Genomic DNA, 53,808 nt, shown 5'->3' with positions numbered 1-53,808 from the left:
CACACCGGGCCGACGATGTCCCAGCTCTCGGTCTCGCCGTTGCTGGGCGTCACTGCGACAATGTCCTGCCACGCCTGGTACAGCGCCGGACGCAAGTTGTCGTTCATGGCGGCGTCGACGATGGCGAAGTTGTGGCCCTCGGTACGCTTCAGGTATTCCACCCGGGTCAGCAGCGCACCGCCGTTGGCGGAGATGGAGCGGCCCGGTTCCAGCACCAATGCCAGATCGCGTCCGGCAAGTTTTTCTTTTACCGCGCCGAGATAGTCGCTGACCAGGGGCGGCTCTTCACCGCGGTAGCGCACGCCGAGGCCGCCACCCAGATCCAGGTGCTTGAGCACAGTGCCGTCCTCGGCCAGTTCGTCGATCAGTGCCAGCAGGCGGTCGAGAGCATCGAGGAAGGGGGCGATCTCGGTGAGCTGGGAGCCGATATGGCAGTCCACGCCCACCGCATTGAGGCTGGCGGAAACCGCTACCTTGCGGTAGACATCGCGGGCGCGCTCGATGGCGATGCCGAATTTGTTTTCCTTGAGGCCGGTGGAAATATACGGGTGAGTCTTGGCGTCGACGTCCGGGTTGACCCGCAGGGAGACCGGAGCGATGGCTCCCATCTCTGCGGCAACTGCCTCGAGGCGCTCCAGCTCCGCTTCCGATTCCACATTGAAGCAGTGCACGCCCACTTCCAGTGCGCGGCGCATTTCCGCGGCCGTTTTGCCGACACCGGAAAAAACGATCTTGCCCGGATCGCCGCCGGCCATCAGTACCCGCTCCAGTTCGCCGGCGGAGACGATATCGAAACCCGCACCCAGTTGTGCCAGCACCGACAGGATTCCCAAGTTGCTGTTGGCCTTGATGGCGTAGCAGATCAGGCCCGGGTGATCGCCGAGTGCGTCGGCGTACGCCTGGTACTGGCTTTCAAAATGCGCGCGGCTGTAAACATAGGTGGGGGTGCCGAACTGCTCGGCGATCTGCTCGAGGTTCACGCCCTCGGCCCACAGGCTTCCCTGCTGATAGTGGAATTCACTCATTGCGATACTGCTTCTGCTTCCGTGTGTGGCTCGGTTTGTTGTTCGGTGTTTTGCTGACCCGGGTCATTATTTTTTTCGGTCTCCTCGCTGCGCTTGCCTGCGGGCTGGCCGTGGCTGTGGGTACCGGACGCCGGGGATGTGGCAGGAGAGGCCGGATCCTGGGGCAGGTAGAGCGGGCCTTTCTGTCCGCAGGCGCTCAATACCGTGGTAAGGGCGGCGATTGTGGCCAGTGAAAGTAACGTTGTGCGCATCGGTGTTACCTGGATAGTACCTGCCGCATTTTGCGGGACGAGAAGACTGGAAAAGCCTGCTAGTATAGCGACCCCCGTCTATGAACAACACCGTAACAGAAGTAACCGGATCATGACCCAGGCCGCCTCTCAAGCAACCTACAACGCCGCCATCGAGCAGACCCTGATTGCCATCGAGGACGCTCTCGACAATTGCGATGTCGATATGGATTACGAGCGCGCGGACGCGGTGCTCACCATCACACTGGAAGACAGCGGAACCCAGGTGATCCTGTCGCGCCAGAGTGCGGTGCAGGAACTGTGGGTGGCGGCGCGCTCCGGTGGCTACCACCTCAAGTTTGAAAACCCCGGTTGGAAATGCACCACCACCGGCGAGGACCTGCCGACACTGCTGGACCGGGTGTTGAGCGAACAGCAGGGCGCACCTGTATCCCTGGCGCTGGGAGCAGACTGATCCCCCTGGATCGCGAAGGTCGCCCGTACTGGCGGACGACCTTTTTCAATATTTATTTCGCTTGTCCGCCTTTTTACCCGCCTGCTGCGCCCCCTGATTCCGCCCACGCGTTTGCCGCCTGTTAAGACTTCCCCGCGCATCTCCGTCACTGCCGGCTCATATCGCATGTGAACAAAAAAGTTGGCTATTCGCGGGCTTGGTGCTAATTTGATATCAAATTGACATCAAAAGGAGATTTCGATGATCAGAGAAAAACGCGCGTTCACCGTCAATGGTTACGGGATGCTGGCGCTGCTTCTGGTATTGCAGGTATTCACGGTGGCTATGGCTTTGCGCAACCTGGCCGCCACAGAGTTCCCGTTCGCCGCGGGCTGGGGCCTGGTGGCGATAATCGTCGCATTCTGCTGGTTCGGGCTGTTTATGGTGGCTCCCAATCAGGGGAAAATACTGCAGCTGTTCGGTAAATACGTGGGCACCGAGCATGTCACCGGCCTGCGCTGGGCCAATCCGCTGATTTTCAAGCGCACGCCCATCTCCCTGCGCATCCGCAATTTCGAGAGCGGCAAGCTCAAGGTCAATGACGCCAACGGCAACCCGATCGAGATTGCCACGGTGGTGGTGTGGAAGGTGGTCGACTCGGCCGAGGCCTACTTCGAGGTGGACGACTACGAGAGCTTTGTCACCATCCAGAGCGAGGCGGCGCTGCGCAATGTGGCGAATGAATTCCCCTACGACAACCACAGTGAGGACTCGCTCTCCCTGCGCGGCGATCCCATCGAGGTGGCGGAAAAAATCCGCGATCAGGTGCAGGAGCGTTTGGGCAGTGCCGGTATTCAGGTGATTGAGGCGCGGATCAGCCATCTCGCCTACGCACCGGAAATTGCCCAGGCCATGTTGCGCAAGCAGCAGGCCGGTGCGGTGCTCGCAGCGCGTAAACTGATTGTGCGCGGTGCCGTGGAAATGGTCACCGATGCGATTACCACCCTGGCGGAGTCCCACGCGCTGGAGCTGGACGATGAGCGCAAGGCAAATATGGTCAACAATCTGATGGTGGTCATCTGTGGCGAACAGCAGGCGCAGCCGGTCATCAACAGCGGCAGCCTCTACTGATCGACCACGCTGTTACTGAACGATCAGGATCAACATGACGAAAAAGAAAGCTTTCCCACTGCGCATTAACGAGCAGGTACTGGCGGCGATGCAGCGCTGGGCGGACGATGACCTGCGCAGCCTGAACGCACAGATCGAATATGTGCTGCGGGATGCGCTGGTACAGTCCGGCCGCGTGAAGCTGGTGCAGAAAGTGGTGACCGAAATCGAGGAAAAAAACACAAAGCCCGGGGAGACGTAAACCGCTCGCGGTGTAGGGCAGCGCATTTTTGACACTGCGGCCGCAAACCAAAGATCAGGGCAAAAAAAAGCCGGGCATTGCCCGGCTTTTTCGTCATCAACAGCGTCAGTGTCAGCGTGCAGCGATCAGCTTGCGCGCGCGTTCACACGCTGCGCGCACCTGGTTTGGCGCAGTGCCACCGATATGGTCGCGGGCGGCCACGGAACCCTCCAGGGTCAGCACGTCGAACACGTCGTCGCCGATCACATCAGAGAACTGCTGCAGCTGCGCCAGGCTGAGTTCCGACAGGTCGCACTTCTGCTCAATGGCGAACGCCACGGAATGGCCGACGATCTCGTGGGCATCGCGGAAGGCGACGCCCTTGCGCACCAGATAGTCAGCCAGATCGGTGGCGGTGGAGAAGCCCTTGCCGGCAGCGGCGTACATATTTTCCTTTTTCGGCTTCAGCGCCGGTGCCATATCCGCGAAGGCGCGCAGGCAGTCGAGTACGGTGTCGGCGGCGTCGAACAGGGGTTCCTTATCTTCCTGGTTATCCTTGTTGTAGGCCAGCGGCTGGCTCTTCATCAGGGTCAGCAGGGCAATCAGGTGGCCGTTCACGCGGCCGGTCTTGCCGCGCACCAGCTCCGGAACATCCGGGTTTTTCTTCTGCGGCATGATGGAGGAACCGGTGCAAAAGCGGTCCGGCAGATCGATAAAGTCGAACTGGCTGGAAGTCCACAGCACCAGCTCCTCGCTGGCGCGGGACAAGTGGGTCATCAGCAGCGCGGAGAAGGCGCAGAATTCGATAGCGAAGTCGCGGTCGCTGACGGAATCCAGGGAGTTCTCGGTGGGCGCATCAAAGCCCAGCAGCTCTGCGGTGCGGGCGCGGTTGATCGGGTAGCTGGTGCCGGCCAGCGCAGCGGCGCCCAGCGGTGAGCGGTTGACACGCTTGCGGCAGTCCATCAGCCGCTCGTAGTCGCGGGTCAGCATTTCGTTCCAGGCCAGCAGATGATGGCCGAAGGTGACCGGCTGTGCGGTTTGCAGATGGGTAAAGCCGGGCATGATCGTGTCCGCGTTCTGTTGCGCGAGATCCACCAGGCCGTTCTGCAGGCGGGTCAGCTCGGCTCCGATCTGGTCGATGCGGTTGCGCAGCCACAGGCGGATATCGGTTGCCACCTGGTCGTTGCGCGAGCGGCCGGTATGCAGTTTCTTGCCGGTGGCGCCGATGCGCTGGGTGAGGCGCGACTCGATGTTCATGTGTACATCTTCGAGCTCCACCGACCAGGGGAAGGTGCCGGCCTTGATCTCCTCGGCGATATCCTTGAGGCCACCCTCGATCTGCTGGAACTCCTCCACCGTCAGCACACCCACTTCCGACAGCATCTGCGCGTGCGCCAGGGAACCCTGGATATCTTCCAGGCCCATACGCTGGTCGAACATCACCGAGGCGGTAAATCGCTCCACAAAGGCATCGGTGGCTTCACTGAAGCGGCCGCCCCACAGCTTTGCGGCCGGGTTCTGGGCGTTGTTTGCGGATGCGTTGTCGTTACTCATGCTGCCTCTGATATGTGTGGATTGAGATGTCGACCGGGTGGTGGAACTGCGCCATTGATGGCGGTATCTTCACCTTCTGAGAGCGAGTCCAGAATAAAGATAACCTGATATGACATCTTCCCGGCCCGCGCAAGCGGCGGGCATTATAGCGCAGGAAATTCACGAAATTGCCCCCGTAGGCAAAGATTCTGCGCGCCACGAGACCGCTACCCCCCCTCATTTCCTCCCCGACCTGTGCGGTGTGACCGGCGTGGCTGCGCTGGTGTTGATCGGTGAGCTGCTGGCGCTGGTGCTGGTGCTCGCCAGCGACGGAATCCACCCTTTTAACTGGCAGCGCCTGGGGCTGGTGTCCCTCACCGTGCAGTGGGTGATCCTGCCCGCCGCCGCCATCCTGTGCCGGTTGCGCCCGCGCCTCGCGCGCCTCCCTCACAAGCTCGCCGCTGCGCTCAGCTATTCCACCGTACTTGCGGTGCTGCTGGCGGTGTTGCTGGCGCAGCACTGGTGGATGGCGGATATGGAAGGCGTGGCGATGGACCTGTGGACGCTGCTGTCCAACTTTCTGGTGGGAGCAATATGCGCAGGTGTGGTGCTGCGCTACGCCTATGTGCAGCAGCAGCTGCACAACCAGCAGCAGGCGGAACTGGGGGCACGCATCGACGCGTTGCAGTCGCGCATTCGCCCGCACTTCTTGTTCAACAGTATGAACAGCCTTGCAAGCCTGATCGCGGTGGATGCCGAGCGCGCGGAAAAACTGGTGGAGGATTTGTCGGCGCTGTTCCGCGCATCGTTGGCGGACTCAAAACTGGTGCCGCTGGAGCAGGAAGTTGCACTGGCGCGGCGCTATCTCGAAATAGAGTCGCTGCGACTTGGTGATCGCCTGCAACAGGAGTGGCAGATTGGAGAGCTGCCGACAGACGCGCAGCTGCCATCGATGTTGTTGCAGCCGCTGTTGGAAAACGCGGTACTGCACGGAATTGCGCGTCTACGCAGCGGGGGGAAAATTGAAATTGCGATTCGTCAGGAAGTTGCGAGTCGCCAAAATGTCATTGGCAGTCGCACACCCGAGCTGCTATTGTCGATTCAAAATCCTGTTGCAGTTTCTGAGGCGGAAATGAGCCCCGGTGTGAGCACCGGCAACGGTATGGCGATGGAAAATATTCGCCAGCGACTCAGTGCGTTTTACGGCAATCGCTTCCGCTTTACCGCGGAGGTCCGCGACGGCGAGCGCGGTAAAGAGTACCGCGTGGAATTGCGCCTGCCGTTCAATGCCACTAGTTCCGCTACTAGTACCAAGACGGAAACCAGAATAACTGAGCCAGCAAAAACACCGGTGATGGAAGAGGTGGCCCAATGAGCGCTGCCGAATACCCGCTGGGAGTGCTGATCGTCGACGACGAACCGCTGGCGCGGGCCAGACTGGCCCGACAGTTGCAGACTATTGATGGTTGCCAACTGCTGGGAGAAGCTGCCGATGGGGAAAGCGCGTTACAACAGCTGGATTCACTCGACCCGGACCTGTTGTTACTGGACATCGAAATGCCCGGAGAGAACGGGCTTCAACTCGCCACCCAAATTACCAACCGTCCCAATCCACCCGCGATCATTTTCTGTACCGCCCACGACGAGTTTGCGCTCCCTGCCTTTGCGGTTGCTCCATCGGGTTACCTGCTCAAGCCCGTCAGTGTGGAGCAGCTGGCACAGGCGATTGCCCAGGCGCGAAGACTGAGCAAACCGCAACGCCGGGCGCTACACACCCAATTACCGCAACCCGCCAGCGGCCGCCGCCAGATCAAGGCAGTGAGCCGTCGCGGTGTGCAGTTGCTGGACGTGGACGATATCCGCTGTTTCATTGCCGAAGACAAATACGTCATCGCCCATCACAGCAGTGGTGAGACGGTGTTGGATGAGTCGTTGAAAGAACTGGAAGCGGAGTTCGCTGAGCGCTTTGTGCGCGTGCACCGCAACGCGATTGTTGCGGTGGATTTCATTACCGGGTTGCAAAAAGGCGGCGACGGCTACCGGGTAACACTCGCCGGGGTAGCACTGGCTCCGGCGGTATCCCGCAGGTTACTCGCAGGCATCAAGTCACTGTTGTCAGAAATGGCTTAAACAGTTCGCGCTTACTACCATCTCCCCGCAACCCTGGTTTCCAGCACGCGGATTTCCCGCAAGTTTTCCGCTGGTGTCGACAGCGGGTTTCTATCCAGGATCACCAGATCAGCGCGCTTGCCCACTTCCAGGCTACCGATTTCCTTTTCCATTCCCAACTGCCAGGCGGCGTTGATGGTCATGGTGCGCAGCGCCTGGCTCGGGGTCAGCGCCTCGGCTTGCCCGATCGCGATGCCTTCGCGACTGCGACGGGTGATCGCGGTTTGCATCAGGCTGAAGGGTTCCGCCGGGAACATGGGGCTATCCGAGTGCAGGGTGGGGTGCATGCCGAGCTCGAATGCACTCTTTACCGGCAGCATGCGTTGGGTGCGCTCCGGTCCCAGCAATGCGGTGTTCAGGGCGTCGCCGTAGTAGTAAATGTGGTTGATGTGGAAGCTCGGCGAAATACCCAGCCTGGCAAACGCCGGCAGCATTTCTTTGCTGAGCAGCAGCCCGTGTTCCAGGCGATGTCGGCGGGCAACAAATTCCTGTCGCCGCGTTTCCGGCAAACTGTCATAGAGCTGCTGCAGAATCTGTAAATATTCCTGCGCAGCGCGGTCGCCCTGCACATGGGTGGCAATCTGCCAGCCGCGGTCATTTAATTCCTGAAACTGATCGCGCAGCTGCTCAGCGCTAATCACCGGTTCGCCGTGACTGCCGTGGGCGATACCCAGCTCTTCGGCCAGATGGCTGTCCAGGTAGGCCTGCTCCACCACCATGCTCCCGCTGTAGGGCGAGCCGTCGTACCAGAACTTGGCGCCGCGCACGCGGAAGAAATCGCCGTCTGCTTCCGGGTATCCGGACAGTTTGTCCAGGTTGTCGCCGCGGTAATAGAAAAACTGACGGATGCGCGGCTGCCAGTATTCCATGGAGGCCCAGCGCGCGAGCCATGCGGGCATGTTGAAGCCAAGGGACGCCACACTGGTGTAACCCGCGCGGCGCAAATCCGTCAGTACACCGGCATAGGCGCTGGTGACGTTGAATGGATTTTTGTGTGTAGCGAGAAATGGCTCCAGCGCCTGCTTTTCTACCAGGGTGCCGTTGAGGCGGCCATCATTACCGCGACCGTAATAGGAGCCTTCACCGGGGTCGGGTGTCTGTTCATCGATGCCCATCGCCGCCAGCGCGGCGGAATTCACCCAAGCGGTGTGCATGCTCTGCGCGAGGATGAATACCGGATTGTGCGGCGCCATCTGGTCGAGGGAGTTGCGGTCCGGCAGCTGCAGTCCTTCGAGCAACACCGGGTCCAGTCCCATGGCGTAGATCCATTCGCCCTGCGGCGCGTCGGCAATCGCGTTTTCCAGTGCCTGCCACGCCTCTGCGGCGGTGTGGTGGCGGAAGCCACTCATATCGACAAAGTTGCGGAATACCGCGCTGATGGCCGGGTGTTCATGCACCGCGATAAAACCAGGCAGCAGGGCTTTACCGTTGAGGTCGATGGTTTCCGTGCGCGCACCGGCCAGTGCCGAGACCTCTTCGCGGGTGCCGATCGCAGTAATCTTTCCATCCTTGATCGCGAGCGCACTGGCAACGGTGTCTTTATCGTCGACGGTGACAATCTCGCCGTTGATATAGATGCGATCGGCGTCCGGCGATTCCGTGCAGGCTAAGAGCATAGACCCAAGCAGCAACAGGCTGAGTTTAAAACTGTTTGAAAAACACTTTGGGAATTCCATTATCTTTTTAGCCAATAACTGCTTTTAAAATTAACTGCTACGCAGGGCCATCCACAGGCCGGCGCAGACCAGAACACTTCCGCCGACCATGTTGAACGAGCGGTTGGTGGAGCCACTTTGTAAGTATCGGCGCGCGCGCACCGTAGCCCAGGTATAGATCAGCATGACACCACCGACGGACAGGGTAGCTATCGCATAGATGGTGAGCACGTCCGCTGCATCAATGGCGTTGACGGGAAGAAATGCCGGGAAAAAACTCAGATAAAACAGAATGGCTTTGGGGTTGCTCAAAGTCGTCAGCAGTCCGAGGCTGAGGCTGGAATGCAGTGAGTGATTTGCTGTGGTCTCAATTTCGGAAAAACGTGTGTGGGCCCGGACCAGATTGATTCCGAGCCAGATCAGGTAAGCCGCACCGAGATACTTGATTACCACAAATGCGTTGCCCATTAAGTCCGCCACGTAGGCCAGCCCGGACAGGCAAAGACCGATAAACACATAATCGCCAAACAAAATACCGATACTGGTCGCGGTACCGTGGAGTACACCACCGCTTACCGAGCGCGCAATCACCGTGAATACGCCTGGACCGGGAATGGCGGCGAGAATGAGCATGGTACCGAACAGGGCGAGCGCACTAAGTAGAGTCACAACGGTTTCCGATTTTTTAGAAGGATTCCAGAATCAAAGCCCTCCGGTCACATCGATGAATGTGCCGGTTGAGAAAGAGGCATCATCACTGATGAGCCAGGCAATGGCAGCGGCAACCTCTGAGTCCTGTCCGCCGCGGCCCAGTGGAATGCGTGATGCCAGCCGCTCGACTCGCCCGGGTTCGCCACCATCCGCATGCATTTCTGTGTGGATAAGTCCGGGGCGCACGGCATTCACCCGAATCCCTTCTCCAGCCACTTCTTTGCTCAGGCCGACGGTCAGAGTATCCACGGCGCCCTTACTTGCTGCGTAATCCACATATTCATTGGGTGAACCACTGCGGGCGGCACCGGAGGAAACATTGACGATGGTTCCGCCATTGCCTCCACGCTGCGTGGACATACGCCTTACCGCTTCGCGACAGCAGAGCAGAGTGCCGGTAACGTTGGTCTGCAAAATTCGGTTGATGCGCTCGGCGGTAAGTTCTTCCACACGCATCTGTTTCAGCAGTATGCCGGCATTATTGACCAGTGCGGACAGCCTTCCGTAGTGCGCATCCACTTTGCCGAACAGCCGCTCGACATCCTTTTCGCGGGCAATGTCCGCCTGTACGGCGATGGCCCGCGCGCCAAGCTTGGTGCATGCGTCTACCACTCGCATCGCATCCGATTCCCGTTGCCGATAGCTGATGCAGAGGTCGTAGCCTCGCGCTGCCAGCAATTTGGCGGTGGCGGCACCGATGCCGCGACTGCCGCCGGTGATCAATACAGCCGGCCTCATGGCAACGTCAATCCGGCTTTGGTCAGTCGTGCGCTAACTTGTTCCAGCTCCAGGAATTCCATGGTCAAAACTCACCAATTCTATTCTGTGCATAAAAAAGGGCAGGGGCGTTGCCGCGCCTGCCCTTGCTTTGGCGTTCGCCGATATCAGTAAATGCTCGGACCGCCACTGCCGTCGGAGTCGCTGGCAAGGCTGAGTTCATCCGCGGCGCTGTTGAGGTACTCGGCGTCGGACTCGGACTTGAGCTTGATCATCAGGCGCAGGTCGTTGGCAGAGTCGGCGTGCGACAGGGCGTCTTCGTAGGTGATTTCACCGCGGTCGTAGAGTTCGTACAGGGCCTGGTCGAAGGTCTGCATGCCCTGCTCGGTGGAGCGCTTCATCAGCTCCTTCATTTTGTGTACCTCGCCCTTGCGGATCAGATCCGACATCAGCGGGGTGTTGATCATGATCTCAAGACAGGCGCGGCGGCCGTCGCCATCCGGTGTCGGTACCAGCTGCTGCGCGACCATGGCGCGGAGGTTCAGTGACAGGTCCATCCACAACTGCTGGTGCCGGTCGGCGGGGAAGAAGTGGATGATCCGGTCGAGGGCCTGGTTGGCGTTGTTGGCGTGCAGGGTACACAGACACAGGTGACCGGTTTCGGCGAAGGCGATGGCGTGGTCCATGGTCTCGCGTGAACGCACCTCACCGATGAGGATGACGTCGGGCGCCTGACGCAGGGTGTTTTTAAGGGCGGTCTCGAAGGAGTCGGTATCGAGGCCCACTTCGCGCTGGGTAACAATGCAGCCGCGGTGCTGGTGGATAAATTCGATGGGGTCTTCGATGGAGATGATGTGACCCTTGGAGTGCTCATTGCGGTGGCCGATCATGGAGGCGAGCGAGGTGGATTTGCCGGTACCGGTGGCACCCACGAAGATGATCAGGCCGCGCTTGGTCATGGCCAGTTCTTTGAGCTGCTCTGGCAGGCCGAGGCCGTCGATGGTGGGGATCTTGGTTTCGATCCGACGCAGCACCATGCCGACCAGGTTGCGCTGGAAGAAGGCGGAGACCCGGAAGCGGCCGACGTTACGCACGGAGATGGCGAAGTTGAGTTCCTTGCTTTCGATGAACTCTTTTTTCTGCCGCTCGTTCATGATGCCGATGACGAGTTCGCGGGCTTTTTCCGGCGTGAGCGCGGTGGTGCTGACCGGCACGATCTTGCCGTGCAGCTTGATGGAGGCGGGCACACCGGCAGTGATGAACAGGTCGGATGCGCCTTTTTCAGTCACCAGTTGTAGGAGTCGTTCGATTTCCATGTTTAAACACCGCTTCGTTTTTATCGGGTTCCGGGGACTACTTTGATTGAGTCCTGTGGCGGTTGGGCAACGGGGGCGGGTTTTCAGGACCGCTGTGAACCCATCCCTGGGCGCTTCGGCGCAAACATCCTGTTTGCGACGATCCTGAAAACCCGCCCCCGGTACCCAACCTTCAATTCAAGTTTTGATACTGCGTCAGCTGAATAGCAACTTGTCCGTCATCCCGGCCCGGAGCCGGGATCCAGTTTCCTAAGTGCCTTGGATAGATCCCTTAGAAATTCTCCGGCATCTTCGCTTTTTCACGCGCGACTTCGCGACTGACGATGCGTTTTTCCACCAGGTCCTGCAGGCACTGGTCCATGGTCTGCATGCCGACACTGGCGCCGGTCTGGATGGCGGAGTACATCTGCGCGATTTTGTCTTCGCGGATCAGGTTACGGATCGCCGGGGTGCCGCGCATGATTTCGTGGGCCGCCACGCGGCCGCCGCCGTTGCGCTTCAGCAGGGTCTGGGAGATGACCGCCTGCAGGGATTCCGACAACATGGAGCGCACCATGGCTTTTTCCTGCGCCGGGAATACGTCCACCACACGGTCGATGGTTTTGGCGGCGGAGGTGGTGTGCAGGGTGCCGAATACCAGGTGGCCGGTCTCCGCGGCAGTGAGTGCCAGACGGATGGTCTCGAGGTCGCGCATCTCGCCCACGAGGATGATGTCCGGGTCTTCACGCAGTGCGGAGCGCAAGGCTTCGGAGAAGCCGTGGGTGTCGCGGTGGACTTCCCGCTGGTTCACCAGGCATTTTTTCGACTCGTGTACGAATTCGATCGGGTCCTCAATGGTGAGGATGTGTTCGTACTTGTTGTCGTTGATGTAGTCGATCATCGCCGCCAGGGTGGTGGACTTACCGGAACCGGTGGGGCCGGTGACCAGTACCAGGCCGCGGGGGGTGTCGGAGATCTGCTTGAACACCTGGCCCATCCCCAGGTCTTCCATGGTGAGTACCTTGGAGGGAATGGTACGGAACACGGCGCCGGCACCGCGGTTGTGGTTGAACGCGTTCACACGGAAGCGGGCGACACCCGGGACTTCGAAGGAGAAGTCGGTTTCCAGGAACTCCTCGTAATCCTTGCGCTGCTTGTCGTTCATGATCTCGTAGATCAGGCCGTGTACCTGCTTGTGTTCCATGGGCGGCAGGTTGATGCGGCGGACGTCACCGTCGACCCGGATCATTGGCGGCAGGCCGGCAGAGAGATGCAAGTCGGAAGCGTTCTGCTTGGCGCTGAAGGCGAGGAGTTCTGTAATGTCCATACTGCTACCTTTATTGTTCTCTTAACTTACTCTTGTCGATATGACGCGGGGGCAGTGAGCGCATAGAATGCCCGCCGAGCAAAATTTGGGTTCCAGTATATGCGTAAAGGGTTGAGAGGGTCGATTGTCGAGAACCTCAATTCTGTGACTGAGCGAATCGTCACAGCCTGTCGATTTTGTGAGCGGCCGGCGGATGCCGTCACTCTGCTGGCGGTGTCGAAAACCCGCCCGGCGGCGGATTTGCGCGCCGCCTATGCGGCTGGCCAGCGCCACTTTGGCGAAAACTACCTGCAGGAAGCGCTGGACAAACAGGCAGAACTGACGGACCTGGATATTGTGTGGCATTTCATCGGCCCGCTGCAGTCGAACAAGACCCGGGATGTGGCGGCGCACTTTGACTGGCTGCACACGGTGGATCGTCTCAAGGTCGCCAGGCGCCTGTCCGAACAGCGCCCGGCGGATATGCCGCCGCTGAATATCTGCCTGCAGGTGAATATAGACGCTGAAGAGAGCAAGTCGGGCGTCGCCCCCGAAGAATTGCCGGCGCTGGCAGCAGCGGTGGCGGGCCTGCCGAACCTGAGGCTGCGCGGACTGATGGCAATTCCGGCACCGCGCGGTGCCAGCGAGGACCAGCGGATTCCGTTCCGGCAACTGGCGACGCTGCTTGAGGCGCTGAAAACACAGCTGCCGGAGCAGCCACTGGATACCCTGTCCATGGGGATGTCCGGTGATATGGAGGCGGCGATCTTTAGCGGCGCCACGATTGTTCGCATCGGTACCGACATATTTGGCGCGAGAAACTAGCCGCGCGGATTGCGCAAGGTGCAGACAGAATTACCAGGAGCTAGCGATGTCTGAATACAAAATGGTCTTTATCGGCGGTGCGGGCAATATGGCCGGCGCGGTCATCGGCGGGCTGGTGGCGAGCGGCTATCCGGCCGACAACATCGTCGCCACCGGGCGCGACGAGCAGAAGCTCAGGGATTTTGTCGCGCGTACCGGGGTGCGCGGCAGCACCGACAATCTCACCGCCATCCGCAATGCCGATGTCATCGTGCTTTCCGTCAAACCGCAGGTGATGAAAGAACTGTGCGAGACCATCGCCGCGGATGTGAGTGCTCGCAAACCCCTGATTATCACGCTGGCGGCGGGTATCCCGCTCGCGGCCTATCAGCGCTGGCTGGGTGCCGGGGTGCCCATCATCCGCGCCATGCCGAATACACCGGCATTGGTTGGCACCGGGGTTACCGGCCTGTATGCGGGCGACGGGGTCACCAGTGAGCACAAGTCTGTCGCCACCCAGATGGCGGACGCCGTGGGTATTGCGCTGTGGGTGGATGAAGAATCCGGCATCGACCAGGTGATCGCCGTGTCCGGCTCCGGCCCGGCCTATTATTTCCAGTTTATGGAATCCATGATCGATGCTGCCGAGAAGGCTGGTATGAACCGCACCGACGCAGCGCGTCTTACCTTGCAAACCGCACTGGGCGCGGCGAAACTTGCGGTGGCCAGCGACATCGATGTGGCGCAACTGAAGCGCAATGTCATGTCCCCGAACGGCACCACCGAGCGCGCGATCAAGCGCTTTCAGGACGGTGGGCTGCCCGAGCTGGTCGAACAGGCCATGAGTGACTGTGCCGCACGCGCGGCGGAAATGGCGAAAGAACTGGATAACTAAAAGGACTTTTGATGGTCAGTACCTTCAGCAATATCGGCGTATTCATTCTCGCCACCCTCGGTATCCTGTTCCTGTTTGCGGTCATCCTGCGCTTTATGCTGCAGCTGGCGCGGGCGGATTTTTACAACCCGATCTCCCAGGGCATCGTTAAAGTCACCAATCCGCTGCTGCGCCCGCTGCGCAAGTTGGTCCCCGGGTTCTTCGGCATCGATATGGCCTCGGTTGTGCTGGCTTTGCTGGTGGGTTGGGTAATGATCATGGGCGCGGGCTTCCTCGCCGGCGCCGGCCTGCTGAATCCGCTGTCGGCGCTGTTGTGGTCCCTGCTCGGCTGCCTGATGACGCTGATTGCGATTCTGTTCGTCGGCATGCTGATTTCCATCGTGGTCAGCTGGGTTGCGCCCCACAGCAGCAATCCCGCCCTGATGTTGCTGCGCCAGCTGCTGGAACCGGTGTACGCGCCGGTGCGCAAAATCATCCCGCCGCTGGGGGTGATCGATATCAGCCCGATTTTCGTGTTTATCCTGCTCACGGTGGCGGACAAGCTGTTGATGGGGTTCGCGCGCAGCGCCCAGATGCCACAGCTCGTGTATAACCTGTTCTGGCACATTCCGTTCTGATTGGTCCCGGGAGTCGGACAGGCCGGCTCCCATCTGACTTTCCTGCCAATTCCAATCCTGCGTTTCCAACCAGTTCGCGAAACCCTCGCAATGGGGTTTCGCTCGCCGTCTGCATGCTGGAAAATGGCATGCAAATCTGTAAGTAGTAACAATAAGAACTCCAAACATGGAAGATGCGACCTTGCGCCAGCACATTGCCGATTACGACCGGTGGAAAAAGGGGCTCGACAGTCAGTTCAAGCGTTTCAGCTTCTGGCTGGAGGAGCATTTTCCCAACTCCGCCGGCGCCCGCCAGGTGGTCCAGCAGGCCCGCCAGCTGCTAGTGGATGACCAGTTCACCGTGGCGCTGGTAGGGGAGTTTTCCCGCGGCAAGACCGAACTGATCAACGCGCTGCTGTCCCACACCTATGGCAAGCGACTACTGCCGTCGCGCCCGGGTCGCACCACCATGTGTCCCACAGAAATCTTCAGCGATGGCAGCGAGCAGGCGTCCGTGCGCCTGCTGCCCATCGAGACGCTCGCCACCAACACCAGCCTCGAGAGTTTCCGCCGCATTCCGCAGAAGTGGGTGAATTTCGATTTTGATCCGGACGATGCTGAGGCCACCCGCGAGGCGCTGATGAGAGTGGCCGCGACCAAGGCGGTGACCCCGGAAGAGGCCGCTCGCTACGGCTTTGATCGCCGCCACCTGGATGGCAACGGCAATCTGGTACAGATTCCCGCCTGGCGCTACGCGCTCATCTCTCTGCCGCACCCGCTGCTGGCCCAGGGCCTGCGCATCATCGACACTCCGGGGTTGAATGCGCTGGGCAACGAACCGGAGCTGACCCTGTCTACCCTGCCCGGCGCCCAGGCCGTGGCTTTCCTGCTTTCTGCCGACGCAGGGGTGAGTGGCACCGACCTGAATATGTGGGAAACCCACCTGGTGCCGCTCAAGCAGCACCGCGGCACGGCGGTAATGGCACTGCTGAACAAGATTGATGTGCTGTGGGACGATCCGGACGAGGATTGCGAGCAGTTGGTGCGCAAGATGCGCGCCGAGGTGAGCAAACTGCTGGATCTGCCGCAGGAAAGCGTGGTCGGAGTATCCGCCAAGAAGGCGCTGCTGGCTCGTGCCCAACGCGATCCGGCGCTGCTGAAGCAGAGCCGCTTTGGCGAATTCGAAGTGCTGCTGGTGCAGCGTCTGATGGATCACCGGGAAAAGGTGGCCAACCACCGCTCGCTGCACCAGGCTCTGATGTTGATGGCGGATACCCGCGATCTGCTGAAGCGCCGTTTGAACAGCGGTCGCGCCACCCTGGAGCATTTGAAACGCCACGGCGCTACCAGCCCGGAGCAGGTGGAAGAACTGAAGCAGTTGCATCAGACCGCCAAGGAGCAGCACAAGTACTGCCACCAGGAATTGCTGACGCTCAAATCCAGCCAGCGCATGCTGGCACGCCAGCGCGCCTCACTGCTGGCGCCGATATCCAGCCAGCAGCTGCAGCAATTGATCGAGGAGACCCGTCGTGCACTGAACGAACGCTGGTCGCCGCTGGGACTGGCGCGCGCCATCGACGGTTTTATGGGCGGGGTGGAGCACCAGTTGTCCAATCTCGAGCGCGAGGTGGATCAGGCCAATCGCCTTGTGGATGCGGTCTACGACCGCTCCAGCCTGAGCAACGTCATTTCCGCCGAGCACCATTTCGATATCGCCGGTTTCCGCGCGGCGCTGCGCGGTCTGCACCGGCAGGCGGCGCAGCTGCGCCGCTCACCGCAGCTGCTGCTGGCCCGTCGCAACCGCCTGACCGAGCGCTTTGTGGCGACGCTGGCGAACGAGGTGGGGCGGGTATACAGCCAGATGATTGCCGCGGTGGATGGTTGGCTGGAACAGGTGCTGGAGCCGCTGAAGCAGCATGTGCAGTACCAGAAGCACCTGCTGAACCGCCACCTGATCAAACTGACGGAGCTGAAGCAAAAGACCCAGAGCAAACGCACCGACCTGCGCGCGCTGGAGGAAGAGCTGTTGCGCAACCACAGTGCGCTGGGTGATCTGGAGGACCTGCTCAAGCAGACCCAGGTCGCGCCGCAGCCCATTGCACCGGCGCCGGTGGCGACGGTGACCAACAACGTGACGCCACTAAAGGCGCCCGCCACCGTGTAATTAAAGTGCTGACCGGGGCGGTGTACTCACGCCGCCTCCTTCCGTAAACTTGGCGCCCCGCCAAGCAACCACATGCGAAAGATTTTGACCACGGAAGCGCAATCTCCCCGTTCGGGAATCCCGGCCGATTCGGTCGGCATCGTCGAGCCGCAAAGCCATACCTTTCCCGGGCCGTTCAAACTGGCCTGCGGCCGCGTACTCGACGAATACACCCTGATGTATGAAACCTACGGGACCCTGAACGCCGATAAAAGCAACGGGGTGCTGATCTGCCATGCGCTTTCCGGGCACCACCATGCTGCCGGTTACCACAGCGAAAGTGACAAGCGCCCGGGCTGGTGGGATCACTACATCGGCCCCGGTAAACCCATCGACACGAATAAATTCTTTGTGGTGGCGCTGAACAATCTCGGCGGCTGTCATGGCTCCACCGGCCCCGCATCTATCAACCCCGCCACCGGCAAGCCCTGGGGCCCGGATTTTCCGCCGCTGCGCGCGCGCGACTGGGTCCACAGCCAGGCGCAGCTGGCGGATCTGCTGGGTATCCAGCAGTGGGCTGCGGTGGTGGGCGGCAGTCTCGGCGGTATGCAGGCGATGCGCTGGTCGCTGGAATATCCCGAGCGCCTGCGCCACTGTGTGGTGATCGCCTCGGCGATGAAGCTGTCCGCGCAGAATATTGCGTTCAACGAGACCGCGCGCCAGGCGATCACCTCCGACCCGGATTTCCGCGACGGCCGCTATCTGGAAGAAAATACCCTGCCGCGCCACGGCCTGGCGGTGGCGCGCATGATCGGGCATATCACCTATCTGTCCGACGACGGCCTCGGTAAAAAATTCGGCCGCGAGCTGCGCTCCGGCACTTTCGAGCAGGGCGTTGAGGAGCTGGTGGAATTCCAGGTGCAGAGTTACCTGCGTTACCAGGGCGATTCCTTCTCCGGCAGTTTCGACCCGAACACCTATATCCTGATGACCCGTGCGCTGGATTATTTTGATCTGGCGCGGGAGTACGGGGACGATCCGGTAGCAGCGTTTTCCCATGCGCGCTGTAAATTCCTGCTGGTTTCGTTCACCTCCGACTGGCGCTTTGCGCCAGAGCGTTCGCGGGAAATCGCCGATGCGCTGATGCACGCCAATGTGCCGGTCACCTACGCAGAGGTGGAGTCTCCCATGGGGCACGATGCCTTCCTGCTGCCCAACGAGCGCTATGAAAAAGTGTTTGCCGCCTACATGAACAACGTTGCCAGCGAGTGCAGCGCGGAGGTGACCGCATGACGCGCAAGGACCTGGCAATAATTGCCGATTGGGTTGCACCCAAGGCCCGCGTGCTGGATCTCGGCTGTGGTGACGGCGAACTGCTGGCGCAGCTGGCAAAACAAAAACAGGTGAGCGGATACGGGTTGGAAATCGATCCGGTACAGATCCAGAAGTGTGTCGAGCGCGGCGTGAATGTGGTGGAGCAGAACCTCGACAAGGGGCTCGCGAATTTCGCCGACCAGAGCTTTGATACCGTGGTGATGACCCAGGCCCTGCAGACGCTGCGCTCCCCACACCTGGTGGTGGAGGAAATGCTGCGGGTGGGGCGCGAGTGCATCATTACCTTCCCCAACTTCGGTCAGTGGAAGGCGCGCTGGCACCTGGCGTTTTCCGGGCGCATGCCGGTGTCGGATTTATTGCCATTTGAATGGTACGACACGCCGAATATTCACTTTTGTACTTTCAGGGATTTTGAAGTGCTGTGCCGCGAACGCAACTGGCAGATCCAGCACCGGCAGGTGGTCTCCGAGTCCACGGTTTCCGGGGTTTTGAAGGATTTTTTACCGAATCTGTTCGGTGAAACGGCGATTTACCATCTGACTCGCTAATATTGTTGGCAGAAGGTTGTATAACACGTCACTGCAAGATCTTTAGCGGTCCCGTTGTGGTGGCGATTAGCACAAGAGCAATACACGGGAATCATAGGAGGACGCTGTGAAACGTCTGTATGCTGCATTTATCTCCATCGCCATGCTGTTGTGGGCAGCCACAGCGGCGGCGCAGGGTGCCAAGGTCATCGAAAACTTTCAGGATTTCGGTGAATACCGGGTTACCTATTCGGTGTTCAACAGCGATTTCATCTCACCGGATATCGCGCGACTCTACAATCTGGTGCGTGCCCGCGACCGCGCTTTCGTGAATATTTCCGTGAGTAAAAAGGGCGAGCTTCAGGGGACCAGCGCGGGCGTTTCCGGTAATGCCACCAATCTGATCCAGCAGTCGCGGGCGCTGGAATTCCAGGAGATTCGCGATCAGGAGGCCGTGTATTATCTGGCTCCTTTCCGGTTTGAAAATGAAGAGAGTCTCACCTTCAATATCGACCTGGTATTGCCCGACGGCAGTTCCCAGCAACTTACCTTCCGCCGTCAGCTGCACAAAAACTGATTGGCGCTGAATCCCATCACAGCGGGCCTGTTGCGCTCGCTGTTTGCGTTTGCCGACGCCCAATTCCGATGTTTTCGGATTCTGATGCTAGTACCTGAAATAGAAAGCCCCCATGGATAAGATCGTCCTCGCCAGCGGCAACGCCGGCAAGTTGAAAGAGTTTTCCCAGTTGTTTGCGGGCTGGCAGATCGCGGTGTTGCCGCAGTCGGATTTTGTTAGCGAGGAGGCGGCGGAGACCGGCCTCAGCTTCATCGAAAATGCGCTGATCAAGGCGCGCCACGCCAGTCGCGCCAGTGGCCTGCCGGCGCTGGCGGATGATTCCGGACTCGCGGTGGATGCGCTCGGCGGCGCGCCGGGTATCTACTCCGCGCGCTACGCGGGTGAGGGTGCCAGCGATGCCGACAACAATCGCAAGTTGTTGCAGGCGCTGGAAGGCGTGCCGGCAGAATTGCGCACTGCCAGCTTCCACTGCGCGCTCGCGTTTGTGCGTACGCCGGAAGACCCTGTGCCGCTGGTGTGTACCGCGCGCTGGCAGGGCCTGATCCTGAATCATCTGGCGGGTGACCAGGGATTTGGTTACGACCCGTTGTTCTATGTTCCCTCGGAAAAACTGACCTCGGCACAGCTGCCGCGAGAGGTAAAGAATCGTCTCAGCCATCGTGCCCGGGCGGTGAAAAAGTTTGAGCAGCTGTGGCACGAGGAAATGGTGTTACCGGAACAGCAGCACCCTGCGGGCTCCGGCAAGACGCTGTTCTGAGTGATGCCCATGGCCAACGATTTACTGCCCCTGCGACTGCCCCCACTCAGCCTCTACGTGCACATCCCCTGGTGCGTGCGCAAATGCCCCTACTGTGACTTCAACTCCCATGTGGCGACCCATATCGCCGCTGGCGCCGAGCCCAGCGGTGATCAGTTGCCAGAGGTGGACTATGTGGACCAGCTGGAGCGCGATCTGCGCAGCCAGCTGCCATGGGTACAGGGGCGCAAACTGGGTTCAATCTTTTTCGGCGGCGGTACGCCAAGCCTGTTTTCGCCGGCGGCCATCGGGCGGATTCTGGATCTGGCGGAATCCCTGGTGGGCTTCACAGAGGGGATCGAAATTACCCTGGAGGCCAATCCTGGCACCTTCGAGCAGGCCAAGTTTGCCGGCTACCACAGTGCCGGGGTCAATCGCCTGTCCATTGGTGTGCAGAGTTTCGACCCGCTGCAGCTGCAGAACCTGGGGCGCATCCACACCGGGCCCGAGGCGGAAACTGCCGCTACCCAGGCCTGCAGCGCGGGCTTCGACAATATCAACATCGACCTGATGCACGGCCTGCCGGGGCAGTCGCAGACCGATGCACTGCGGGACTTGCAGCGCGCGGTGGACCTGGGGGTTGAGCACATCTCCTGGTATCAGCTAACGATCGAACCCAATACCGCGTTTTACTCGGCACCCCCGGTCACCCCCGGTTCTGAGGAGATCGCAGCTATCCAGCAGGCGGGCAGGGCGTATCTGGCGGAGCAGGGCTATGGCCGCTATGAGGTCTCCGCTTACAGTCGCGCCGGCCTCGCTTCACTGCACAACCTGAACTACTGGTCATTTGCCGACTATATCGGCATTGGCGCCGGCGCCCACGGCAAGTTCACCCTGCCGGACAGCGGCCGCATTATCCGGACCCAGCGCACCCGTACCCCGCGTGATTACCTCGCGCTCGGTTGTGCGGTCGGCGAGGGCGGCCTCGATTTTCCGCTGCCCAGGGTCGCCGAAGTGGCGGTGGAGGAGCGACCGCTGGAGTTCCTGATGAACGCGCTGCGCCTGGTCGAGGGCGTGCCCGCGGAGTCCTTCGCCGCCTATACCGGGCTGCCGCTGTCGGCGCTGGCGCGGGAGTGGCAGCGGCTGGAGGCGATGGAGCTGGTGGTCCCGCTGGAATCCCGTATCGCTACCACCGCATTTGGTTATGACTATGTGGACGAGATCCTGCAGCGCTTTTTACCGGCAGGCTGACCGGCCATCGAGCGGCCTTGAAAATTGCATGGTTGGTCCCCAGATAGAGGCAAATGCCAACTGTTATGGCGAAATGCCAATGGTGGCGAGCCCATTTGCCTTGCGGGGCCTGCAGGCGCTACTTATCATGTCTGCCGACGAGGCCCCCGAGCCCGAAGAATACAGAACCACAGGAAACCACTATGAGCGCGAATATCGTCAACGTCACAGATGCAGAATTTGAAGCCGAAGTACTCAAGGCCGAAGGTCCGGTACTGGTGGACTTCTGGGCCCAGTGGTGCGGCCCCTGCAAGATGATCGCGCCGGTTCTGGAAGACCTGGCCGGTCACTACGGCGAGAAACTGAAAATCGTCAAAGTGGACGTGGACTCCAACAAGGAAGCGGCGGCCAAGTACAACGTGCGCGGCATCCCCACCCTGCTGCTGTTCAAGGGCGGTAATGTGGAGGGCACCAAGGTGGGCGCCCTGTCCCGTGCACAGCTGACCGAGTTTATCGACAGCCAGATCTGATTCCTCGTCAGATCCCTGGTCCCGGGGCGCCTTGTGCGCCCCGTGTCGTTTATGGCCGTTTACGGCGCGTGAAGCGCCAATAACAGGCGCCCCGGGTCGATGAAATAGGCCTTGCAGGATGCCGAACTGCCGTTATACTGCCTAGTAATCAAGTTAACAGTTCAGTCCAAATCTGAGCCAAGTCGCCAACCCCGCTGTCGATCCAGCCTCTCCGGCGCATACTCCTCAAGTTGAACGACCCACCCCCTGGCGCCTTTGCCATATCAAGCGTGCCAATGTGAGCGGTAATCCGTTTTCCGAAGAGTGATGAATTGCGTGCGGTCAGCCAGTCCGTCGGCAGGTCTTTACGGGCAACACCAACATCGAACTTTCAACTCCCTCCGCAGAAACATCCGGCGTGTCCGCGCCAACGGATAGCAGAAACCTCTATAAAGCAATTGGTATGAATCTTTCTGAATTAAAAACAAAACCCATTGAAGAACTGATTGAAATTGCCAAGGGCATGGGGCTCGAGAACCTCGCCCGCTCGCGCAAACAGGACATCATTTTCAATATCCTCAAGCGCCACGCCAAAAGCGGTGAAGACATCTACGGCGAGGGTGTATTGGAAATTCTTCAGGATGGATTTGGTTTCCTGCGCTCGGCCGACTCTTCCTACCTCGCCGGCCCCGATGATATCTATGTTTCCCCCAGCCAGATTCGCCGTTTCAACCTCCGTACCGGCGACTCCATTTCCGGCAAGATTCGCCCCCCCAAAGAAGGTGAGCGCTATTTTGCCCTGCTGAAAGTCAGCGATATCAATTTCGACAAGCCGGAAAACGCCCGCAACAAGATTCTTTTCGAAAACCTCACGCCACTGTTTCCCAATGACCGCCTCACCCTCGAGTGCGGAAACGGCTCCTCCGAAGACCTCATCGGCCGTATCATCGACCTGATCGCTCCCATCGGCAAAGGCCAGCGCGGCCTGATCGTGGCGCCGCCCAAGGCCGGTAAAACCATCATGTTGCAGAACATGGCCCAGGCCATCACCCGCAACAATCCGGAGTGCCACCTGATCGTCCTGCTGATCGATGAGCGTCCGGAAGAGGTTACCGAGATGCAGCGCTCGGTGCGCGGTGAGGTGGTAGCGTCTACCTTCGATGAGCCGCCGGCCCGCCACGTGCAGGTTGCGGAGATGGTCATCGAGAAGGCCAAGCGCCTGGTGGAACACAAGAAGGACGTGGTGATCCTGCTGGACTCCATCACCCGTCTGGCTCGCGCCTACAACACCACGGTGCCAAGTTCCGGCAAGGTGCTGACCGGTGGTGTGGACGCCCACGCCCTGGAGCGCCCGAAGCGCTTCTTTGGTGCAGCGCGCAATATCGAGGAGGGCGGCAGCCTCTCCATCATCGCCACCGCGCTGGTGGATACCGGATCCAAGATGGACGAGGTTATCTTCGAGGAGTTCAAGGGTACCGGTAACATGGAGCTGCAGCTGGACCGCAAGATCGCCGAGAAGCGCGTCTACCCGGCCATCAATGTGCGCCGCTCCGGCACCCGCCGCGAAGAGCTGCTGATGCCGGAAGGCGAGATGCAGCGGGTCTGGATTCTGCGCAAGCTGCTGCACGATATGGAAGACCTTGCCGCCACCGAGTTCCTGATCGACAAACTGAAGGACTTCAAGACCAACGACGAGTTCTTCCTGTCCATGAAACGGAAATAAATCCTATACAGAATAAAGGCCGACGGTTTGCGTCGGCCTTTTTTGTATCGTTTAGATTATTTTTGCAATGCGACGAATGAGGCGGGTAATTACGCCGATTCCTGTTGAAATGGCAGGGCGTTAGGCATATAAAGGCCAGCATTGCGGCGTAAATGACCAATGTTTACGCCACCCGAATTGGTCACAGGCGGCTGGGAAGTCGGCTGAACCCAGACCAATCTCAACTGGATAACGTGGTGGAGCTGGTTATCCAATTGTGAATGCTCGACAGCCCACTTACCTCTAGTGAGACTTTTTTGTGAATATCTATATCGGAAATCTGGCCTACGGCGTAACCTCTGACGATCTGCACCAAGCTTTCGGTGCGTTCGGTGAAATCTCCCGGGCTACTGTAATCACTGACCGGGAAACTGGCCGTTCTAAAGGTTTTGGTTTCGTAGAAATGCCGAACGACGACGAAGCGCGTAAGGCTATCGAAGGAATGAATGACCAGCCGCTGTCTGGCCGTAACATCCGTGTTAATGAAGCCAAGCCGCGCGAAGACAACCGTGGCGGTGACCGCCCGCGTCGTCCCCGCTTCTAAGTTATCGCTTAGATGCTCGGCAGCCCGCAGCTAGTGCTGCGGGTTGTTCAAATCCCCCTCCAGCCTCTTCGTCCTACCTCTCCGGTACGACGGTCTGCTCTCGTTTGTTCCCCGCTTTTCCATTTTTCCCCATTTGCTCGCGACTGTTTTACACTGCCCGCTGAATTTTCTGGTCTACCGGTAAAACATGAAATACAAAGACCTGCGCGACTTTATCCGCTTGCTGGAAAAGCGCGGATTGCTGAAACGCATCAAACACCCTGTCAGCCCTCATCTGGAAATGACCGAAATTGCCGATCGCGTATTGCGCGCTGGCGGTCCCGCCCTGCTGTTTGAAAACCCCACCGGCTACGATACCCCGGTACTCGCCAACCTGTTCGGCACGTCCGAGCGCGTTGCCCTCGGTATGGGTCGCGAATCGGTCAGCGAGCTCAGGGAGGTGGGTGAACTACTCGCGTTTCTGAAGGAGCCGCAGCCCCCGGAAGGATTCAGGGACGCATGGGAAAAACTCCCCATCTTCAAGCAAGTCATGAATATGGGGCCGAAGGTGGTCAGCAAGGCGGACTGCCAGGAAATCGAGCTGGATAGCGATGACATTGACCTGGCTCGCCTGCCAATCCAGACCTGTTGGCCGGGAGATGCCGCACCGCTGGTTACCTGGCCCCTGGTCATCACCCGCGGGCCGGAGAAGAAGCGCCAGAACCTCGGTATCTACCGTATGCAGCTGATCGGCAAGAATCGCCTGATCATGCGCTGGCTTTCCCACCGTGGTGGTGCGCTGGACTTCCGCGACTGGCAGATGAAGTTTCCCGGTGAGCCCTTTCCCGTTGCCGTTGCCCTCGGTGCCGATCCTGCCACTATCCTCGGTGCGGTTACCCCGGTACCGGACACCCTTTCCGAATACGCGTTCGCGGGACTTCTGCGCGGTGGCAAAACCGAAGTTGCGGAAGCGAAGCTCAGCAACCTGCAGGTGCCTGCCAGCGCCGAATATGTACTGGAAGGCTTTATCTACCCGGAGGATATGGCCGATGAGGGGCCCTACGGTGACCACACCGGTTATTACAATGAGGTAGACAGCTTCCCGGTATTCACCGTGGAAAAAATCACCCATCGCAAAGACCCCATTTACCACAGCACCTATACCGGCCGCCCACCGGATGAGCCCGCGGTGCTGGGGGAGGCGCTCAACGAGGTGTTCGTGCCCATCCTGCGCAAGCAGTTCCCGGAAATCGTCGATTTTTATCTGCCCCCGGAAGGCTGCTCCTACCGCCTTGCGGTAGTCACCATGAAGAAGCAGTACCCCGGCCACGCCAAGCGCGTGATGATGGGCGTGTGGTCTTTCCTGCGGCAATTTATGTACACCAAGTTTGTTATCGTCACCGATGACGATGTAAACGCGCGGGATTGGAAAGATGTGATCTGGGCCATGACGACCAGGATGGACCCGGCCCGTGACACCGTTATGGTGGAAAATACCCCCATCGACTATCTCGACTTCGCCTCGCCGGTATCCGGGCTCGGCTCAAAAATCGGCTTTGACGCCACCAATAAATGGGAGGGGGAAACCACCCGCGAGTGGGGCAGACCGATCGTCAAAGATCCGCAAGTCACACAGCGAATTGATGAAATCTGGAACAAGCTTGGCTTGTAATTCATATCGGAGCTTCGGAATAGAAGCGACATAGGGAAGTGTGAGTGTTTATATGCCGGCATCAATATGCAGCTATGGCGTGTATATAAACACTCATCAATGAATAAAACTGTTATATTTCAGCGAATATTCCAAGGACCAGGAAGCACACAACATGAAAAAATCGTCTATCGCCACTTTGGTTACCGTTCTGGGACTGCTTACCGCCGTTTTAAGTCAAATAATTTTGAACGGCGACAATGGTAATTTTGCCTTTGGTTTGAGTTCAGATTTTTGGGGTGGTTTTGTCATTAGTGCCGGGATTGGCCTGATGCTGGTGCTTATGTCGTTGCTCTACTCTAAGCCTAAAAGCTCCAGTTGATAGGCATACCAGTCTCTCGCGAAATGCCACCCCCTCCGGCTACGGAGCAGTAATATGTACACCAAGACGCTGTATGCTGGTTGGGGTGACATGGATTTCAACTCCCATATGCGGAACACCGCGTATCTCGACAAAGCCGCGGATGTGCGCCAAATGTATCTCATGGAACACGGGTTTCCGATGGAAGAGTTTTTCCGTCTGAAGATTGGTCCGGTTGTCATGAAAGATGAAGTTGAATACTTCAAGGAAGTCGGTCTGCAGCAACAAATTACGGTGACTTACACGCTCGCTGGACATGCAGACGACGGCAGTCGTTTTCTACTCCGTCATGAGGTCATCCGTCCCGATGGTAAGCTGAGCGCGCGCGTCACAAGTGCGGGCGGATGGCTTGATCTGAATGAACGGAAATTAATTGCACCACCTCCAGCGCTGTTGGCAGCGATGAATTCGCTTGAGAAAACCGATGATTTCGTCGTGCTGCCTTCAAGTGTAAAAACGCACACCTAAATAGCTGGTCGGTTAATCAGCGCTTTCAATAACCCTGTGTCGTGCGGTATCGGTTAGAGGTTGCAGAGGCCTTCAAGCTCAATTGATGGGCCGAAAACATACTCGCAAATTCTGTAAATGAAATAGGAGGTTCCTGTGGAAGGTTTGTTGGGCTTACTGATTTTTATTGCGGATATCTACGCCATCATCAAAATTCTACAAAGCTCCGCGAGTGGGCTGAAGAAACTTATCTGGGTACTGATCGTGTTGATTCTGCCAGTGATCGGTTTGATCGCATGGTTTTTTGCCGGCCCCGGCGGCAAGTCGGGTTAATTGGCTGCCTGAGCGGTTCCTGAATCCATGAAATGCGTTGTCACCAATGTCCTGTCGATGCTTCCGGACGCAACACAGGGGGAGGTGTTTGACAGTATTGTGGAGGGCGCTCATGTCAGGGTGGAGCGTATTGTTTCCAGAGGACAGGTGACGCCGGATGGGGAATGGTACGACCAGGCTGAACACGAGTGGGTGCTGGTGCTCGCGGGAACCGCACGGCTTCAGATTGAGCAGTCTACCGCTGGAAATGTTGCGCCATCGTGGCGGGAGGTCACTCTTGCACAAGGTGATTGCCTGAATATCCCCGCCCACTGCAAGCATCGGGTCAGCTGGACGGACCCCCTGCGGCCCACCGTCTGGCTGGCCGTATTCTACCGCTGACTGGTTTATCCGTTACTTTGCAGAAATTCCGTCATCGCCTTGATGTAACGGTCGAAGGCTTCGTACTGCGGCACATGACCGACGTTTTCCAGCTCCACCAGTTTTGCCTGCGGGATTTTTTCGGCGGCACTTTTTCCCAGCAGATCATAACGGCCGAGTTGCGGTTGCGCTGATGCCGGTGCGCGGTTGCGACCGATAGCGGTCTTGTCGCGGGTGCCAATAATTAGCAGCGTCGGTGCGTTGATGTCGGGAAATTCATACACCACCGGCTGAGTAAACACCATGTCTGATGTGCGCGCGTCAATAACCGCAATTTTTTCCGCATCCGCGCCAATCGTCCATCCGCCCTGAATGTCCAGCAGGGGGTTGTACTCGGGTTTCCATTTGCCATCGAAGTAGGCCTGGGTCATGTAACCTTTGACCATCTCCGGTGTCTGCCTTTTCTCCGCGGCAATCGCTTCTTCAATGGGCTGGTAGGGTACGACCTTTTTCCAGTCTTCCAGACCGATCGGGTTGATCAGAATCAGTTTTTCCACACTCTGCGGATACATCAGCGCAAAGCGTGCCGCGAGCATACCCCCCATGGAGTGGCCAGCTACGTGTACCTTGTTGATGTCCAGGTGCTCGAGCAGTGCATTGGTATGTTGTGCGAGTGCCTGAAAGCTGAACTGGAAACCCAGTGGCTTGCTGGATTTGCCGAATCCGATCTGGTCCGGGACGATAACGCGGTATCCCCGGTCGCTGAGGGCTTGAATGGTGGATTGCCAGTAGGCGCCGGAAAAATTTTTTCCGTGGAGTAGTAGGGCGGTACCTAGCGGCGGCTTGTCTGCCGTATTCGGCTCTATGTCCATGTAAGCCATGCGCAATTTCTCGTCGTGGCCGTTTTCCACAGGTTGCTGGCTCGGCAGCGGGAGAAATTTTACAGGATAAGGGTAGGGGTAATTGCTAAGCAGGGCGTCCCGGGGCTGAATCTGGTAATTCTCCGCGGCAGCCGCGAGGGGCAGCTGCGGCAGAAAAACGGCAACGGTGCAGAGCGCGCCTAAGCATGCGCGCAGCGCTTTTCGATTCATCATTTATTTTCCGTTAGCAGGTCGCAGGCGCAAGCATGCTGCTCAGAGTGTGCCCGCACTGAGCATGCCCGTACTCTGATCCGGCAGAGGCAATCGTGGCAGGTCAGATACCGCTTGCAGTAACCCCTGCTCGTAGAGACGTGCCGCCTGGTCTTTTTCGCCGAGGGCATACAGCAGTCGCGCCAGTTCTGCCGAGGTAGCGGGATCGGCGCGCAGCAACAGGCTCTTTTCAAAATACTGCCGGGCCTTGCCCCAGATCTCATTGCGCAGGCACAGACGGCCCAGGCAGGTGAGCAGATCGGCATTCTCGCCGTACTCTTTTTGCCAGCCGTCGGCGACGCCCAGTTGCTGGTTGGCGTCGGCACCGGTAAGCAACCCGTAAAGCCGCACTGTGTCCCCGCGCCATTCGCGGTTCAGAATCCAGCGCAGCTGTTTTTCCGCTTCCAGATCGTCGCCAACCTTGTGCAGCATTTCACCGTAGAGGTTGCGCAGTTCGATATTGCGCTGCCAGCGACCGTTGAGGCTCTGCCAGGTTTCCCGCAGCCTCTCCGTGTCTCCGCGATTGGCAGCGTCGCGCAACAGGTTCTGATACACCTCGAGCTCCAGCTGCTGCAGCTGCGATTCGGGCATGGTGCCGTGCTTTTCCAGTCGCGGCAGCAGCTCGCGCAGGCCGTTCCATTCACCGATATGGTAGTAGGCCTGGCGCAGCAGTTGCAGCAGCGCAGGGTGATTGGGTTCTTCCTGCATGGCGCGCTGCAGGCTGGCGATACACTGCTCGTAGTGCTTGTCGAGCAATTGCATGCGCGCCTGGCTGATGGCGACCGCGAGCTGGGTGTCGTCGCCGGTGGCTTCCGCTTTCGCCAGCAGCTCGTTGGCTTCGTCGCGGTAACCCAGTTCAAAGGCGCTGCGCGCGGCAGCCAGGTAGTTGATGATGGGTGCATCGGAGCGCGCGGCGCTTTTCAGCAGCAGGCGGCGGGCGCGCGCCCAGTTGCCTTCCATATATTCCACCAGCCCGTTGGTGAGCCTGCGGCGCGCGGTGCGGCTGCGGCCGAAGCGGATACGACTGACGCTGCCCTCGATGACGCGGGCGATGCTGCGCAGCAGCCAGATAAACAGGAACAGCGCGAGGATGCCAAGGGCGAGGCCGCCCACGGCCACCCACAGGTTCATCTCTATCCGTTTCCCGGACTCCCCGCCGACCATCAACAGCAGGTAGCCCGGATAGGAGCGCATCGCCTCGGCCAGCAGCGCGCCGCCCAGCAGCAGCACCAGCGTGAAAAATAAAAAGCGCTTCACGGTTGGTTGCCTCCGTTATCGCTGTCCGGCGATTGCCCCGAGGAGACCTTGTGCATACGGTCGATGTAGTTGCGCAGGGCGCTTTGTGACGCGCTGAGGTTCGGCAGGTCCGTGGTGACTTTCTGCTGGCTCAGGTCTTCCAGTTCACTCAGGATCACCTGCCGTTGTGGGTTGTCCACACCGTAATCCTGCAGCAGCTGACGGGCGTGGGCGAGGGAGTCCTTGTACACGGTGTCGTCCGCGCGCAGCACCGCAAGTTCTGCCTGTTCCATATTCATGCGCAGGCTCTGGCGGAAGCGGGTTTCGCTCTGGGGCGACAGCAGGACCGGGTCCACCTCGCCGTCACGAATGCGCACGGAGCCCTTGAGAAAATCGACGAAATTATCCCAGCTTGAGCGGAAGTGGTCTTCGCCCACATCCTTATTCTCCGCCTGATGTTGCGCCGCAGCGGCATCGCGCTTGGCGAGGTCGAACTGGGGCTGGATATTCAGGTTTACCATCTGCTCCTCCAGCGCACGCAGGCGCAGGTAGAGGCCTTCGCGGTCGACATGTTCCGCGAGCTTCAGCGCGGTAATGTCGCGCGCGAGCTGCTGGCGTACACCATAGAGATCCGGCAGGTCCACATCGCGCACAATGGTATCCACTTCCTGCAGCAGGCCGAGGGCGGCGCGGCTGTCCTGCTCCAGCATCAGGCGCTGGTTGGCGAGTCGCAGCAGGTAATCGGCCTCGGCCAGCTGCCAGTCTTCACGGCTGGCATTACCCAGTTGGCTGAGGCGGTTGCCTTGGGCCGTGACATTGCGCTGCAGGCCGGCGAGCTGCTGCTCAAGTTGCTGGATGGTCTGGCTCTGTTGCGCCAGCTGTTGGCCCAGCTGAGCGATCATCTGCGCAGTGTGATCCTGAGGTGGCACCGGCGATGTGCCAGCGGGCTCTGCTGGGCGGGACTCGTCGGGCTGCAATACCGGCTGCTCGGGCACCGGCGATACGTTGGTGGGTTCTGTGGCGTTGGTTTCATCTATCGGCACCTGTGGTGCCTGCTGATCGCTACTCGCTTCTGATGCGTTTTGCGTATCACTGGAGCGCGTGCCACTGGGGTCTGCCGCGAAGTGCCGGCCGATCACCGGCAGGGATTGCAACTGCTGGCTCACCTGCTGGCGGACGCCGGGCACCAGGTACCAGGCAGCGACTGCGGCGGCAACCAGCAGCAGTAGCAACAGCCAGAACCAGCGCCACGGGCTGCGTTTTTTTACCCCGCTGGGTGCGGCTGCTTTGCCTGCTGTTTTCCCGGTATTGGCCTTGGCGAAATTGCTTTTGGATTCACCCTTGGGTTCGGCCTTTTCGGTCACCAGCGGAATGTTTTGTTGCTTGTCGGCCTTGGTGTCCGGGGTGCTGCCGCGGTCGCTGTTGTCGGTAGCGGAAGAAGGCGGGACTTTTTTATCGCTCATGGACTCGTCTGCTCAGGGTGGACGCCGAAAGGCACAGGCTTTTGCCGGATACGTCACAGGCGGCGCGGATGCCGGAAGAAATTTTGTCGCCAAATTATAGCGACTGAAGTGGCTCTTTATACGAAGTCTGGCGCGGAAATGAAATTTTTTACCGACGCTGGCGCGGAATCAGGAATGACGAGTGACGTTGCTGGCGTCGGAGTTGCCGGCGAGGGTGTGTTCCAGTGCCGCCAGCATGGCGCTGTCGCCGGCATTGGTGGCGGCCTGGGCGCGGGCAAAACCCTGTTCGCGGGCACTGATGGCAACGCGCTCGCTGGGGCAGACCAGCGGGCACGCCAACAACAGCTGGCGGCTGCTGCTGGCCAGTGCCGCGGTGAGGTTGTCCAGGGTTTCGCCGCTGTGCACGACGATGGCGTCGGGCAGATGGGCATAGTTACGCAGCTGCTCAGTGGCAGCGGCGGGAAGCAGGCGCTGGTACAGCTCGCAGTAGTCGAGACGCGCGCCGCGGGTTTTCAGGGTATCGCCGATCAATGTACGCCCACCCTGGCCGCGGAAAATGATCACGCGCTCGCCCCGGGGGTTTTGTAGCGCGGGGAGTGCCAGCAGCGCCTCGGAATCCATGGCGCCTTGTTCGGCTTCGAGGCCATTGCTTTGCGGCTCGGCGCCGCGCGCGCGGATGGCGCGGGCGGTGGCGGCGCCGATCCCGTAATAGCGTGGGCCCTGCGGCAGTTGCGGCCAGAAGTCGTCGAGCCAGTCGAAGGCATGCTGCACCGCGTTCTGGGACACAAAGATGGCGTGGTCGAACTGGTCGAAGTCCATCACCAGGTTGCGGATTGCCTGGGCGCTTTCACCGTCGGTGATCGGGGCTATCTCCAGCAGGGGGATACAGTCCACCTGTGCGCCGTGCGCCTGCAGCAGATCGCGGAAGCCGCCGCTCTGGTGAGCTGGGCGGGTGATCAGGATGCGCCGGCCGGCAAGTGGGTTGGTCACGATTTACGCTTTGCCATCAAAGATCGGCGAGGATTTTGTCGGCGCCGGCCTGCAACAGTTGTTCGGCGAGACGGATACCGAGGGCTTCGGCGTCGGCGGCATCCCCGTGTACTTCTGCGTGCAGCATGGTGGCGCCATCGGGACTGCCTACCAGGCCGCGCAGGTGCATACCGCCGTTGTCACCGAGCACCGCGTAGCTGCCGATGGGTACCTGACAGCCGCCATTGAGGCGGCGCACCACCGCACGCTCGGCGGCGAGGCGGGTACTGGTCTCGGTGCAGTGCAACGGTTTGAGTAAAGCCTCCAGTGCCGGGTCACGGCGGGACTCAATACCCACCGCGCCCTGGCCACCGGCGGGCAACAGCACTTCCGGTTCGATATAGGCGGCGATGCGCTCGCGCATTTCCAGCCGCAGCAGGCCGGCAGCGGCGAGGATGATGGCGTCGTAATCGCCGGCATCGAGCTTGGCCAGGCGGGTGTTGACGTTGCCGCGCAGGAATTTCACTTCCAGATCCGGGCGCACGGCCAGCAGCTGGCACTGGCGGCGCAGACTGGATGTGCCCACCACCGCGCCGTGAGGCAGTTCCTCCACAGAGGAATAGCGATTACTCACGAAGGCATCGCGGGGGTCTTCCCGCTCGCAGATCACCGGCAGGTGCAGGCCCTCGGGGAATTCCATCGGCACATCTTTCATGGAGTGCACCGCGATATCCGCAAGTCCATCGAGCATGGCCTTCTCGAGTTCCTTCACGAACAGACCCTTGCCGCCCACCTTGTTCAGCGGGATATCCAGCAGCTGGTCGCCACGGCTGGTCAGCGGCAGCAGTTCCACGGTGAGTTCGGGGTGGTGCAGCTCCAGCTGTTGCTTGACGTAGTTGGCCTGCCACAGGGCGAGGGCACTCTCGCGGGTGGCGATACGGATCTTGTGAATGGTGGTGTCAGACATGCGCGGGAACTGTCGTGGTTGAGAATTCGCGCGCAAGTCTACCAGTTTGTGCGCGGGATTACTGAGCGCTGTACTGGCGCAGCCAGTCCTCGAGAAAGATACGCGCGGCGATGGAGTCCACCGGGTCGCTGGCGTAGTGACCGCGGTGGCCGCGCCCGCGGGCTTCCTCCTTGGCGGCGCGGGTGCTGAGGCGCTCGTCGGCGTATTCCACGGGGAGGCCGAGGCGGCCGTGCAGGCGCTGGCCGAATTTGCGTGCGCGCGCTCCGATCTCGCTCTCGCTGCCGTCCATATTGAGCGGCAGGCCCACCAATAGCAGCCGCGGCTGCCACTCATCGATCAGGCGCTGCACCTGGTTCCAGTCCGGCTGGCCGTCGCGCGCGCGCAGGGGCTCGAGTTCACGGGCGCTGCCGGTGAGGCTCTGGCCGTAGGCGGTGCCAATGGAGCTGGTGCCGAAGTCAAAGGCGAGTACGGTAAAGGGTTTGCTCATGGGAATTGGGGCGTTGGCGAAATTGGTGGGACTTAACTCGGGAACTTGTTGTCAGGCGTGGCCGGACTGGGAGCTGATCCCGCTCAGGTCAATGCCGTGGCGTGCGGCGGCGGTGAGCCAGCGCTTCTCCATGGGGGTGGCGAACAGGATTTCAGGTTCCGCCGGCAGTGTCAGCCACGAGTTTTCAGCGATCTCCTGCTCCAGCTGCCCCGGGCCCCAGCCCGCGTAGCCCAGGGCCAGCAGCACATCGTCCGGGCCGCGACCAGCGGCGAGGGATTCAATGATGTCCTTGGAGGCGGTGAGGCTGATATCGTCGGAAACTTCGGCGGTGGAGGCGAATTGCATCCCGCGACCGTGCAGCACGAATCCCTGCTCCTGCGCCACCGGCCCACCCACCAGCACCGGTTCCTGTCCGCGCAGGCTGGCATCGTCCAGCTGCAGCTGGCTGAAGACCTCGCTCCAGGTGATGCGGCTGGGCGCGTTGATGACGATACCCATGGTGCCTTCGGTGCTGTGCTCGCAGATGAATGTCACCGCATGCCTGAAACGCGGATCCTCCAGGCCGGGCATGGCGATGAGGAACTGGCCGCGCAGGCTGTTGTGGGTGAGGTCGCTGTCGAGGTTCGCAGGGTGTTTGAAGTGCATGGGGCTTAGTTTAGCTGTTTCGCCGCAACAGGCGGAGTTTGCTCGGGTGTTCCGGGCGCGGATCAACCTCGGTCGGAACGGCCTTCGGCGGCGGTGGAAAACCCGGTCATCTCGAAGCGCCAGGTACGGATGATCTCCAGGCGATCGGCCTGTTTGCGGATCTCCGGTGGGAACGGTGCGAAGGGGGCAGCGAGGCGCACGATCTGCTGGGCGGCGTCGTCGAGGATGCGCTCACCGGACGACTCCAGAATCACCACTTCCTCAACTGCGCCGGTGGGCAGCAGGCGCACCATCATGCGCAGGTTGCCGGTTATCTGTTTTGCCAGCGCCTCTTCGGGGAAGTTGTCATTGCCGACGGCCTCCACCTTCTGGCGCCAGTCGTGCAGATAGGCGGCATCGGCCGACGCTTTGGTGGCAACCGAGGTGAGGCGGCGCACGCGCGGGCGCTGGGCGATGGTCTGACGGATCTTGTCGAGGCGCGCCTGCAGGCTGGCGATCTCGGGGTTGCTTGGCGGCAGATCGCTGGGCGCATCGCCGCGCTTTTCTTCAGAGCGTTTGTCTTCCGCCGGTAGCTCCGGCGCCTGCTCGGGGCTGTCGCCGATGGTGGTGATCAGCTGGCGCAACTGGTCCGCCGGGCGTGCAGCCTGCTGCTGCGGCAGCGGATTGACCTGGCGGATACTGGTGTCGGCGATCTCTGCGTGGCGGTCGCTGGAGAGTTCTTTCGGGGTTTCCGCGGTACCGCTGGCCTGCTGGTTGTGCTGGGCCAGGTAGTCGGCGTCTTCCGGTGCATCCAGCGAACGGTGTTGGGCGAGGGTTACCTCGAGGGTGGGCGGCGCCTCCTTTGCCTCGGGCGCGGTAAAGGCCACGCCAAAAATGAGCAGTGCGTGCAGCGCGCAGGCCAGGAACAGGGCGAAGGTGAAACGGTCGCCCTGGCTGGGGGGTGTCGCCTGGACGCCCGGGCTGGGTTTGGATTGGCTGGCGGCTGCGGTCATTGTGATTATTGCTTTACTGCTGCTTTATACGACTGTTTTGTTGGGAGACTGCGATGGTCTGTGCCGTGATAGGGCAGGCGCCAGTTTATCCCTTTTTGTCCAGTCGGTCTGTGATCGCGCGCATCAACAGTCCGCCGATGTCGGTGCCGTAGGCGGCGTCGATCTCGCGCACACAAGTGGGGCTGGTGACATTCACTTCCGTGAGGTACTCGCCAATCACGTCGAGGCCGACAAACAGCAGGCCTTTTTCCTTCAGTGTCGGGCCTACCTTGCGGGCTATCCACAGGTCGCGCTCGCTCAGCGGTCGCGCCTCGCCGCGACCACCGGCGGCCAGGTTGCCACGGGTCTCGCCGGCCAGGGGAATGCGCGCCAAGCAGTAGGGTACCGGCTCGCCGTCCACCATCAGAATACGTTTGTCGCCGTCTTTGATCTCGGGAATATAGCGCTGCCCCATGATCTGGCGCTGGCCGTTGTCCGTCAGCATTTCGAGGATCGCACCCAGGTTGGCGCCGTCGGGTTTTACGTGAAAGATTCCGGTGCCGCCCATGCCGTCGAGGGGTTTGAAGATGACGTCCTTGTGCTCGGCGTGGAAGGCGCGCAACAGTTGCATGTCGCGGCTGACGATCAGTGGCGGGATGCACTCGGCGAAGTGGGTGGCAAAGATCTTTTCATTGCAGTCGCGCAGGGACTGCGGGTTGTTGGCCACCAGGGTGCCCGAGCGTTCGGCCGCTTCAAGAATATAGGTGGAGTAGATGTACTCGTTATCAAACGGCGGGTCGACACGCATCAGGATGACATCGAGATCCCCCAGGTGCACCGGCTTGCGCTCACCCAGTTTGAACCAGTTCTGCGGATCCTCGAACACCTGAAGTGGCGAGCCATTGCCCATGGGCTTGCCGCTGTCGAGATACAGGTCGGATTGCAGAAAATAATGCAATTCAAAGCCCGCACGCTGGGCCGCCAGCAGCAGGGCGAGGGTGGTGTCTTTTTTGTAGGTGATGTTGGCGATGGGGTCCATGACCACGCCGAGAGTCTGGCTCATACCGGTATCCATGTGATGAATCTGTGCTGGCCGGGCGCCAGCCCGAGAGGAAGTGCTGGCGGCCGCGGAAAATTCGGAATCTGCGTCCGAGTGTTACAGGTCGCTAAGGTAAGAGTAGCGGGCAAGCTCCGCAAGGTTGTGTGTGGCGGTGTCGCGGGGCGAAATTGCGCTCTTGCTCACAATTTAGCCTTTGCCGGCTGCACACCCCGGCGGTCGCTAGATTCACTGTGGTATCTGTGATACAAGTTTCCCCCTGATCTGCGCCCGCCGGCCGCGGCCACTCGCAGCGACGATCGGACCCCGTCAAGAGGTTACACATTAGGTCGGGAAGCAAGAAATCCGGCCTGAAAAATAAGTAAAGGGGACTTGGGAACACACTATGGAGCTCAACTGGGAAAGTCTCACCGTGATGGTGATTGACGACAGTAAAACCATTCGTCGCACCGCGGAAACGCTGCTGCAAAAAGCGGGCTGTGCGGTGGTTACCGCCACTGATGGCTTCGATGCCCTGGCCAAGATTGCCGATTCACGTCCGGACATCATTTTTGTAGACATCATGATGCCGCGTCTCGACGGCTATCAGACTTGCGCTCTGATCAAGAACAACAGTGAATTCCGCAGCACGCCGGTAATCATGTTGTCCAGTAAGGACGGCCTGTTCGATAAGGCCAAGGGGCGCGTGGTGGGGTGCGACCAGTACCTCACCAAACCGTTCAGCAAAAGTGAACTGCTGGGTGCGATTTCCGCCCACGCCAAACCTCATCATGCAGCCTGAGAACTGGTTCTCGTTGCGGGTGTGAAATTTTCGACGGAAATCGCGTAGACTACCGTGTCTGAACTTCCGAGGCCCGCGCGCGTTCGCTAAATGGTGGGGTAGTCAGGAAGCTCGGTTACGAATAACAAAGTGTGTGATCGCCGCCGTCTGCATTGGTGCGCGATTGGTGCCAACAACAACCGCCTGGCAATCAGAGTGATGCCGAAAGCGGAAACACTATCTCGGGGGAACAGATGGCCAGAGTACTAATCGTCGATGACTCGCCAACCGAAACTCACAAGCTGACCACCATTCTGGAAAAGAACGGCCACGCGGTTCTGACTGCGACCAACGGTGAAGCCGGCGTCGGTGTTGCCCGTGAGCAGCGTCCCGATGTCATCCTGATGGATATCGTGATGCCCGGCCTGAACGGCTTCCAGGCTACCCGCCAGCTCAGTAAAAATGGTGATACCAGCGGTATTCCCATTGTGATTGTCACCACCAAGGATCAGGACACCGACCGTGTGTGGGGCATGCGCCAGGGCGCGCGCGCCTACCTGACCAAGCCTGTAGATGAGAGCAAGCTGCTCGGCACCATCGCGGAGGTGTTGGCCTGAGGCCGACGTTGAAAGTCCGTGCAACCAACTCTTACCCCCTATCTGGCGCTGGTTGATATTGCCAATCGCGCAAAAGCACAGGCGAAGGGGCTACCTGCCCGCCAGGAAGTCAAACCCTACTGGACGGGCATCGGATTTTCTATTCTGGGGCACCGTTTCGTCGCCGCCATGGAAGACGTGGTGGAATTGCTGGAGGTCCCCCAGTACACCTTCATTCCCGGGGTTCAGCCCTGGGTGCGCGGGGTGGCCAACGTGCGTGGCCGCCTTTTGCCGCTGGTCGATCTTGCTGCGTTCTTCGGTGGCCACCTGACCAATTCGCGCCAGCGCCGTCGGGTGCTGGTGCTGGAGCAGGGCAAACTCTATGTCGGCCTGATCGTCGACGAACTTCACGGTATGCAGCATCTCGCACTGGAATTCGGCAAGTTGCCGCCGGCGGATCTGGCTGAGTCTTTCGCTCCCATGATCAGTGGCCAATTCGAGTTGCAGCAGGGGCGCTGGCTGGTGTTCGACCTGCAGGCCCTGGTCAACGATTTTCAATTTGCGGATGCCGCGGCTCACTGAGCGGCGGCTTTCTGTTTTCTGGCACCCCCCGATTCAGGTAACTCCGAATCCGGGTGTCACTGAGGTGGGGCGCATTTTGTGCGTCAAACCTATTGCGGATGATGGTTTTGGCCGTTCGTTCGCGCAAAGCCCGTTGTCGGCAAGTGCCGGTTTTTGGGGGAACCCACACAGTTGGGTAACAGGGGATGGGAGGCCGCGAGGTCTCGACAGTGGTGACAACAAGAATTTGGCCTGAGGGACAGGTCCGCCAGGAGTAAATTATGAAAACAGGCTCCCAGAGTTCATTTTCCGCGCTGCGTAGTAACAGTGCGGCGGTGTTTATGGGTCTGCTGGTACTCGCCACACTGATTGGACTGTTCGTCAGTATCTACTTGGTGCAGAGCTACGCTGGCCGGGACCAGGGGTATCAGGAAGACGTGGCGGAACTTCGCGCCCTGTCCTATCAGGTGGTGTCTTACGCGCCGGCGGCCACCGCGGGCGACGAGCAGGCATTCGCGGACCTGGAAAAGGTCGTCAACCAGATGGCCGCCACCTGGAACGAGTTGCAGGGTATGGACCCTGGCAGCAAGCGCGCGCTGGAGCAGGAGCTGGCAGTATATGGCCAGGTGTGGCGCCAGTTGCGCGAGCAGGCCGATACCATTATCGGTAACAAGGATTCGATCATCTTCCTGAACGACGTGGCGAGCACCCTGAATGACTCGCTGCCGGAACTGCAGGCAGAGCACAACAACATCGTGGAAATCCTGCTGGCCAACAACGCCCCGGCCAATCAGGTAGAGCAGGCCCAGCTGCAGGTTTGGCGCGCCGAGCGTATCGGCCGGAACATCGACAAGATGCTGCAGGGTGGTGACGATGCGGAATCCGCAGCGGACCAGTTCAACACCGACGCCAGCCTGTTCGGTAAAGTGGTTGAGGGTATGAAAGGCGGTGACGTGGTGATGGGTATCTCCCGCGTGACCGACGGCGAAGCGCGAGAGTCTCTGGAAGAGATTACCGAGCTGTTCGAGTTCGTAAGCTCCTCCGTACGTGAAATCTTCGAAGCGACCCCGGCGCTGTTCGCCACCCGCCAGGCGGCGGATGGTATTGCGGCCTCCTCCCCGCAGCTGCTGGAAGCACTGTCTGTTCTGAACGACCGCATCGGCGGCCTGTCCAGCGAGCGCCAGCCCAACAACCAGACCATTTTCATCATTGCCGGTGTGTTCGTACTGTTGATCTTCGCCATGATGATCCAGGCCTTCTCCGGCACCCGCCGCAGCCTGCGCACCGAGTCCGAAACCAACGAGCGCAACCAGCAGGCGATTATGCAGCTGCTGGACGAGCTGGCCGACCTCGCGGATGGTGACCTGACAACCTCCGCCACCGTAACCGAGGCCTTCACCGGTGCGATCGCGGACTCCATCAACTACACCATCGACCAGCTGCGCGTGCTGGTATCGCGAATCAACGGCGCAGCACAGGAAGTATCCTCCCTGTCCCAGGAAACCCAGCAGACCGCTCTGCACCTGGCCGAGGCCTCTGAGCACCAGGCCCAGGAAATTGCCGGTGCTTCCGCTGCGGTTAACGAGATGGCGGTGACCATTGACCAGGTATCTGCGAACGCCGCGGAATCTGCGCAGGTAGCGGAACGCTCGGTACAGATCGCGAGTAACGGCGCCAAGGTGGTACAGAACACCATCAAGGGCATGGATACCATCCGCGAGCAGATCCAGGACACCTCCAAGCGAATCAAGCGACTGGGTGAATCTTCCCAGGAGATCGGTGACATCGTTAGCCTGATTAACGACATTGCCGACCAGACCAACATTCTGGCACTTAACGCCGCGATCCAGGCCTCTATGGCCGGCGACGCGGGCCGCGGCTTCGCGGTGGTTGCGGACGAGGTTCAGCGCCTCGCAGAACGTTCCGCCGCCGCTACCAAGCAGATTGAAGGCCTGGTAAAAGCGATTCAGTCCGATACCAACGAAGCGGTTGTGTCGATGGAATCCACCACCACTGAGGTGGTGCGCGGTGCCCGTCTGGCGCAGGACGCGGGTGTTGCCCTGGAAGAGATTGAAACGGTATCCACCAACCTCGCATCCTTGATTCAGAACATCTCCAACGCGGCACGCCAGCAGGCTTCCTCCGCGGGCCACATTTCCAACACGATGAACGTGATTCAGGAAATTACCTCGCAGACCTCTGCCGGTACCCAGGCCACGGCACAGTCCATTGGTAACCTGGCCCAGACCGCCTCCGCACTGCGCGACTCCGTTGCCGGCTTCAAACTGCCGAGCCATGACGATGTCGACGGTGAGAGCGATCTGTACGACGGTGACCTGGCCCAGCTGTCGGAAGAATTCCCGATGCTGGATGACGAAGCTGCCGAAGACGAGCTCGACATGCTCACCGCAGAAGAGCGCACTGGTCGGGCCATGGCCTGATCCACCGCAGATACCCATAACGACAAAAGCGGACCTCCCCGCGGCCGGCACGGCGCCGGGGAGGTGCAGAGCAGCAGGTGAACGGCGCAGGCCGTTGTTAGCGTCTGCCGGCGAGCAAACTGAATTACCGAGGACTTGGCGTGAGTCGCGACAATCCCAATTTTGTAGCCCTGGATTGGCTGATAGGCGAAATCAACGAGACGCTGGCCCAGGCGCGCCAGCAGCTGGAAACCTTTGCCTCGGATTCCTCTATCGCGGACCCCTCTACCGACAGTTCCGGTCTGCTGAAAAACTGCCTGGGCCTGATTCACCAGGTCCACGGTAGCCTGCACATGGCGGAGCTGACCGGCGCCGCCATGCTCGCTGAAGAAATGGAACAACTGGTGCACGCGCTGGCCAGTGGCGAAGTGGAAAACAGCGATGAAACCCGCGAATTCCTCATGCGCGCGCTGCTGGAATTGCCGCTGTACCTGGAAAAAATTGCCTTCCAGCGCCGCGACAACGCGGTGTTGCTGTTGCCCCTGTTGAACGACCTGCGCGCGGTGCGCCGTGAGCGCCTGATCACCGAGGGCGCGCTGTTCTCGCCAAACCTGTCCGCCCTGGAATTTGCCACCGGCGAGCGCCAGCCACTGCTTGGCAACAACGCCAAACTGCAGGAGCTGGTGGCCAAGCTGCGCAAGATGTACCACGTGGCTGCCGCGTCCCTGATCCGCGACGTCAACAGCGGCGAGAGTATCGCCTACCTGAACAAGGTGTGTGAAAAAATGGCGCTGCTCTACAGCGGTAGCCAGCGCCAGCACCTGTGGGAAATCCTGCGCGGCCTGCTTGAGGGCATTGCCGATCACCGGGTCAACGTACTGCCGGCGCTGCGCCAGCTACTGCGCCGCATCGATGTGGAATTCCGCCTGCTCGCCGGACAGGGTGCGCGGGTACTGGATGCGCGCCCGGATCACGACCTGCTGCGCAACCTGCTGTTTTACGTTTACCTCTCCGGCCCCAACGGCCCGCGCACAAGCGCGCTGTACCAGCAATTTGCCCTGGACCAGGCCGTACCTGGGACCCCGCGCCCAGATACCGAAGCTGCACTCGCCATGGGACCCGAGGCCATGGGTACCGCGGTGGCGGCGTTGCGTGAGGAGCTCGCCAATGTGCGCGAGGCGCTGGATCCGAGCATCGCCAATGCCGAGCGCCCGCCGCTGGCCGATACCGCCATTGTCGCCAAGCGCATCGCGGATACTCTGGGCGTGCTGGGGCTGGAAAATCAGCGCACCCGTGCCCGTGCGATCTACGAATACCTGCGCGATGCCTCGCGCAGCGCGGACCCGGATGAACTGCTGATGCAGGCCGCGTCCGAACTGGTGCAGCTGGACTCCGGTCTCGCCGCCGCCGTGGAGCGCGACCGGCGCAACGATAGCGAATCACCGCTGATGGGCGAGGCCACCGGCCGCGTATTGCGCGAGGCCCGAATTGGCCTCGAAACCGTGAAGGAAGCGGTCGTCGAATACATTGCCAGCCACTGGGATGCCGGACATCTCGCGCAAGTGCCGAAGCGCTTGCAGGAAGTCTGCGGTGGCCTCGACATGGTTGGATACCGGCGTGCGGCGGAGATCGTCGGCGCCTGCAAGGCCTATATCGAAGAGCGTCTGATCAGTGCCGGCGACCAACCGGACTGGAAACTGTTGGATACCCTCGCCGATGCCGTCACCAGCGTCGAGTACTACCTCGAGCGCCGTGCCGATGGCATCGAGGATGCGGACATGTTGCTGGCGCTGGCGGAAGACAGTGTCGCCACCTTGGGTTACGCCGTCGCCGATGGCGAGGGTGCAGTGGCAGTTGAGACTGCGGTTGTTGTCGATACTGCAGCGGTCGATGACGGAGCTGGCGATACAGCAGATTTTGCCGCGGAGTTTGTCTTCGAGGACGCCGATATTGCCGCATCCGAGTCCGACGAAACCCCGCTTGTGGTGGAAGCGGATTCCCAGGGTGACGATGAGCAACGCGCCCTCGACAGTTTTGAATATTCCCTCGATATCGACGAAGTCAGTTCTGCAGAGAGCGCCACGCCCGAAGCGGATACCTATTCTGACCCTGCAAGCGAAGATCCACTCGCTGGACTTTCCGCCTCATTGGTAATAGAGGCCGGTGCCGCGCAGGTCAATGAGTCCAGTGACGACGACACCTCTCTGTTGGACGCAAGCTGGTTTGCGACCGATGAACCCGCGCATGCTACGAAAGATAGCGCCGACGGAACCTTGGCAGATACCGGTGCGAGCAGTGTGCCGGAAGCGCCGGCGGTTGCCTCCGTGCCGATGCTGGAAGACGACGATGACGCCAGCATCATCGACGAGGAAATTCTGGAAATTTTCCTCGAGGAAGCCGGTGAGGTGCTCGACACCATCAACCACTATTTCCCGATGTGGGCGGCCAATTTCGACAATCGCGACGCGCTGGTGGAGTTCCGCCGCGGCTTCCACACACTGAAGGGCTCCGGCCGCATGGTGGAGGCGCTGGAGGTGGGTGAGCTGGCGTGGGCCGTGGAAAACATGCTGAACCGGGTGCTCGACGAAACCGTCACCCCGGGCCGCGCCCATGTGTTGCTGATCGAGCAGGTCATCGCCAAGTTGCCGTCCATGGTAGAGGGCTTCCGTACCCAGACGGGGGATCCCGACCCGGCGCGCACCGCGGAACTGGATGCCTGGGCCAAGCAGCTCTCCCACGGCGAAGTGCCGGAGGCACTGCTGCAATCGATGCCGGCAGCGGCTGCGCCAGCGGTGGAAGACGGTATCACCGGTCAAATTGACGACTATGTCGACGACAACGCCCAGCTTTGGGACATCTTCGCCCAGGAGGCGGAGACACACCTGGCCACGGTGGCGGAATTCCTCGCCGAGATGGCGCGTGCTGCACCGGTGTACGGCATACCCTCAGATCCGCTGCACCGCGCACTGCACACACTGAAAGGCTCCGCGCATATGGCGGAAGTCACCCAGGTGGCGGAGTTGATGGCACCGCTCGAGCGCTTTGTGAAAGAGCTGCGCACCTACCAGGTGGCGATCGACAGCGACATCTTTGAACTGATCAGCGATGCCGCCAGCTATGTAAAAGCCGTGCTCAACCAGATTTACCGCGGCGAGCCGCTGTACGTGGAGCGCGCCGAGCAGTATCTGGCACGCGTCGCCGAGTTGCAGGAGCGCGCCGTGGGTCACCTGATCCGCGAACGCGAAGCCAACGAGCCCAAGGCAGTCGACCCACAATTGTTGGCAGTCATTATGGCCGACGGCATGAGGGTGCTGCTGGACGCAGACGAGATGCTGAACCAGTGGCGCCAGCACCCGGGCGAAACCGCCATTCTGTTGCCGGTTGCCGAAGAGCTGGATGTTCTGCAGCAGGCCGCGGGCCAGGCGCAGCTGCCGACGCTGCAGGAACTGTCCCAGTTGCTGCTGGCGGTCTACCGCCAGGTGATCGACGGTCACCTGGAAGAAGAGCCCGCGCTGTGGGCAGCGCTGGAGCAGGGGCACAACGAATTGCTGGATCTGGTGGACGCGGTGGCCGCATCCACCGATCTGCCGCCGGTGAGCGAAGTGGTGGGCGAAGCCCTGCGCACTCTCGCTCAGGGCGATGACGGCGCCAGCGAAGAAGATATCGATCTCGCCGAGTACGGCATCGACAGCAGCGAGTTCACCTTCGACGAAGAGATTCTCGTCGCTGCGCCGATGGAAGCCGATGATACCGAAGCCGGCGATATGGAAGTGGTTGCCGCAGAGGATGCCGACGAGCAGCTGCTGGCGGATCTGAGCTTTGACGAGTTGCTGGCCGAGGAGTCCGCGATCGATGCCAGGGCGCCGGCCGCGGAAGAGGATATTGACCTCGAGCTGCCAGCCGACATTGAAGTTGATGTCGTCCGTGCTGAGGCCATCGATACGGGTACGCTGGAACTGGATGGCATTGAGTTCGCAACTGCGGAAGCCCTCGACGATACCGAAGTGGCGGAGTTCGAACTCGCGGATACCCCGGACGAGAGTGCGCCGACCATTGAGGAATTCCTCACCGAGAACCTGTCCGTCGCGGACCTTGAGTTGCCAACAGCGCTACAGAACGATCTGCCTGCTGGCACCGAACAGGTACACGATACGGTAACTCCAGCAGTGCCTGCGCCACAGGTGGATGTGCCGACGGCAGTTGCCGAAACCGATGGCGAGATTAGCGCCACCCAGCGCGCGCTGCTCGCGGACATCGACCCGGATGTGGTGGAAGTTTTCCTGGAGGAAGCCGGCGACCTGATGGATGAACTCGATGAGTTGATCCAGAACTGGGAGCAATCGCCGGAAGACAAGGGTGCGCCGGAAGCACTCAAGCGTGTATTGCACACCTTCAAGGGCGGTGCGCGTATGGCCGCGCTGATGGGGCTCGGCGAGGTGGCGCACCGCTTTGAAACCGTCATTGAAAACATGCAGAGCGGCAGCTCGCCTTCTGCGGCGTTCTTTGTCGACGCTCACCGAATTTACGATCGCCTGATGACTGGCGTCGAAACCGTGCGTGCGTGGATGGGAGGCGAGGAAATCGGACCTTTCTGTGCGCTCTTGGACACCCGTTGGGCAGATGAGCAAATCGCACAAGAGGCTGCCGCCGCAGAACATCAGCCGGGTGCTGCAGCGGTTGCCGAAGAGCATGAATTTGTCGACGTGGCCGAAGCGGACGAAGAAGTCCACGAAGAACCCGAATTCGACAGTTATGCGCCGCCGGTAGAGGTGATTGAAAAAGCGGCTGTGCCGGTGGCCGCTGCGGCCCCCGCCAGCAATGTGCTGCCGTTTGTGCGCAAGTCGAAAGATGTCGGCGACCGCAACGGCGGGCAGCCCCGCAACCAGCCCCAGGAAATGGTGCGGGTGGCATCTGAACTGCTGGAAGAGCTGGTCAACCTCGCCGGTGAAACATCGATTTCCCGCGGTCGACTGGAAGAACAGGTGTCGGAGTTCGGTCTCGCCCTCGACGAGATGGACTCCACCCTGAGCCGACTGAACGAACAGCTGCGTCGCCTCGACAAGGAAACCGAAGCTCAGATCCATTTCCGCCAGGAGCAGTTGGCAGAGCAGGACGTGGATTTCGACCCGCTGGAAATGGACCGCTATTCGTCCATTCAGCACCTGTCGCGCTCGCTGCTGGAATCCACCTCGGATTTACTGGAGTTGCGTCAGACCCTGGGTAACAAGGCGCGGGACACCGAGACCCTGTTGCTGCAGCAGTCACGGGTAAACACCGAACTGCAGGAAGGTCTGATGCGCAGCCGCATGGTGCCTTTCTCCCGTCTGGTACCGCGCCTGCGCCGTATCGTGCGTCAGGTAGGCGCGGAGCTGGGCAAACAGGTGGACCTGGTGTTCTCCAACGTGGAGGGTGAACTGGACCGGTCCATGTTGGAGCGTATGGTGGCACCGCTGGAACACATGCTGCGCAACGCGGTGGACCACGGCATCGAGTCGCCGCAGAAACGCCGTGACACCGGTAAGCCCGAACGCGGCCGCATCTCCGTGGCACTGGCGCGCGAAGGCAGTGAAGTGGTCATCACTATCAGCGATGACGGTGCCGGTATCAACCTGATGCGGGTGCGCGAGAAGGCCATCGAAAGCGGCCTGATGCGGCCGGACGCGGAGTTGTCCAACAACGAGATCATGCAGTTCATCCTGCAGGCGGGCTTTAGTACCGCCGAGAAGGTGACCCAGATTTCCGGGCGCGGCGTGGGTATGGACGTGGTGTCTGCGGAGATCAAACAGATCGGCGGTAGCGTGACCATCGGCTCGCAAATAGGCAAGGGTACCGAGTTCGTGGTGCGCCTGCCGTTTACCGTGTCGGTCAACCGTGCGTTGATGGTGAAGGTGGGGGACGACCTGTTCGCGCTTCCGTTGAACACCATCGAGGGTATCGTGCGTCTCAGTCCGTTCGAACTGGAGCACTATTACCGCACCCCTGAGGCGCGGTTCGAATACGCCGGTGAACCCTATCAGGTGAACTATTTCGGCAGCCTGTTGCAGTCCAGTGCGCAGCCGCGCCTGGCGGTGGAAGACATGCAGATGCCGGTGCTGCTGGTGCGCTCGGAAAATACCGCCATGGCACTGCAGGTGGATGCCATCATGGGCAGCCGGGAAATCGTGGTGAAGAGCCTCGGGCCGCAGTTTGCCAGTGTTCAGGGGGTTTCCGGGGCGACGGTAACCGGTGACGGTACCGTGGTGGTGATTCTCGATGCGCACGCGCTGCTGCGTAAGCACGCCGCTCTGCTGGCGCGCCCGGAGGCACCGCTGCTGCAGGAAATTACCACCATCAGCGGCCGCGAAGAGCCGGTAGCGCAGAAGCTGGTGATGGTAGTGGACGACTCGGTGACCGTGCGCAAGGTAACCACCCGCTTCCTCGAACGCGAGGGCTATCGCGTGATCACCGCAAAAGATGGCCAGGACGCCATCATCCAGCTGCAGGATGTGATCCCGGATGTGATGCTGCTGGATATTGAAATGCCGCGTATGGACGGCTTCGAGGTGGCGCGCAATATCCGCTCCAGCAGTCGCCTGCGGAATATTCCGATCATCATGATCACTTCCCGTACCGGTAAGAAGCACCGCGACCACGCGCTGTCATTGGGGGTAAACCACTACCTGGGTAAGCCCTACCAGGAGGAAATCCTGTTGGGCGCGATCCGCGACTACACCGAAACCAGAGCGGACGTGTGATGGCGGTACCGGTTAATTACGAATCTGTTGAAGCCCGAGTGCGTGGCGGAGAGTACACAGCATGAGCGGATTAGACGCCCTGCCCACCACCGAACTGCCGCAGGAAGTGAGCAGCCTGTTGCTGCCGCTGGCAGACGGCCACCTGCTGGTGCCGGTGGATACGCTATCGGAAATCATTGCCCTGCAGAGCCCGGTTTCCGCGTTCGATGCCCCCGACTGGTATATGGGCGAGCTGCACTGGCGGGAACTGCGCTTGCCGCTGGTGTCATTTGAGGTGATGCGTGGCAACCCCATGCCGGTGCTGCGCAGTAACTGTCGTATCGCGGTACTGAGCAGTGGCAATGGCGACGGTGACCTGCCGTTTTTCGCGGTGGTACTGCAGGGCACCCCTCGACTGGTGCGAGTTACCCCGGAAGAGCTGGTGGCGCGTGAAGGCGAGTGCGCCATGGGCGAACTGATGCACGTGGCCCTGTCTGGCGAATTTGCGGTGATTCCGGACCTGTCGACGATTGAGGAAGTCTGCCTCGAGTACCGCAATCGCCGCTGAATGCCACGGCTGAATCAGAGCCACAAAAAAACCGCCCGGTGAGGCGGTTTTTTTGTGGCTGCACTTTGTCAGCGGAAAACTGCTGGCGCGTTATCGCATCAGAAAATTTCCTCCGGCAGCTCTTCCTGGGTCTGATGCTCGCCGGCGGCTGGCGCCTCCGGGCCATCCGAGTAGATGGATGGATAGTTGCTGTAAGTCTCGCGCCCCGGCACCTTGTCGGCGCGGAAGATCTCAAAGATTCCGCCGCTCGAGGTGCGCAGCCCGGTGCGCGGGTTGATGCGCATGGTGACGATGTTGTCCGGCTGCGCCAGGTGCCGCTCCGGCAGGCCTTCCAGCGCCGAACTCATAAAGTCGATCCAGATCGGCAGCGCCGCAGAGCCGCCGTATTCATTGCGGCCGATGGGGGTATTGTCGTCAAATCCTACCCAGGTGCTGGTGGCCAAATAAGGACTGTAACCGGAGAACCAGGCGTCCCGCGGGCCGTTGGTGGTGCCGGTCTTGCCGGCGATATCGCCGCGTTTCATCACCAGTGCCTTGCGGCCGGTACCCAGCTTGATCACGTCTTTCAGCATCGAATCCATGATGTAGGCGGTTTCCGCGGTCATGGCGCGGGGTGCGCGGGGGCGCGCCTGTTCGTCTGCCTGTAGCGGCGCCACCGGCAGGGTGCGCAGCTCGATGGGCTCGCGTTCTTCGGACGCCAGCGCGGTGTCTTGCTGCAGCGCCTGCAGATCGATGGGTTCGGGTTGCGCGCTGGGTTCCTCGCCGGCTTCCGGACACTCCTGGCAAACGGTGAGCGGCAGCGCCTGATACACGGTGTCGCCGCGCACATCCAGCACCTGGTCCACCAGATAGGGCTCGACGCGGAAACCACCGTTGGCGAATGCGGCGTAGCCGCGCACCATCTCCAGCGGGGTCAGCGCGGAGCTGCCGAGAGCAATGGACAGGTTGCGCGCCAGCTTGTCGCGTTCGAAACCGAAACCTTCGACGAAGGTTAGCGCGCGATCCAGCCCGAGGGATTGCAGCAGGCGGATGGAAACCATGTTGCGCGACATGTAGAGCGCCTTGCGCAGACGCGTCGGGCCGAGGAAGTCGCCGCCGTCGTTCTCCGGGCGCCACACGTCCTGCAGGTTCGTCTGCTCGAAAATGATCGGGGCATCGTTAATGATACTGGCGGCGGTATAGCCGCGTTCAATGGCGGCGGAATAGATAAACGGCTTGAAACTGGAGCCGGGCTGGCGCGCCGCCTGGGTGACGCGGTTGAAGTGGCTCTGGCGGAAGTCGTAACCTCCCACCAGTGCGCGGATGGCACCGTCTTCCGGCTGCAGTGATACCAGCGCGCCCTGGGCAGTGGGCACCTGGGCCAGGTGCCACTCCTCGCGGGACTGTGGTGCTTCGAGCTCTTCCTCGTCGGACAGCCCCTCTGGCGTGGAGAACGGATCGTCAGTGATTTCGGTGCCGGCCAGGCTCTCGGCGGCGTTTTCGATCGCAGCGGCGCGGGCCTTTTTCTGTTCTTCCGCTACCTGTTCGGCGGAGATCACTACGCGGCGCAGGCGCACCACGTCGCCGGGCGCGAACATTTCGCCTGCAGACTGGAGGCTCGCGCCCCGGGCATTTTCCGATATATACGGGCGGATGCTGCCGAGACCGCGATCCCATGGGATCTCGATCACGCGGCGATCGCGCAGCTGCACGCTGATACTGCGGTCGGCAACCGCAGTCACCACCGCGGGCTGCAGGCCGCCAAGCACCGGGATTTCCTGCAGCAGGTCCACCAGCTGATCGTTGTCCGCCAGCAGTTCCGGGTCCAGGCGTTGCTCCGGACCGCGGTAGCCGTGGCGGCCGTCGTAGGTCTCGAGGCCTTTCTGCAGCGCCTTGCGCGCGCTGTCCTGCAACTTGCTGTCGACCGTGGTGATGACCTGGTAGCCGTCGGTATAGGCGGCGTCACCGAACAGGTCGACGGCCTCCTTGCGTGCCATTTCCGCCACGTAGGGGGCGTTCATGTCCAGGTCGCGACTGTGGTAGCGGGCGGTGACCGGTGCGGTGATGGAATTCTTGTACTCGTCCTGGTCGATGTAATCCAGATCGAGCATGCGCTTGAGGATCCAGTTGCGCCGCACCAGCGCGCGCGAGGGGTTGGCAATGGGGTTGTAGGTGGAGGGTGCCTTGGGCAGCCCCGCCATCATCGCCCATTGGGCCAGGCTCAGCTCATTGATATCCTTGCCGTAATACACCTGGGCCGCGGCCTGGAAACCGTAGGCGCGGTTGCCGAGGAAGATCTTGTTGATATACAGCGCAAGGATTTCATCCTTGCTGAGCTCCTGCTCGATCTGCAGAGACAACAAGATCTCGTTGAACTTGCGGATAAAACGCTGTTCACGGGTTAGGAAGAAATTGCGCGCCACCTGCATGGTCAGCGTACTGCCGCCGGACTGGATGGAGCCACTTGCCACCAGCTGGCGGACGGCGCGCATCAGGCCCTTCAGGGAAACGCCGCTGTGGGAGTAGAAGGTGTCATCTTCCGCCGCCAGGATAGCCTTGATGAACATATCCGGGGTCTGTTCGATGGTGATCGGGCTGCGGCGCTTCTCGCCGAACTCACCGATCAGCTTCATGTCGCGGGAATAGATGCGCAGTGGTGTCTGCAGGCGGATATCGCGCAGGCTCTCGACCGACGGGAGGCCGGGCTTCAGGTACATGTAGATGCTGGAAAGTGCCATGGCGCCAGCGGCGGCACCGGCCAGCGCCAGCCACAACAGGGACAGCAGGCGGTTGCGGGCTTTTTTGGTCATGAAAATGCTTCTGTATACGTCTTGATCAAAATTGTCGGCACTGTATGACAATTATACGAATAATGTGCGCTGTTACCTATGCAAAAGGCGGTTGCGACGGTAATTTAAAGTGCTATACCATCAAACCTCGATAACCCACGGAAAAGATAAGAAAAATGGGGATGCTCCCTTTTCTCAACAAGGGTCCTAAAGCCATGCTTGGGCTCGATATTAGCTCCACCTCGGTAAAGTTGCTTGAACTGAGTCGCAGTGGCGACAAATACCGCGTGGAAAGCTATGCAACCGAGCCTCTGCCGCCAAATGCGGTAGTGGATAAGAATATCAATGACGTGGGTGCGATTGCGGAAGCCATACGCAACGTAGTGCGCCGCTCCAAGACCCGTCTGCGCCAGGCTGCAGTGGCGGTGTCCGGTTCCGCGGTCATTACCAAGACCCTGGAAATGCCGGCGGATCTCTCCGACGACGCACTGGAAGCGCAGATAGCGCTGGAAGCCGATCAGTACATCCCCTACCCCCTGGATGAGGTGAACCTGGACTTTGAGGTGCAGGGGCCGTCAGAGCGGGGCGAGGGGCAGGTCGAGGTGTTGCTGGCGGCCTGCCGCAGCGAAAACGTGGAGCAGCGGGTTTCCGCGCTGACCCAGGCGGAGCTGCAGCCGGGCGTGGTGGATGTGGAAGCCTACGCCATTGAGCGGGCCTTCACCCTGATGGAAAACCAGTTCCCCGCCCAGGAGCAGTTGGTGGTGGCGGTTGTGGATATCGGTGCCACCATGAGTGCGCTGTCGGTGATGGTAGACGGTCGCATTGTATACACCCGCGAGCAGCTGTTTGGCGGGCGCCAGCTCACCGATGAAATTCAGCGCCGCTACGGCCTGTCGGCCGAAGAGGCCACGCTGGCCAAGCGCCAGGGCGGCAGTGGCCTGCCTGACGATTACTACCCCGAGGTGCTGGAGCCTTTCCGCGATGCGGTGGTTCAGCAGGTCACCCGCTCCCTGCAGTTTTTCTATTCCTCAACCTCCTACAGCGATGTGGACTACATCCTCCTCGGCGGCGGAGTTGCCGCGATGGACGGTCTCGCCGAAATGGTCGGTCAGAAGCTGAATAAACCCACCCTGGTGGCTAACCCATTCCGGGATATGAGTGTGGCGTCCCGGGTCAACCGCCAGTCACTGGCGGTAGAGGCGCCGTCGCTGATGATTGCCGCCGGTCTCGCCATGCGCGAGCGGGAGTTCTAACACATGGCAAAGATCAACCTACTCCCCTGGCGCCAGGAATACCGGGCGCAGAAACAGAAAGAATTCCAACAGGTCGCCGCGCTGGTGGTGATCGCAGCCGCGGTCAGCGTATTCATGTGGATGAAGACCGTGGATGCGCAGATCGCCAACCAGAATGAGCGCAACCAGCTGTTGACGACTGAGATTGCCGCTCTCGACAAGCAGGTGCGCGAGATCAAGGATCTCAAGAAGCGTCGCCAGGAGCTGATCGACCGCATGCGGGTGATTCAGGAGCTCCAGGGTAACCGACCGCTGTCGGTGCGCTATTTCGACGAAATGGTGCGTGCGGCGCCAGAAGGTCTGTGGTTGGTGAACCTGACGCGCACCGGCAAGACCCTGAAGATCTCCGGTGTGGCGGAATCCAATAACCGGGTTTCCTCGTTTATGCGCAGTCTCGACCAGTCCGAGTGGTTTGAGTCGCCCAACCTTACCGGTGTAACCGCCAAGCCGGAATTCGGCGAGCAGGCGAGCGCATTTGAAATGACGGTCAGTGTCAGCGGCCGCAAAAAAGCAGAAGATGGCGACGCCGCCAACAGTGGAGCGTAACCGTGGCGCTTGAAGATACTCTCAAACAGCTGAATCAGCTGGACATCAGCGATATCGACTTCTCCCGTGTCGGTGTCTGGCCTTTGGCCGGGCGCGTGGTGCTATTGATCGTGATTGCCGCGGTCTTGGTGGGTGGCGGTTATTTCTTCATGATCAAGGACCGCTATAGCCAGCTGGAATTCGCGGCCAACAAGGAGCGCGAACTGTTTACCCAGTTCGAGCGCAAGTCCTTTGAGGCGGCGAACCTGGACGCCTACCGCGAGCAGCTGGCGGAAATGGAAGAGACCTTCGGCGCACTGCTCAAGCAGCTGCCGAAGGACACTGAAGTGCCAGGACTGCTGGAAGATATCGATGAATTTGGTCGCGGCAGTGGCCTGACTATCCAGAAAGTCGCCCTTGAGGGCGAGCAGGTGGGCGAGTTCTATGTGGAGCTGCCCATCCGCATCGAAGTGCAGGGCGGCTATCACGAATTCGGCGCCTTTATCAGCGGTATTGCCGGCATGCCCAGAATCGTCACCCTGCACGATTTCGATATTCAGGCGGGTAAGGATGGAAAGGGGCTGCTGAACATGGTGGTTAACGCCAAGACCTATCGCTACAAGGATCAGGGGGCAGAGGGATGAAAAAATACTTCGCCCTGACCGCAGCGCTGCTGGCGCTGGCCGGTTGTAGCCTGGACGGCAATCACAGCGATCTCAAGGATAAAATGGCGGCGGTCAAACACAAGCCAAAGGGCCAGATTGAACCGATTCCGACATTTACTCCATATAGCCCATACGTGTACAGCGCCGCTGCCCTGCGCAGCCCGTTCATGCGTCCGGTGCTGGAAGCGGACCAGCGTCTGGTTGGCCGCAAGCTCGATGTGGCGCCGGACGTGAATCGCCAGAAAGAGCTCCTGGAAAATTACCCCTTTGATGCCCTCTCCATGGTGGGCACCCTCTCCCGCAGCGGTCAGCTGTGGGCGCTGATCAACGATGGCGACGGTGGTATCCACCGCATCACCATCGGCAACTTCATGGGCAAAAATCACGGGCGTGTAGTCAACGCCTCATCGTCACAGATCGATGTACTGGAAATTGTGCCGGATGGCACCGGTGGCTGGCTTGAACGGCCGCGGGCTCTGACTTTGGAAGAGAAGGACAACTAAAAATGATCACCAAGCAACTCGCCTGCGTATTGGCCCGGGCTGCCAATACACTGCCGCGCGCCAAAGCGCTGCTGCTGGGCCTGCTGATTCTGCCACTGGCGGCGCCAACCCTGGCCAGCCAGTTAAAAGATATCCAGTTTTCCGAACTGCCCGGCAGCCGCCTGCAGCTGCGCCTGACATTCAGCGATGTGCCGCCGGAACCCACTGGCTATACCAT

General features: G+C 60.3%; 51 protein-coding genes. 33 read left to right on the top strand and 18 right to left on the bottom strand.

Features of this window, described 5'->3' with window-relative positions; genetic code table 11:
• Together lysA and lptM are read right to left on the bottom strand one after the other, a co-directional pair.
• On the bottom strand, window positions 1-1,025 hold a 1,025-nt coding region (gene lysA, locus VIL80_RS01550; protein ID WP_332034404.1), incomplete at its 3' end, for a diaminopimelate decarboxylase.
• Window positions 1,022-1,276 (bottom strand): LPS translocon maturation chaperone LptM, encoded by a 255-nt coding sequence (lptM, locus tag VIL80_RS01545; RefSeq protein WP_332034403.1) that lies wholly within the window; start codon window positions 1,274-1,276, stop codon window positions 1,022-1,024. The genes lysA and lptM, both read right to left, overlap by 4 nt.
• A gap of 112 nt (window positions 1,277-1,388) precedes the next feature.
• Between lptM and cyaY the strand changes: the two genes are divergently transcribed.
• The 3 genes from cyaY to VIL80_RS01530 all read left to right on the top strand — a co-directional run bounded on the left by cyaY (window position 1,389) and on the right by VIL80_RS01530 (window position 3,081).
• Window positions 1,389-1,730, top strand: coding sequence for an iron donor protein CyaY (gene cyaY, locus VIL80_RS01540; protein WP_318955625.1), 342 nt, complete (start codon window positions 1,389-1,391; stop codon window positions 1,728-1,730).
• A gap of 240 nt (window positions 1,731-1,970) precedes the next feature.
• Entirely contained in the window at window positions 1,971-2,840 is an 870-nt protein-coding gene (locus tag VIL80_RS01535) for an SPFH domain-containing protein (RefSeq protein ID WP_332034402.1), read from the top strand.
• 34 nt (window positions 2,841-2,874) lie between these two features.
• Window positions 2,875-3,081, top strand: coding sequence for a type II toxin-antitoxin system antitoxin (locus VIL80_RS01530; protein WP_332034401.1), 207 nt, complete (start codon window positions 2,875-2,877; stop codon window positions 3,079-3,081).
• Between the two features lie 111 nt (window positions 3,082-3,192).
• Here the strand turns inward: VIL80_RS01530 and argH are convergent, their stop codons facing one another.
• On the bottom strand, window positions 3,193-4,614 hold the full coding sequence (gene argH / locus VIL80_RS01525; RefSeq protein WP_332034400.1) for an argininosuccinate lyase: 1,422 nt from the start codon (window positions 4,612-4,614) through the stop codon (window positions 3,193-3,195).
• Window positions 4,615-4,723: 109 nt separating this feature from the next.
• Here argH and VIL80_RS01520 point away from each other — a divergent pair, with 109 nt between their 5' ends.
• Both VIL80_RS01520 and VIL80_RS01515 read left to right on the top strand, forming a co-directional pair.
• The gene (locus VIL80_RS01520; protein WP_332034399.1) at window positions 4,724-5,968 is read left to right on the top strand and encodes a sensor histidine kinase; all 1,245 of its coding nucleotides are present in this window, start codon (window positions 4,724-4,726) and stop codon (window positions 5,966-5,968) included.
• A complete protein-coding gene (locus tag VIL80_RS01515) occupies window positions 5,965-6,723 on the top strand; it encodes a LytR/AlgR family response regulator transcription factor (protein ID WP_332034398.1) in 759 nt (252 codons plus the stop codon). The genes VIL80_RS01520 and VIL80_RS01515 overlap by 4 nt, the downstream gene beginning before the upstream one ends.
• A 14-nt stretch (window positions 6,724-6,737) precedes the next feature.
• Here VIL80_RS01515 and VIL80_RS01510 read toward each other — a convergent pair whose 3' ends face one another.
• The 5 genes from VIL80_RS01510 to VIL80_RS01490 all read right to left on the bottom strand — a co-directional run bounded on the left by VIL80_RS01510 (window position 6,738) and on the right by VIL80_RS01490 (window position 12,467).
• Window positions 6,738-8,378 (bottom strand): amidohydrolase, encoded by a 1,641-nt coding sequence (locus VIL80_RS01510; RefSeq protein ID WP_332034397.1) that lies wholly within the window; start codon window positions 8,376-8,378, stop codon window positions 6,738-6,740.
• A gap of 90 nt (window positions 8,379-8,468) precedes the next feature.
• A complete protein-coding gene (locus VIL80_RS01505) occupies window positions 8,469-9,086 on the bottom strand; it encodes a LysE family translocator (protein WP_332034396.1) in 618 nt (205 codons plus the stop codon).
• Between the two features lie 33 nt (window positions 9,087-9,119).
• Window positions 9,120-9,866, bottom strand: coding sequence for an SDR family oxidoreductase (locus VIL80_RS01500; protein WP_332034395.1), 747 nt, complete (start codon window positions 9,864-9,866; stop codon window positions 9,120-9,122).
• A gap of 146 nt (window positions 9,867-10,012) precedes the next feature.
• On the bottom strand, window positions 10,013-11,161 hold the full coding sequence (locus tag VIL80_RS01495; protein WP_332034394.1) for a PilT/PilU family type 4a pilus ATPase: 1,149 nt from the start codon (window positions 11,159-11,161) through the stop codon (window positions 10,013-10,015).
• A gap of 271 nt (window positions 11,162-11,432) precedes the next feature.
• The gene (locus VIL80_RS01490) at window positions 11,433-12,467 is read right to left on the bottom strand and encodes a type IV pilus twitching motility protein PilT (RefSeq protein ID WP_332034393.1); all 1,035 of its coding nucleotides are present in this window, start codon (window positions 12,465-12,467) and stop codon (window positions 11,433-11,435) included.
• 99 nt (window positions 12,468-12,566) lie between these two features.
• Between VIL80_RS01490 and VIL80_RS01485 the strand changes: the two genes are divergently transcribed.
• The 17 genes from VIL80_RS01485 (at window position 12,567) to VIL80_RS01405 (ending at window position 27,316) form a co-directional block, all read left to right on the top strand.
• Window positions 12,567-13,271, top strand: coding sequence for a YggS family pyridoxal phosphate-dependent enzyme (locus VIL80_RS01485; RefSeq protein ID WP_332034392.1), 705 nt, complete (start codon window positions 12,567-12,569; stop codon window positions 13,269-13,271).
• Window positions 13,272-13,317: 46 nt separating this feature from the next.
• The gene (gene proC / locus VIL80_RS01480; RefSeq protein ID WP_332034391.1) at window positions 13,318-14,145 is read left to right on the top strand and encodes a pyrroline-5-carboxylate reductase; all 828 of its coding nucleotides are present in this window, start codon (window positions 13,318-13,320) and stop codon (window positions 14,143-14,145) included.
• Between the two features lie 11 nt (window positions 14,146-14,156).
• The gene (locus tag VIL80_RS01475) at window positions 14,157-14,762 is read left to right on the top strand and encodes a YggT family protein (protein WP_332034390.1); all 606 of its coding nucleotides are present in this window, start codon (window positions 14,157-14,159) and stop codon (window positions 14,760-14,762) included.
• A 166-nt stretch (window positions 14,763-14,928) separates the two neighbouring features.
• The gene (locus VIL80_RS01470) at window positions 14,929-16,905 is read left to right on the top strand and encodes a dynamin family protein (RefSeq protein WP_332034389.1); all 1,977 of its coding nucleotides are present in this window, start codon (window positions 14,929-14,931) and stop codon (window positions 16,903-16,905) included.
• 72 nt (window positions 16,906-16,977) lie between these two features.
• Entirely contained in the window at window positions 16,978-18,177 is a 1,200-nt protein-coding gene (metX, locus tag VIL80_RS01465; RefSeq protein ID WP_332034388.1) for a homoserine O-succinyltransferase MetX, read from the top strand.
• Window positions 18,174-18,767 carry a methionine biosynthesis protein MetW gene (gene metW, locus VIL80_RS01460; RefSeq protein WP_332034387.1) on the top strand — a complete coding sequence of 198 codons (594 nt, stop codon included), beginning with the start codon at window positions 18,174-18,176 and terminating at the stop codon, window positions 18,765-18,767. The genes metX and metW overlap by 4 nt, the downstream gene beginning before the upstream one ends.
• A gap of 106 nt (window positions 18,768-18,873) precedes the next feature.
• Entirely contained in the window at window positions 18,874-19,323 is a 450-nt protein-coding gene (locus VIL80_RS01455) for a DUF4426 domain-containing protein (RefSeq protein WP_332034386.1), read from the top strand.
• A gap of 112 nt (window positions 19,324-19,435) precedes the next feature.
• A complete protein-coding gene (gene rdgB, locus VIL80_RS01450; RefSeq protein ID WP_332034385.1) occupies window positions 19,436-20,080 on the top strand; it encodes an RdgB/HAM1 family non-canonical purine NTP pyrophosphatase in 645 nt (214 codons plus the stop codon).
• 3 nt (window positions 20,081-20,083) lie between these two features.
• Entirely contained in the window at window positions 20,084-21,310 is a 1,227-nt protein-coding gene (gene hemW, locus VIL80_RS01445) for a radical SAM family heme chaperone HemW (protein WP_332034405.1), read from the top strand.
• 182 nt (window positions 21,311-21,492) lie between these two features.
• Complete coding sequence (gene trxA / locus VIL80_RS01440) at window positions 21,493-21,819, top strand: thioredoxin TrxA (protein ID WP_318955605.1); 327 nt, start codon at window positions 21,493-21,495, stop codon at window positions 21,817-21,819.
• A gap of 442 nt (window positions 21,820-22,261) precedes the next feature.
• Window positions 22,262-23,521, top strand: coding sequence for a transcription termination factor Rho (rho, locus tag VIL80_RS01435; RefSeq protein ID WP_105102741.1), 1,260 nt, complete (start codon window positions 22,262-22,264; stop codon window positions 23,519-23,521).
• Window positions 23,522-23,819: 298 nt separating this feature from the next.
• Window positions 23,820-24,104: an RNA-binding regulator gene (rbp, locus tag VIL80_RS01430; protein ID WP_318955604.1), complete on the top strand. Its 285-nt coding sequence runs from the start codon at window positions 23,820-23,822 to the stop codon at window positions 24,102-24,104.
• A gap of 187 nt (window positions 24,105-24,291) precedes the next feature.
• Window positions 24,292-25,755 (top strand): 4-hydroxy-3-polyprenylbenzoate decarboxylase, encoded by a 1,464-nt coding sequence (ubiD, locus tag VIL80_RS01425; RefSeq protein ID WP_332034384.1) that lies wholly within the window; start codon window positions 24,292-24,294, stop codon window positions 25,753-25,755.
• A gap of 154 nt (window positions 25,756-25,909) precedes the next feature.
• Window positions 25,910-26,116: a hypothetical protein gene (locus tag VIL80_RS01420; RefSeq protein ID WP_332034383.1), complete on the top strand. Its 207-nt coding sequence runs from the start codon at window positions 25,910-25,912 to the stop codon at window positions 26,114-26,116.
• Window positions 26,117-26,170: 54 nt separating this feature from the next.
• Window positions 26,171-26,623, top strand: coding sequence for a thioesterase family protein (locus tag VIL80_RS01415; protein ID WP_332034382.1), 453 nt, complete (start codon window positions 26,171-26,173; stop codon window positions 26,621-26,623).
• A gap of 135 nt (window positions 26,624-26,758) precedes the next feature.
• A complete protein-coding gene (locus VIL80_RS01410) occupies window positions 26,759-26,935 on the top strand; it encodes a PLDc N-terminal domain-containing protein (RefSeq protein ID WP_332034381.1) in 177 nt (58 codons plus the stop codon).
• Window positions 26,936-26,962: 27 nt separating this feature from the next.
• Window positions 26,963-27,316, top strand: coding sequence for a cupin domain-containing protein (locus VIL80_RS01405; protein ID WP_332034380.1), 354 nt, complete (start codon window positions 26,963-26,965; stop codon window positions 27,314-27,316).
• Between the two features lie 5 nt (window positions 27,317-27,321).
• Here the strand turns inward: VIL80_RS01405 and VIL80_RS01400 are convergent, their stop codons facing one another.
• The 9 genes from VIL80_RS01400 to gshB form a co-directional block, all read right to left on the bottom strand.
• Entirely contained in the window at window positions 27,322-28,389 is a 1,068-nt protein-coding gene (locus VIL80_RS01400) for an alpha/beta fold hydrolase (RefSeq protein WP_332034379.1), read from the bottom strand.
• Window positions 28,390-28,428: 39 nt separating this feature from the next.
• Window positions 28,429-29,682 carry a heme biosynthesis HemY N-terminal domain-containing protein gene (locus VIL80_RS01395; protein ID WP_332034378.1) on the bottom strand — a complete coding sequence of 418 codons (1,254 nt, stop codon included), beginning with the start codon at window positions 29,680-29,682 and terminating at the stop codon, window positions 28,429-28,431.
• Window positions 29,679-31,124, bottom strand: a complete 1,446-nt coding sequence (locus tag VIL80_RS01390; RefSeq protein ID WP_332034377.1) for a uroporphyrinogen-III C-methyltransferase — start codon at window positions 31,122-31,124, stop codon at window positions 29,679-29,681. The genes VIL80_RS01395 and VIL80_RS01390 overlap by 4 nt, the downstream gene beginning before the upstream one ends.
• Before the next feature lie 168 nt (window positions 31,125-31,292).
• Window positions 31,293-32,114 (bottom strand): uroporphyrinogen-III synthase, encoded by an 822-nt coding sequence (locus VIL80_RS01385; protein ID WP_332034376.1) that lies wholly within the window; start codon window positions 32,112-32,114, stop codon window positions 31,293-31,295.
• Between the two features lie 16 nt (window positions 32,115-32,130).
• Window positions 32,131-33,060: a hydroxymethylbilane synthase gene (hemC, locus tag VIL80_RS01380; RefSeq protein WP_332034375.1), complete on the bottom strand. Its 930-nt coding sequence runs from the start codon at window positions 33,058-33,060 to the stop codon at window positions 32,131-32,133.
• 58 nt (window positions 33,061-33,118) lie between these two features.
• Entirely contained in the window at window positions 33,119-33,547 is a 429-nt protein-coding gene (gene ruvX / locus VIL80_RS01375; protein WP_318955594.1) for a Holliday junction resolvase RuvX, read from the bottom strand.
• Between the two features lie 51 nt (window positions 33,548-33,598).
• Complete coding sequence (locus tag VIL80_RS01370; RefSeq protein WP_332034374.1) at window positions 33,599-34,192, bottom strand: YqgE/AlgH family protein; 594 nt, start codon at window positions 34,190-34,192, stop codon at window positions 33,599-33,601.
• A gap of 62 nt (window positions 34,193-34,254) precedes the next feature.
• Window positions 34,255-35,184, bottom strand: coding sequence for an energy transducer TonB (locus VIL80_RS01365; protein WP_332034373.1), 930 nt, complete (start codon window positions 35,182-35,184; stop codon window positions 34,255-34,257).
• An 85-nt stretch (window positions 35,185-35,269) separates the two neighbouring features.
• On the bottom strand, window positions 35,270-36,226 hold the full coding sequence (gshB, locus tag VIL80_RS01360; protein WP_332034372.1) for a glutathione synthase: 957 nt from the start codon (window positions 36,224-36,226) through the stop codon (window positions 35,270-35,272).
• A 379-nt stretch (window positions 36,227-36,605) separates the two neighbouring features.
• Here gshB and pilG point away from each other — a divergent pair, with 379 nt between their 5' ends.
• From pilG to VIL80_RS01330, 6 genes are all read left to right on the top strand, one after another.
• Window positions 36,606-37,001, top strand: a complete 396-nt coding sequence (gene pilG / locus VIL80_RS01355) for a twitching motility response regulator PilG (protein ID WP_318955590.1) — start codon at window positions 36,606-36,608, stop codon at window positions 36,999-37,001.
• 233 nt (window positions 37,002-37,234) lie between these two features.
• Window positions 37,235-37,597 (top strand): twitching motility response regulator PilH, encoded by a 363-nt coding sequence (gene pilH, locus VIL80_RS01350; protein WP_332034371.1) that lies wholly within the window; start codon window positions 37,235-37,237, stop codon window positions 37,595-37,597.
• A gap of 18 nt (window positions 37,598-37,615) precedes the next feature.
• Window positions 37,616-38,158 (top strand): chemotaxis protein CheW, encoded by a 543-nt coding sequence (locus tag VIL80_RS01345; RefSeq protein WP_332034370.1) that lies wholly within the window; start codon window positions 37,616-37,618, stop codon window positions 38,156-38,158.
• Window positions 38,159-38,418: 260 nt separating this feature from the next.
• Window positions 38,419-40,578 (top strand): methyl-accepting chemotaxis protein, encoded by a 2,160-nt coding sequence (locus tag VIL80_RS01340; protein WP_332034369.1) that lies wholly within the window; start codon window positions 38,419-38,421, stop codon window positions 40,576-40,578.
• A 140-nt stretch (window positions 40,579-40,718) separates the two neighbouring features.
• Window positions 40,719-47,291 (top strand): hybrid sensor histidine kinase/response regulator, encoded by a 6,573-nt coding sequence (locus VIL80_RS01335; protein WP_332034368.1) that lies wholly within the window; start codon window positions 40,719-40,721, stop codon window positions 47,289-47,291.
• Window positions 47,292-47,352: 61 nt separating this feature from the next.
• Entirely contained in the window at window positions 47,353-47,838 is a 486-nt protein-coding gene (locus VIL80_RS01330) for a chemotaxis protein CheW (protein ID WP_332034367.1), read from the top strand.
• Window positions 47,839-47,936: 98 nt separating this feature from the next.
• Here VIL80_RS01330 and VIL80_RS01325 read toward each other — a convergent pair whose 3' ends face one another.
• Window positions 47,937-50,627, bottom strand: a complete 2,691-nt coding sequence (locus tag VIL80_RS01325; RefSeq protein ID WP_332034366.1) for a penicillin-binding protein 1A — start codon at window positions 50,625-50,627, stop codon at window positions 47,937-47,939.
• 155 nt (window positions 50,628-50,782) lie between these two features.
• Between VIL80_RS01325 and pilM the strand changes: the two genes are divergently transcribed.
• The 5 genes from pilM to VIL80_RS01300 form a co-directional block, all read left to right on the top strand.
• Window positions 50,783-51,859 carry a pilus assembly protein PilM gene (gene pilM, locus VIL80_RS01320; protein ID WP_332034365.1) on the top strand — a complete coding sequence of 359 codons (1,077 nt, stop codon included), beginning with the start codon at window positions 50,783-50,785 and terminating at the stop codon, window positions 51,857-51,859.
• 3 nt (window positions 51,860-51,862) lie between these two features.
• The gene (locus VIL80_RS01315) at window positions 51,863-52,444 is read left to right on the top strand and encodes a PilN domain-containing protein (RefSeq protein ID WP_332034364.1); all 582 of its coding nucleotides are present in this window, start codon (window positions 51,863-51,865) and stop codon (window positions 52,442-52,444) included.
• A gap of 2 nt (window positions 52,445-52,446) precedes the next feature.
• Window positions 52,447-53,067 (top strand): type IV pilus inner membrane component PilO, encoded by a 621-nt coding sequence (pilO, locus tag VIL80_RS01310; RefSeq protein ID WP_332034363.1) that lies wholly within the window; start codon window positions 52,447-52,449, stop codon window positions 53,065-53,067.
• On the top strand, window positions 53,064-53,591 hold the full coding sequence (locus VIL80_RS01305) for a pilus assembly protein PilP (protein WP_332034362.1): 528 nt from the start codon (window positions 53,064-53,066) through the stop codon (window positions 53,589-53,591). Before pilO ends, VIL80_RS01305 begins: the two co-directional genes overlap by 4 nt.
• 2 nt (window positions 53,592-53,593) lie before the next feature.
• The coding region (locus tag VIL80_RS01300; RefSeq protein WP_332034361.1) for a hypothetical protein at window positions 53,594-53,808 on the top strand (215 nt) is incomplete at its 3' end.

Source organism: Microbulbifer sp., from assembly GCF_036563125.1.
Classification (GTDB): domain Bacteria; phylum Pseudomonadota; class Gammaproteobacteria; order Pseudomonadales; family Cellvibrionaceae; genus Microbulbifer.
The sequence above is the reverse complement of the archived record's forward strand: the minus strand, read 5'-3'. Positions and strand labels throughout refer to the sequence as shown.

Bases quoted from the DNA above. Each gene is read 5' to 3' on its own strand.
- VIL80_RS01365 (WP_332034373.1), bottom strand. From the start codon at position 35,184: ATGACCGCAGCCGCCAGCCAATCCAAACCCAGCCCGGGCGTCCAGGCG.
- trxA (WP_318955605.1), top strand. From the start codon at position 21,493: ATGAGCGCGAATATCGTCAACGTCACAGATGCAGAATTTGAAGCCGAA.
- VIL80_RS01400 (WP_332034379.1), bottom strand. From the start codon at position 28,389: ATGATGAATCGAAAAGCGCTGCGCGCATGCTTAGGCGCGCTCTGCACC.
- rdgB (WP_332034385.1), top strand. From the start codon at position 19,436: ATGGATAAGATCGTCCTCGCCAGCGGCAACGCCGGCAAGTTGAAAGAG.
- VIL80_RS01370 (WP_332034374.1), bottom strand. From the start codon at position 34,192: ATGCACTTCAAACACCCTGCGAACCTCGACAGCGACCTCACCCACAAC.
- VIL80_RS01415 (WP_332034382.1), top strand. From the start codon at position 26,171: ATGTACACCAAGACGCTGTATGCTGGTTGGGGTGACATGGATTTCAAC.
- cyaY (WP_318955625.1), top strand. From the start codon at position 1,389: ATGACCCAGGCCGCCTCTCAAGCAACCTACAACGCCGCCATCGAGCAG.
- metX (WP_332034388.1), top strand. From the start codon at position 16,978: ATGCGAAAGATTTTGACCACGGAAGCGCAATCTCCCCGTTCGGGAATC.
- metW (WP_332034387.1), top strand. From the start codon at position 18,174: ATGACGCGCAAGGACCTGGCAATAATTGCCGATTGGGTTGCACCCAAG.
- VIL80_RS01530 (WP_332034401.1), top strand. From the start codon at position 2,875: ATGACGAAAAAGAAAGCTTTCCCACTGCGCATTAACGAGCAGGTACTG.
- VIL80_RS01500 (WP_332034395.1), bottom strand. From the start codon at position 9,866: ATGAGGCCGGCTGTATTGATCACCGGCGGCAGTCGCGGCATCGGTGCC.
- pilM (WP_332034365.1), top strand. From the start codon at position 50,783: ATGGGGATGCTCCCTTTTCTCAACAAGGGTCCTAAAGCCATGCTTGGG.
- VIL80_RS01420 (WP_332034383.1), top strand. From the start codon at position 25,910: ATGAAAAAATCGTCTATCGCCACTTTGGTTACCGTTCTGGGACTGCTT.
- rho (WP_105102741.1), top strand. From the start codon at position 22,262: ATGAATCTTTCTGAATTAAAAACAAAACCCATTGAAGAACTGATTGAA.
- VIL80_RS01405 (WP_332034380.1), top strand. From the start codon at position 26,963: ATGAAATGCGTTGTCACCAATGTCCTGTCGATGCTTCCGGACGCAACA.
- VIL80_RS01330 (WP_332034367.1), top strand. From the start codon at position 47,353: ATGAGCGGATTAGACGCCCTGCCCACCACCGAACTGCCGCAGGAAGTG.
- VIL80_RS01535 (WP_332034402.1), top strand. From the start codon at position 1,971: ATGATCAGAGAAAAACGCGCGTTCACCGTCAATGGTTACGGGATGCTG.
- ubiD (WP_332034384.1), top strand. From the start codon at position 24,292: ATGAAATACAAAGACCTGCGCGACTTTATCCGCTTGCTGGAAAAGCGC.
- VIL80_RS01495 (WP_332034394.1), bottom strand. From the start codon at position 11,161: ATGGAAATCGAACGACTCCTACAACTGGTGACTGAAAAAGGCGCATCC.
- VIL80_RS01520 (WP_332034399.1), top strand. From the start codon at position 4,724: ATGACATCTTCCCGGCCCGCGCAAGCGGCGGGCATTATAGCGCAGGAA.
- pilG (WP_318955590.1), top strand. From the start codon at position 36,606: ATGGAGCTCAACTGGGAAAGTCTCACCGTGATGGTGATTGACGACAGT.
- VIL80_RS01475 (WP_332034390.1), top strand. From the start codon at position 14,157: ATGGTCAGTACCTTCAGCAATATCGGCGTATTCATTCTCGCCACCCTC.
- VIL80_RS01305 (WP_332034362.1), top strand. From the start codon at position 53,064: ATGAAAAAATACTTCGCCCTGACCGCAGCGCTGCTGGCGCTGGCCGGT.
- VIL80_RS01485 (WP_332034392.1), top strand. From the start codon at position 12,567: ATGCGTAAAGGGTTGAGAGGGTCGATTGTCGAGAACCTCAATTCTGTG.
- gshB (WP_332034372.1), bottom strand. From the start codon at position 36,226: ATGAGCCAGACTCTCGGCGTGGTCATGGACCCCATCGCCAACATCACC.
- argH (WP_332034400.1), bottom strand. From the start codon at position 4,614: ATGAGTAACGACAACGCATCCGCAAACAACGCCCAGAACCCGGCCGCA.
- hemW (WP_332034405.1), top strand. From the start codon at position 20,084: ATGCCCATGGCCAACGATTTACTGCCCCTGCGACTGCCCCCACTCAGC.
- VIL80_RS01490 (WP_332034393.1), bottom strand. From the start codon at position 12,467: ATGGACATTACAGAACTCCTCGCCTTCAGCGCCAAGCAGAACGCTTCC.
- pilH (WP_332034371.1), top strand. From the start codon at position 37,235: ATGGCCAGAGTACTAATCGTCGATGACTCGCCAACCGAAACTCACAAG.
- ruvX (WP_318955594.1), bottom strand. From the start codon at position 33,547: ATGAGCAAACCCTTTACCGTACTCGCCTTTGACTTCGGCACCAGCTCC.
- VIL80_RS01470 (WP_332034389.1), top strand. From the start codon at position 14,929: ATGGAAGATGCGACCTTGCGCCAGCACATTGCCGATTACGACCGGTGG.
- lptM (WP_332034403.1), bottom strand. From the start codon at position 1,276: ATGCGCACAACGTTACTTTCACTGGCCACAATCGCCGCCCTTACCACG.
- VIL80_RS01340 (WP_332034369.1), top strand. From the start codon at position 38,419: ATGAAAACAGGCTCCCAGAGTTCATTTTCCGCGCTGCGTAGTAACAGT.
- VIL80_RS01315 (WP_332034364.1), top strand. From the start codon at position 51,863: ATGGCAAAGATCAACCTACTCCCCTGGCGCCAGGAATACCGGGCGCAG.
- VIL80_RS01510 (WP_332034397.1), bottom strand. From the start codon at position 8,378: ATGCTCTTAGCCTGCACGGAATCGCCGGACGCCGATCGCATCTATATC.
- VIL80_RS01515 (WP_332034398.1), top strand. From the start codon at position 5,965: ATGAGCGCTGCCGAATACCCGCTGGGAGTGCTGATCGTCGACGACGAA.
- VIL80_RS01325 (WP_332034366.1), bottom strand. From the start codon at position 50,627: ATGACCAAAAAAGCCCGCAACCGCCTGCTGTCCCTGTTGTGGCTGGCG.
- hemC (WP_332034375.1), bottom strand. From the start codon at position 33,060: ATGTCTGACACCACCATTCACAAGATCCGTATCGCCACCCGCGAGAGT.
- VIL80_RS01390 (WP_332034377.1), bottom strand. From the start codon at position 31,124: ATGAGCGATAAAAAAGTCCCGCCTTCTTCCGCTACCGACAACAGCGAC.
- proC (WP_332034391.1), top strand. From the start codon at position 13,318: ATGTCTGAATACAAAATGGTCTTTATCGGCGGTGCGGGCAATATGGCC.